This is a genomic window from Amycolatopsis lurida (assembly GCF_900105055.1).
GTDB classification, from domain to species: Bacteria; Actinomycetota; Actinomycetes; order Mycobacteriales; family Pseudonocardiaceae; genus Amycolatopsis; species Amycolatopsis lurida.
On record NZ_FNTA01000004.1, the window covers coordinates 7,167,997 to 7,224,753 of the forward strand.

Below are 56,757 nucleotides of genomic sequence, written 5' to 3' on the forward strand. Positions count from 1 at the left end.
ACCCGGCCGGCCGGACCGCATCCGCGAGGTCTCCGCCACGGTAACCGGCGGACTCTTCTTTGTCCCCACCCTTGAGTTCCTGGTCGATCCGCCGCCCTGTCCCGCGAACAAAAGAGGAACACCATGACCGATGAGCACCGACCGGACACCGACCCCGGCTCCGATCCGAAGTGGTACTACAACACCACGACCGGGCAAGTCGAACACGGCACACTGTCGCGATCGGTGGATCGACTCGGCCCCTATCCCGACGAGGCCACCGCACACCGGGCACTGGAAATCGCCATGGAACGCACCGCGGCGGCGGACAGGGCCGACCGCGATTGGAACGACGACTAGACGTATCCGCCTGTCCGTCGTTGAACGAGATCAAGGGGGCCTTGTGCCAAGAGTGAATTCTGCCGCTGAGCGATGTCGTCGAGCAGCCTTTGGAGCCGTTCTCGTTCGTTCTGCGTTCCTGACCGGCATGGTCACCAGCCGCGGGCGACGAGCGAATGCGATCCGGTGCTGCGCCCGGGAATCCATGTCGGCTGACGGCCCCCCAGGGGCTGGTCAGTCGATGTTCAAGTCTCGCCGAGTCGGAAAACCACTGCACGGGGCTGCGTTAAGCAGTAGCGCGGTCGCTCGGGTTCCGCCGGCCCATACAGCGGCCGGCGGGACCTTGATGACGACTGTCGAAGAGGCGAAGCCAAAAAACGATTTGAGAATTCCTCGGCGAACAACTGGGTCACGGTGTCGTGCGCGGCTTGCGTGTCGTCCCGTTCTGCCCCGCCAACCTGGGCGGCACCTGGTGAAAGCGGATCCGGGGGAGCGGGGTGACAATAGGCCGATGTTCGTGGTGGCTGGTCCCGGTTGGGTGAGTGGGTCGTCGAGGTCGGCGAGCGTGATGCCCTTTTCCGATTCAGCTCACGGTAGAGGACCATGCGGCCGTCAGTGCGCGGCCGCGGGTGTGGGCGGGAGGTGGGGTGGGGGTCTCCCTTGTTTCTCTACCCGGTTTGCGGGTGGCGTCGGGTGAGGTGATGAAGGCGTCGGCGTACTGACGGGCACGTGGTATGTCGGTCGACGTCCCCGACGTTCAGGACGATGTGGTCCAGTGCCGTCACGCGGATCGCCCGGCTTTGCATGCTGGGTTGCATGTGAATGCCCCTTTCACGCGTGCGCGGCGTCGCGGTGCGAGCCGAAAGCAGTCAGCAGTGCGGCCACCGTCAACGCGACGCCGAACCACACCGCGCCGGTGGACCCGAAGCCGCCCGCGAACAGTCCACCGAGCAGCGCGCCGAGTGCGATCGAGATGTTGTATCCCATGGTGTTGAGCGACATGGCGGCCTCGAAGGTGTCCGGGGCCGCGGCGAGCATCATGTTGACCTGGCAGAGGTTGGCGGCGCCGAAGGACACCCCCCACACCACCACGGCGACCGCCAGGCCCGCCAGGCTGCCGCCGGCCACCAAAAGCAGCAGAAGCGAGGCGACGAGCCCGGTGCAGGCGACGACGAACGTCGCGCGCATGTTCCTGTTGACAGTGTGCCCGGCGACGAAGTTGCCGACCGCGCCGCCGACCCCGAAGACGATCAGCAGCCCGGTCACCCACGCCGCCGACGCCCCGGCGCGCTGCTCCATGAAAGGGCGGATGAACGTGTACGCGCCGAAGTGCCCGAGCACGTAAAGCGCGACGGTGATCATCACGACCCGCAGCCGCCCGTTCCGGATCGGCAGCGCGAACACCTCTCGTACCGGGATGGCGCTCTGGGACGGCAGCGACGGAAGCGTGAGCACGACGGCGAGGAGCACCGCCAGGCTCAGGCCGCTCCAGATGAGGAACGTGGTACGCCAGTCGGTGAGGCTCTCGATGAACGTGCCCAGCGGCATGCCCACGACGGTGGCGATCGACATGCCGGAAAGCACGATCGCGGCGGCCTTGCTGGCCTTCTTGTCGGGGACGAGCCGCATCGCCATGGCGACACCGATCGCCCAGAACACGCCGTGCGCGAACCCGGTGACGAGCCGGGCGGCCAGGATGATCGCGAAGTTCGGCGACACGGCCGTGACGAGGTTGCCGATCGCCATGATCGCCAGCAGCGTGGCGAGGAGAGCGCGGCGGTTCACCGTGCGGCTCCACGCGACCAGGAACGGCACCCCGGCACCCGCGGAGATGCCGTACAGCGTCACCATCATGCCCGCGAGGCCGACGGAGACGGATAGTCCCGCACTGACCGGGGTGAGCAGCCCGACGGGCATCAGCTCGGTGGTAACGAAGACGAACAAGCTCGCGGTGATGGCCGCGACGCCCAGCCACGCCCGGAACTGTGAGCGCGGTTCAGTACTGACAGTGGTCATACGTGTCCTTCCGAATGCCCCGTATGAGCGGGAAAAGAGTGCGAGGTCAGGAGAAGCTGGGGTCGCGGTCGCGGCCGCGCTTCAGCTCGAAGAATCCGTCCGTCGCGGCGACGGTGACGACCCCGTCCCACAGGGCTCCTGCGGCTTCGCCGCGCGGCGCCGGGGTGACGACAGGACCGAAAAACGCGATCCGGTCACCGGCGGGACCGGGGACGTGGATGACGGGGGTGCCCACTTCGCCGCCGACCGGAGCCATCCCCGCGTGATGGCTGGCGCGCACCGCCGCGTCGTAGCCGGTGTCCTCCGCCGCGTCGACGAGCATGTCCGGCAGGGCGACAGCACGCAGCGCGGCGAGCATCATGTCCCGGCCCAGCCCGGCGCCCTCGAGATGGATCCGCGTTCCCATCGCCTCATACAGCGGGCGCAGCACCGCTTCCCCGTGCTGTTGTGCCGCGGCGACGCACACCCGCACCAGGCCCCAACCCTCGAGCTGCGCCTGCCGGTACTTCTCCGGCACCTCCCGATTCTCGTTGAGCACCGAGAGACTCATGATGTGGAACCGTGTCCGCACGGGCCGGACGCGCTCGACCTCCAGCAGCCACCGCGACGTGATCCACGCCCACGGACAGCGCGGATCGACCCACACGTCGATCGTGGTCACGTTCCCTGGCGTATCGGCCATGACGATCCGTTCACCTCCGAAGTCCCGATGTGGCGCCTTGCCACGACTCGAGTCTTACGAGGCATCAGCGATGAGTCCAACGCATTGTTGGCACTTCAGTAATGCCATGACAGCATTGATGTATGGAGCTCCAGCAGATGCGTTACGTCCTCGCCGTCGCCGAAACGAACAGCTTCACCCGCGCTGCGGAGCAGTGCCTGGTCGTTCAGTCAGCGCTCAGCCGCCAAATCGCCAGCCTCGAACGGGAACTGGGTGCACGGCTGTTCGACCGCACCAGCCGCCATGTGCGCATCACCCCGGCCGGTGAGGCTTTCGTGGCCGCGGCCCGCGAGAGCCTCAACGCCGCGGAGCGGGCGGCCGCCGACGTCGCAGCGGTGACGGGAGAGGTGCGCGGCAGGCTCGCCCTCGGCCTCATCCCCACCGTGGCCGCCGTCGACATCCCGGACGCGCTGAGCCGGTTCCGCGACAGATATCCCCAGGTCCACCTGAACATCCGCGTCGACGGCAGCGAAGAACTCACCGAGCAGGTCAGACAGGGCAAGATCGAGGTCGCCTTCCTCGGGTTGCCAACCAGCATGCGACCAGTGGGCGTCAACGCCCGTGAACTCGCCCGGGACCGACTGGTCGCCGTCGTCGCCCCCGACCACCCGCTGGCGGGCGAGCCGGCCGTCGACCTCGCCCGGCTCTCGACCGAGACCTTCATCGACCTGCCGCCGCACTCGGCCGCGCGGGCACAGTCGGACGAGGCGTTCGCCGCCGCCGGCCTGAACCGTGAGGTCGCGTTCGAGGTCACCACCGCGGACTTCATGATGTCCCGGCTCATGCGGAAGGGGCTGGCGATCGCGCTGCTGCCCTCGGCCTACGTCCCCCACTTGACCGGTCTGGCCACCATCGAGATCACCGACGCACCCATGCGCGTGGAGTACCTCATCTGGAGCGGTGTCGGACGCACCCCGGCGGCGACCGCCTTTCTCGACTTGCTGGACCTGCCGGACCGCTGATTACCGGAGGATTCCTGCGCTGGCGCAACGCCAACGCCCGCCCCCGGCCTCCTGGCCGCCCAGTGCAAGGAACGCGCCCGTGATCCCAGCGAGAAAGGCAGGACCGGTGCTCACCGGACCTCCTCGGAGCCGCGGATAGCGTCGACAGCTTTGGGCTGCCCCGAACGCGACGCTGATCGGAGTCCGCCTTCACGGTGGAGGTCTGCGAACATGGCCAAACCGGACCGGAAGACTGGCTCTGGTTCGGCCGCGTCCGGAGTGTTCGGCAAGGGAGTGTTTCGAAGTACGGTGACGGGCCTGCAGCCGCGAGATGACCATCCCTGTCGCGGGCAGCGCGTCGACCGAGATCGTTCTCGCGAACAGGACTGTGGCCTTGATGGGCTGGCATCGGCTTCATCCGGTGGGCTACGTTGTACAGCCATGACTACCGGGACGGCATTGCGCCACACACGGATTGGTGACCCGGTGCTCTTCTGAGCGCCGCACGGGCCGGTGCCGGCCCGCTGCTGGATCGAGGGTCTCGCGCGGCCGCGCGGGCTCCGCCGCTGTCGTTGTTGATCACAGGCTCGACACGTCAACCACGACAGGAGAACTCATGCCCACCAAGATGCTGCAGATTCCCACCGCGGACGGCCAGGCCGACGCGTTCGCCTGCATCCCCGACGGTGGCGGTCGGCACCCAGGGGTGCTGATGTACGCCGACGGCTTCGGGATCCGGCCCGTGCTGCGGCAGATGGCTCGCGAACTGGCTGGGCACGGGTACTACGTGCTGGTCCCCAACCTCTTCTACCGACACGGCACTGCACCGGTGATAGAACTTCCCGAGCACATCGGAGAAGAGGTCCGGCCCGCGGTCTTCGCTCAGCTGATGCCCTTGATCGAGGCGCACACGACAGAACGTGTCCTGAGCGACGCCGACGCCTATCTCAGGTTCCTCACCGCACAGCCCGAGGTCAGCCCCGGACCGGTTGCGGCGACCGGCTACTGCATCGGCGGCCTCCTGGCGACGCGCACCGCCGCGGCCCACCCCGGCCAGGTAGCCGCACTCGCCGCATTCCACGGCCCGGTGGGAGCCGACGGACCCGACGGCCTCTCCAAGCTCACAGCCGAGGTGCACTTCGGCCACGCCGAGAGCGACTTGACGCCCGAGACCCTCGGCGAGCTCAATAAAGCCCTGGACGCGGCGGGTGTTCATTACACCTCCGAGATCTACCCCGGCACCGTCCACGGCTTCACCATGTCCGACACCGATGCTTTCAATCCCGCCGCACTGCAGCTTCACTGGGACCGCCTATTGGCCCTTCTCGGCCGCACCCTGACCAAGAGTTGAGGTTCCGGCCCGAAAATCGAGCCCGATGCACACGTCTCCGGAGCCCTGGCGATGTTTCGGGAGTCGGTGGAGGGCGGGCGACACCCGCCCTCCACCGAGGGGTACTTGAGGAACAGAGCTGATGATCAGCCGACTGCCCGCGCCAGATCGATGGCTCAGAGCCTAGTCGGCCTCACACAGCTTCCAGGGACAGCAGGAGCGTAGCGAGCCAGGGCGAGATTGATCAGCTGACGTCGTTCGCTCAGGATCGCGCTTGTGTCCGGCGCGGAGGACCAACCGCACGGCGCGGGTCACCTGCCGCCGTCTCGCGGCCTTCGCCGCCCGGCCCGGTTGGTCGAAGCTGCCCGGGATCGTCGCGTCCGCCCCTGCGGGGCCAGGAGTCCATCATGCCCTCGTGTCCTGCTTGCTCGAATTCGGCGGCGGAAGGAGCTGCTAGCTGCGGCTCGCCGATAGATCCCGACGCGAACGGACGAGGCGGCCGTCGACGGACTCGGAGGCGACCGTCGTCCAATGTGCGGGAATCAGTCCGGTCGTGTCGGTATCTTCGATCACCATGAGGTACTTCGGCTCCGATGTCGTCTCCGTCGCGGACGAGCTCGTCGACGCCTACGTCGACGTCTTCACCGCTCCGCCGTGGGAACACCGGGACCCGGACGAAACCCGGTCGGCGTTTCGGGAGCGGCTGGAGGCAGATGCCCAGCGTCCCGGCTTCCGCGCCATCCTGGCCTTTTCCGACACCGGCGAGGTAGACGGTTTCGTCACCGGCTGGACCACCCAGGCTCCATTTCGGACCGATCGCGCCTACGCCAAGGTCACCGAGCGGCTCGGCATCGACCGGGTCGGTGAACTGCTGGTCGGAGCGTTCGAGATCGACGAACTCGGGGTGCGTTCCCGCGCCCGCGGGACCGGACTCGGACGGCGACTGCTGTCGAATCTCACCGCGACCGCACCCGACGCTCGCGCCTGGCTGCTGACCTGGCATCAGGCCCACGACACGCTCGCCTTCTACCGCCGGATCGGATGGCGTGAACCCGAGCCCCGGCCAGGCAAGGAAACCGACATCGTCGTGTTCCTGTCGCCGGACTGACCCGAAGCCAAGCCTTCCGAAAGGCTGCCGCCGTGGACGCCAAAGCGCCACGCTGCGGCTGGACGATGCTGGCAATCGGTCAGTACCCGATCGCGGTCGCGTTTTGGGCACGGGCCGGAATCGTCGGTTCTGCGAGCCCATATCCCTGCTCACACCGGATCGAACAAGAAGTCGTCCCAGCCGAGACCCGATGGACGAAAGGGTGGTGATCCGTCGGTGCAGGACAGGACATCGAGACCTGCCACGGCGACCACGGGGGCTCCGTTCGGGCACCCTTTCAGAGCTCGGTCAGCAAGAAAGCTCGGCGTATCCTCTGTTGCCGCTGCGGTCCAGGCCGTGTCCTGTAAGTCATGTTCGCGGCTTCGCGCCCAGGTGGTCCCTGACGGCACGGGCGGACGCGGCCGAGTACGACCCGGTACGAGGCCGATCCGCCCGCACCGCCAGGAACCACCTGGATCACGAGCCCATCTAACAGACTTACAGGACACGGCCTACGCCGCTGAGGAGATCACGGGCTTGGACATCGACGCGCGGGTAAAGAAGCCGATGGAGGCCGGTCCGGCCGTGCGGGGCGCTCGGTATGGCCGCGCTCATCGTGTCGTGGGCTCGAGTTCGCCCGCTGCTCGTCGTGACTTGGCCCGGTAGTGAAGGCCGATGCCAAGGCCGGTGGCCAGCATGGTGAGCCCGAGGCAGATCATGGCGGTGACCGCGGGCCACTGGAGATGCTGGGGCAGGTGCAGCGCCAGAAACCAGGATGGCGTGATCTGGCCGGTGGTCAGCATGAGCGCGGGCACGATGCCCTGGGCGGCCAGGGGCACCCAGCACAGGACCAGGCTCGCGACGACGTAGACACGCTGGCCGTTCGGAGCCAGGTGGAGGCCGAGTTTCTCCAGGTGCGGTTCGGGCTTGGGCAGGGAAGACCTTTGCGGTTTCCAGGCCGGGGCCGGTCGCTTTCGTCGGGGTGAGACGCCGGTACGCAGATACAGGAGCAACTCCGGCGCACTCGATTCGAGCTTGGCCGCTGCCCACCGTCCCAGTAGCCAGGCCAGCAAAATGCCGCCCGCCAAGCCCACGACCGGCCCCGCCCAGAGCGGCCCCAGCCGTGCCGCGAAATAGGCGGGGGCGGCGGTCGCCGCGCTGAGGATCAGCACCATCAGGACCTGCGCGAAGTCGGTACCGCTCTCCAGCAGGTTGCCGCCCCGAAGCCGCGGATCGGTCATGGGCACCGGCCTCAGCACCGACACCAGCACGGTCACGCCCGCCCCGCCGCCCAGCAGCGCGGGTAGCACCGTGGCCAACCAGGGCCAAAGGCTGTATTCGCCGGTGAAGACGACCATCGCGATGGTCAGGACGAGCGTCGCCGGCGCGGTGACCAGCAACCAGGCGAGCTGGCGGCCGCGTACATCGTGGCGGGCGGCCCCGGCGACCATCAGTTTGCCCCACAGCTCGGTGCCGTCCTCGCCATAGAGGTTCGCGGAGATCGCCGCGACCCACAGCGCGAACACCAGTCCGGTCCACGGCAGGAAGATCGACGCGCCGACGGCCAGCGGCAGCAGGCAGAACACCAGGGCGTAGCACAGGGCGAAAACCAGATAATGAAAGCGAAGCAGGTCTCGGGACCAGGTTCGCAGCTCCCGGGCGACGACCGCGGTCACCGGGCCCCTGGCCCAGTCGCCGGAGGACATCCGGGCCGGACGCCCGCTCGCGCGACGGGTGGCCAGCCGTCGCTTCAACAGACTTGCCCAGCCATACCAGCAAAGCAATCCGAGCGCCGCCAGCCCCGCCAGGACGGCGGCCGCGGCCGGCCAATTCCCTTGCGCGGCGGCGCGCACGGCCAGCAGGCCCCAGCCTGAAGGCAATGCCGTCAACCAGGTGGAGAACGAATCCGGGAAGCCGGTGCGCAAAGCGGTCTGTGCCAGCGGCGAGAGCACCCAGCTCGAATGCAGCCCGGCCAAGATCGCGGCGCTGACGAGAGCGGCTAGCGCCGCACCCACCTTGGAGCGCATGACCTGGCCGAGCACCGCGGTGATCAATCGGGAGGCCAGCACGCACACCGACAACTGGAGGGCGACCGCGAGCAAGCCGACCACAGCGGCCGCGGCACCAAGCCCTGTCTTGACCGACGCGACCACCAGCGCGGAAAAGGCGACGAGCGTGACCAGCGGGCCCACGCCGACGAACGACGACGCCGCCAGCCCGGCCGCCAGACGGCGTGGTGTCAACGGCAACAGCGAGAACTGTTCGGGCCGCAACGTCTCGTCACCGCCGCCGAAAAGCGCCGGACCCAGCAGCCACCCGGCCGTCCAGAGTGCGAATCCCGCTCCCAGCACATCGAAGCGGAGCGACGCGACCGGGTAGTCGCGTCCGGCGAGCAAGATCAGTCCCGCCGCGAGCGTCAGCCCGGCCACGGCGCCCGTGACCAGCCGGCCGGCGCGCCGGCCGTTCATGGAATTCCGCAGCACGGCCAATTTCATCCGGATCAGGAGGACAGCCATGCCAGCTCTCCCATCTCACGGGCCTGGCCGCCGACCAGGTCCATGAACCGCTCTTCCAGGCTCCGGCCCGATCGCACGGTGTCCAGCGGGCCCGCGGCCACGACCCGGCCGGAGGCGATCACCGCCACGTGATCGCACAACTGCTCGACGACGGGCATCACGTGGCTGGAGAACACCACGGAACCGCCATCCCGGACAAACCGCCGCAAGATGACCTTGATAGAGGCGGCCGAGGCGGGATCGACGGCCTCCAGCGGTTCGTCCAGTACCAGCAGCTTCGGCGCGTGCAGCAGTGCGGTGGCCAGGCCGATCTTCTTGCGCATACCCGTCGAGTACTCCATCACCAGGGTGCGCCCGGTATCGGCCAGCTCCAGGATCTCCAGCAGGTCACCCGATCGCCGCTCGAGCTCGGGTACCTCCATACCGCGCAGCAAACCGGTGAAACGCAGCAGTTCGCGGCCGGTCAGCCGCTCGGGCATGGCCAGCCCGTCGGGCAGCACGCCGATGAGTTCCTTGGCCCGTGCGGGATCGTCCCAGACGTCGAAGCCGAAGATCTGGGAGCGCCCGCTGTCGGGACGCAGCAGTCCCACCGCCATCGACAACGACGTCGTCTTGCCTGCGCCATTGGGGCCGATCAGGCCGAAGAAGGACCCCCGGGGCACTTCCAGGTCGAGGTGGTCGACCGCCGGTCTGTCGCCGAAGGTCTTGGTCAGCCCGGCGAGCCGAAGCGCCGGAGCCGTACCCGATGACTCCATGAGGTTCCTCCAGTTGTGGAACGGCACGTGTCGTGCCGCTTCGGGAGCGAGCATGCTGGAGTATTCGGGGGAAGTCAACACGGCACGTGCCGTTCCGTTAGGCTGGTGGAATGGCCGACAAACGCGGTAGCCGTGTCGCCGACCGGACTGATGCCATCATGCGGACCACGCTGGAACTCGGGCAGGAGGTGGGATACGCCAAACTCAGCATCGAGGCGGTCGCGGCGCGCGCCGGAGCCGGCAAGCACACGATCTATCGCCGATGGCCGTCCAAGGGCGCCTTGTTCCTCGACTCTCTGCTGTCGCTGAACGAGCCCGAACTGAACTATCCGGACACCGGCGACATCGAAGCCGACCTGCGCGAGCAGATCCACGCGGCCGTCGATCTGCTGAGCAAACCGCCGCTCGGGCCGCTGTATCAGGCTTTGCTGGTCGAGGCCCAGCAAGATCCTCAAGTCGCGGAGGCGTTGAACGAACGTTTCATCGGCCCGCAGGAAGAGAAGACGATCGCTCGCTTGCGGAAGGCTCGCGACCAGGGGCAACTGTCCAGTGACTTCGACCTGAGCCTGGCGATGGCCCTCCTGTCCGGCCCCTTCTATTTCCAGGTGTTGATCGCCCGGCAACCGCTGACCTACGAGTACGTCGACCGCGTGATCGAGGCGGTTTTCGCCGGGATCGGATCGAAGGCTCCGACGACTGACGGCGGCCGGGACCGCGGCCGTCGTCGCCGGTGACGTCACCGCCAGGCGCGCCGCTTGCCGCTCGAGGTCGAACCCGGGAGATCTACGTACGCCTGTGAGGGCCGTAAAGCGGGGTCTCTGCCTTGGCGAGCAACTGTCGGTTCGTAGCCGAACCGGAGCGTGCGTCCGTCGAAGTCCGTCTGCTCGATCAGTCGACCGGCCGGGTCGTAGCGGTAGGTCCACGTCTGACCGAGCGGGTTGGTGACCGTGAGGGGGCGCAGCTCGGTGCCCTCCGCGTCGTAGGCGCGGGTCTCGTGCACCCCGGAGGGCCGCACCCGCAACCGTTCGTGGCCGTCGACCGTCCAGCCGAGCGCGGCGCAGAGTGGTGCCGGTCAGCGGGTCGGGTCGGCGAGCTGCGGCCGGAGTGGCTTCCGGGGATCGGGCCAGGCTTCGGCTTCCGCGGTGAGAGCGGTGGCGATGTCGATCCGTCCGGTGCGGACCTGCCATGCCAATGAGTCGGGCTGTGGCTCCATCAGCAGCCAGCCTGTTACGGATTCGTCGTCGTAGCAAGGGACTTCGGCGTCGCCGATGCCCAAGGCGTCGAAATACTCGCGTGCGGGCCAGGTTTCGGGAACCCATCTTCGGGCCCAGCGCACGACGATCCGGGCAAGGTCGTTACGGCTGTCCGCCGGATGGATGAGACGGTCACCGGTCGTGCAGACCAGTCGCGGCGTATACGCCGCGCCCAAAGGCGCGGCCACAAGATGGTTGTTCACTATTCCCCCGGCTCGGCGAAGCGAGCCTCGTCTTCGTGTGCTGGGCACAGAACTGTGCGTAAACGGAAGGACGGACTTGTCTCGCTCGCTTCCATGGCTCTTTTTTGAACCGGCTGGGAGCATAGGGCAGGTTCGGAAGGGTGCGGAACCCCCTTTGTGGAAAAAGGGTGCGGATACGCGAGCTTCCGTCTTATGGGTGTACTGCGGCCGAATGCCGAAACGCTTTGTTTACCCGCGGCTTGCGGAGATGAAACATCGCGAACGGGTGAAGAAAAGAGGGCGTTGGGGTACCTCGTCGACACGCACCGTCACCAGAGGCCGCGCCGTACCGCTATCGAGCGTGTGCGTGAAGAGGTAAGGATGCTGACGGTGAGTTCGTCCGCGCGTGAGAAGGAGCGACGAGAACAGGAAACTTCCCGCGGTACCGGTATTCGAAAGCGCGGAAGCTAAGTGATCAAATTCTTGCGCATCGCCTGCCCGACGGCATGCGCGCGATCGGTCGCGGCAAGCTTTCTGAAAAGCCGCTGCGCATGGGTTTTCACGGTGTCCTCCGCGAGGTGGAGGTCACTGCCGATCTCGTTGTTCGTCTTCCCGAGGCTGATCCCGCGCAGGACCTCGATCTCCCTTTTGGACAACGCCGGAACTTGCTCAGTTGTCTCGCGGGGCTTGGGCAGAGAGAAGGAGCCGGTACCGCTCGCTTCGCAGGCGAGGAAGGCGGCGGCTCCCCTGCGGATCGCCTCGGTCGCGACGGCGGACAGTTCCGGCGCACCGAACACCACGACCGCCGTCTCCGCCTGAAGCTTCACCAGCGTGTCGATCGTCTCCGCCAGCGCGTCCGGCCGGACGCGGGCGCTCAAGAAGACCGTGCCCGCGGGCAGCATGCGGAACTTGGTGATCAATTCCGCGCTGGTGGCGGCGGAATCCACGCGCCGGATCCCCGGGGCGTTGGCCAGCAAACGAACCATACGCTCACGGGGTTCGCGCCGGCCGTCCAAGACAAGGGCATTCATCGCCATGCCCTCCATGGGGCTGAGTGTCGATTCGCAAAGGGGGTTCGCGGCAACCTCGACCGTTGGAGGTGCGGCGTTCGATCGCAGAGTACACACGCGGAAATCGGGTGACCCGAAAGGTCTTGCGGCAGCGAACAGGTTCTGCCTGGTCAGCGGGGTGGGAGGCGATCGGTACCGTTCGGGGTTCCGGCGCGCGAAGTAGAGGCAGGTGATCCTACCGAGTGACGGGGCCGCAGGTTCGTGCGTCGCGAGAGGCCTCTTTCGGTGTAATTCCACGGTTTCCGGCCGGAGAGAGTTGCCGAAGTTCGCCAGGCAGGAGGGCGCCCGGCGGAAGACTCGCTTGGGGCGCCGGGAAAGCGCGTAACTCGATCGGGCCACTCGCGTCGTGCTCAGGGCGTCGCGGTACCTACACGATGGTGGCACGACGTGGAAAAGAGCCTTCGCTGTCAGTACTTTTCCCTCGGCGCAGGGCAAACCCACCGGTACCGCCCTGCTGTCCGACGAGAACGTCGAATCAAGGAGCTCACAAATGTTGAAGAAGATCGGTTTCGTCGCGGCCACGGTCGCCGCCGGAGCCTTCATCGGTGGCGGTGTCGCCTCCGCCGACACCCCGGACGACTACTACCACGATTACGGCTACGACCACAGCGGTCAGGTCGGTTTGGTCAACCTGAACAACATCGACGCGCTGCACAACGTCAACGGCACGCTCGGTGTGTGCGGCAACGACGTGAACGTGCTGGGCGTCCAGGTGCCGATCCGCGACTCGCTCAACGGCATCGGCGTGCCGGTCCTGTCGCCGGGTGCGCACGAGGCCGAGGGAGACTCGCCGTACAACTGCGCCTCGGGTGGCATCACTGACGGCGGCACGGTGCAGGACAACTGACCTTCCCGTCGTCAGCACGACCGACACCACCGGACGCGGCGCAAGGTGCCGCCGGTCCACAACCCTCACCCGCCGACCCGTTCGGCGAGGTACTACTAGGAGTCTTTTCAGTGATCAAGCAACTCGGATTCGTTGCCACCGCTCTCGCCGCCGGAATGGCGATCGCCGGCGGATCCGCTTCCGCCGCCGTCGCCGACCAGCCGATCGACCACAACGGCCAGCTCGGGCTCGGCAACATCCAGAACGTCGACGCGGTCCACAACCTCAACGTCGTCGGCGGCGTCTGCGACAACAACGTGAACGTGCTCGGCGTCCAGGTTCCCGTCCGTGACGTCGCCGAGGGCATCGCCGTCCCCGTGCTTTCGCCCGGCGAAACCGAGGCCGAGGGTGCCACCCCCGACAACTGCGCCGGCGGCATCATCGAAGACGGCGGGACCGTCCAAGGAAACTGACCGACCCCGTCGTACGGCCGCCGCGTGGAACCTCTCCGCGCGGCGGCTTTCGTCGTGCCTCGGTCCGCTGTGGCGTGGGATGAGGCCGGGCGCCCGGCACGGTCCGGGTAGCCCGGCCCCATCGTCTCGCCGCCCCGATCGGCGACTGGAATCGATCTTGTCAGAGATCGTGATCGCCGCCAGTCGGTGACGTTCCCGCTTCAGTCGCAGTGTGCCTGCCCGGGGCAACTCCGGAGGAACTTGACGACGGGACCGCGAGGGAGAACTCCCGTCAGACCGGGTAAGCCGTCCGGCCATTCGATCGACAACGCCACCGACGAGGAATTGTTGGCGTAGTTCTTCTCCGCCAGCGTGCGATCCCCGTTCACCGTGTTCACCAAGGTGTAACGGCCGGACGGCACGTGCGTGATGTCCAGCCACTGGAAATCGACGTCGTACTTGTAGTCGTCGCCGTATCCCACGGAGATCCCTTCGAGGACGTCGAGCGCGTCCGGTTCATGATGGCGGCAGTTGTTCGCGCGCAGCCGCCGGGCCAGTTCCGCGTCCGGGCCGGTGGCCCCGGGCACCCGCGCCGGTTTGACCGTGTCGGCGATGGGGAACCGATCGCCGAGACAGAAGCCGTTCTTGCGGTCGGTGACGACGACGTCGCCTTTTTTCGAGATCAGCGAGAAGTGTTCGAAGTTCATCAGGTGCCAATGCTGATGAGCCATCGCCGGTTCGTAGTAGGTGAAGGTCCGGGTCGGTCGCTGCGCGGCGGCGTAGTCGGCCGGGATGGAGCCGTCCTTGGCGTCGCGCAAGGCCTGCCGGACCGACATGCGAGGCTGCTTCACATCGTTCCGCCGTCCGTAAAGAAGCAAGGGGCCGTCGCCGACGTTCTCCTCCGAGCTGGTGAACCGGATCCTGAAGGCTTTCGCGGCGGTGGAAGGAACACAGCGGCCGTTCGGCGCCGCGGGGTCGACCACCGGGCACACGTCCCAGGCGGCGCAATCGGGCAAGGCACCGGCGAATCCGCCCGCGCATCCCGGTGGCGCTTGGCGCAGGTCGGGCAGCAGGAGGTTCGTCGACGCGTCGGAGCGGGGGACGGGCATGGTCGTGGCGGCGGCGAGTGCCACCGCCGCGAGAGCGAAGTACTTCTTGAACAAGAAAACCTCATTCCGGGTGAGCCTGGGGTCTGCTCACCCTGTTCGAGTGGGCCGTTTCCGGTGGACGGTGCGACGGGGTCACACAATGGATTGATCGTGGCGACGCCGATGGCGACGATGGGTAGCGTGCGTGCAGGCCGAGCTGAAAGGACTTCCGTATGTCGATCGCCATCGGTTTGGGCATGTCATCCGAAGAACACACGGACGTGCCCCTCCGGTCGTCGCGACAAGGGGTGGCAGGCAGCGTGGTACTCGTCTGCGGTACACGGCCGGAACTCATCAAACTGTCGCCGTTGACCCGATATCTCGGTGACGACTGCGCGATCGTCTACACAGGACAGCACTACGACGACTCCTTGTACGCGCGTATCCGGGCGGATCTGCCTTCGTGCGGGCGATTCCGGGAACTCGGCGTCACCGCCGACGGCCGGGGCGCGCAACTCGGCAAGGCGATCGGGGCCGTCGATGAAGCCCTGGCCGACTTTTCGAGTCCGGTGGTCCTGGTCCAGGGGGACACGACCTCCGCACTCGCCGGGGCGCTGGCGGCGAACGCGCGTGAAATCCCTCTCGTGCACATCGAAGCCGGGTTGCGCAGCCACGACCGCGCGATGCCCGAAGAGCACAACCGGGTCCTCATCGACCACCTCGCCGATCTCTGCTGTGCTCCGACCCGGCTCAATCACCGGAACCTCCTCGCCGAAAACGTGTCGCCTTCCCGGATCACGGTCACCGGCAACACCGTCGTCGAGGCGTTGTCCGCGGGCCTTCCACCCGCCACGGCCCGCGCCGAGCTCCTGAACGCCCGCGGCCTGCGGCGGGACGAGTACGTTCTCGCGACCTTCCACCGGCCGGAGAACGTCGACGACCCCGACAGGCTGGCGGAGATCCTGCGCGAACTCGGCAGGCTTCCGCTCCCGGTCGTGCTTCCTCTACATCCCCGTACGAGCCGGAGCGTGCAGCGGTTCGGTCTGTCCCGGCTTCTGATTCCCCTTCTGGTACTCGAACCTCAGGCTTACCCCTCCTTTCTCGCGCTCGCCGCCGAGTCGGCGCTCCTGATCTCCGATTCCGGCGGCATCCAGGAAGAAGCGAGTGTGCTGAAGCGGCCGGTGGTCGTGGTCCGCCGGAGCACCGAGCGGCCGGAGATCTCGGGGGTCTTCGGCACGCTCGTACCGCCCGGACCGCGGATCGGCACGGAGACCGACCGGTGGCTGGGCGACGTGGCGGGACACCGCGAACGGCTGCGGAGCCTTCCGTCGCCGTACGGGGACGGTTCCGCTTCCCGGCGGATCGTGGAGGCGATCGAGGCGATGTTCCCGGCGGAACGCGGCTTCACGGCACCGGCTCACCGGCCCTCCGGCGGCTGAGCTCGCCGAGAAGCCCGTCGGCCACGTGGTTCGCGAGTTTGACGCTCGAGTTCCAGCTCGTGACATCCGGATACACGTGGGCGGTGGTAGCCAGGAGCAGGCGCGTGCCGGGTACCGCCACCGGTGGCCGGGCGGACAGGTATCCGAGGGGATACACCGGTTCGACGAACGGTGCCTTGAACACCCGCACGGACTCGATGTCCTCCGCGCGAAGTTCGGGGAAGAGTTCCCTGAGCTGAACCGTCCACCGGGTGGCGATCCGGTCCGGCTCGTCGCGGTAAAGGCGCGACGAACGGTCGGTGTAGCGCATGACGTAGACGAGATGCGCGCCTCCGTGTACTTCGGTACCCGTAAGCGAGGACATCTCCACCACGCCGTCGAATTCCGTACCCGAGCGCAGGATCGGCGTCCAATAGTGCCCGCTCAGCCGTCGGCGCAGGAAGTACACGCCCGTGACCACACCCTGGTAGCGGAGATCGCTCGCCGGCAAGCACTGCGCGAGGTCGGCGTCGGCGAGCCGGCGCAATTGCGGCAGCGGCACGGTCGACACCACGTCGTCCACTTCGAGTACGGTACCGTCCGCCAAAGTGAGAGAGCATCCCTCGGCGGTGCTGTGCAACCGATGGACCGGCGACGACGTACGGATCGTCGCCCCCGCGTCCTCGATCGCCACCCGCAGCGCGTCGATGATCGCCTTGTAACCGCCTTCCGGGTAACCACGCGTCGCGACATTGCGTTCACGCCCGAGCCGCTGCCACAGATACAGGGCAGGGACGTCGCCGAAGGACGGCCCGAACTTCGAGCCGAACATCGGAGCGAAGAACTCTTCCCAGATGTGGCTGCCGTAGAGCCTGCGGAGCCAGTCCTCGGTGCGGAGCATGTCGAGGTCCCGACCTGCTCCCAAGTGCCGTAAGAGCAAGGACACGGCACCGAAGCGGACTCGCTCGTGAACGCGCAACGGCGTGAACCGCATCAGGTCGAGAGGGGAGTTGAACCGGTGACGGCGGGAGCCGACGATCATGCCCATCGTCGTCTTCCGCCAGTGCACGGCGTCACCCAGGCCGACGTCGTCCAACAGGGCGAGGAGATCGTCGTCCGTCGGCATGACGCAGTGGTAGAACCGTTCCACCGCCTGATCTCCGTACGTGAAGAAGGTCCCCAGGCCGCCGAGCTGCTCACTGGCTTCCAGCAGGGTGACGCGGACCCCGTCGCGGGCGAGCCGGTGCGCCGTGGCCAGGCCACAGATCCCGCCTCCGATAACCGCGGTGTGCGGGGAATACGTGGTCGTCACCGGCGGATCACAGCTTCCGGTACGGGGCCGGGCTGAGCCGGTCGCGGACGAGTAATTTCAGGTACTGCACGAGGGTGCGCCGGAGTTTCAGCTTGCTCGGCCCCTGCTTGCGGTCGTAGCACAGCACGAGCGGGATCTCCTTGATCACCGGACCGCAGTGGCGGAGTTTCAGCAGAAGTTCCACCATGCAAGCGAAACCCTGTTCCTCGATGAGCCGGTCACCCCAGTGCGCCGAAGCCCTCGCCAGCAGCGAGGCGCGATACGCGCGATAGCCACTGGTGAAGTCGCGGACCCCCTCGACGGCCAGCGCGTGCTGGAACAACCGGGCGGCGCCGCGGGAAAGCAGCCGCCTGACCGGCGGCGCGGTCCGGTCGTCGCCGCCCGGCACGAAACGTGAGCAGATCGCGACATCCGCCCCGGCCACGATCTCTTCGCGCAATCGGCGGATCAGGCCGGGATCGTGCGTGTCGTCGGCGTCCATCACGACGATGATGTCGTCGGTGCCGGATTCCTCCAGTGCGGCGCGAAGACCGGATTGCACGGCGCGCCCCAGGCCCAGATTGACGTCGTGCCGGACGACGCGTACCTCGAGCCCCCCGTAGCCGGATCCGGCCACCGTCGCGGAGCGGTCGGACGAACCGTCGTCGACCACCCAGACGGTGAGCCGCTCGGTGAGCGCGGTCTCGGCGAGGCGTTCCAGTAATACCGGCAAGGCCTTCTCTTCGTTGAACGCGGGCAGGACCACATGCGCCCGGCCGCCCGTCCGCACCTCTCCGCGGTCAAGGTCCGCCCTCGTGGCCAGGACGGTTTCATTCACTGCCACGTTTCCCCTTCGACTCCTTGAAATGGTCGCGGGCCGTAAACCTCGGTTCGGCCGCCTGCTCATTTTCGGCTATGTTGATCCCTTTCTTTAGTGACGTCCCGCGTCCCCCGAAAGGAGGGGTGGTCCTGAAAACACAATGCGCTCACCGGTATCCCCTGAAAGGTGGATCCGCGGCGTTCGTCCGATCGGGTCGGCCGCGCGGAAAGCAGGGAAGAAAGCAGCGGACTGAATCGGGCTTGGTTCGATTGGCTGGTTTGTGATGAAGGTGGAAATATCGTGATGACGAAAACGTCCCGTGGCGTTCACCGGGGAGCGTCGGCGCGGTGACCGAGCTGAGAACTCCGTCGCCACCCCGGCCGGCCCGTGCCCGGTCGTACCGGCGACTCGCCGCCACGCGCCGGAGACGGCCACTGCTGGCGCGGGTCAACGCCGTCATGGTGCTGCTCGTCGCCGTCGACGTCGCCGCCTGGCTGGTGGCCGCGCGGACGGCGGACGTGACCGTGCCGGAAGCGTTGCTGGCCGGAGGGATTCTCGGCGGCGCACGGGTCGCCGGACGGGTGCACCGGCGCCGGTTGTGGTTGTCCTGGCTGCAGGATCTGCCGCGATCGGTGGCCACTTCGGGGATCGCGTTCCTGGTGGTCTCGTGTCTCGAGCCCGCGACCCGGCCGGAGATCTCGGGGATGCCCGGGCTGGTGGTGGGGTTCGCGGTGCTGAGCGAATGCGCCCGGCCGTGGGTGTTCGCCTTCGGGCGGTGGGGGCGCAGACGGTTCCGCCGCTGCGACCGCGCCATCGTGGTCGGTGACGGCGACAGCGGCGGCGAACTGGTGCGCACCATGTCACGGCATCCGGAATTCGGCCTTCTGCCGGTGGGATTCGTTCCCACGGGCCCGGTCACGGAGCCGTTTCCCTTCCCGGTGGAGCTGATCCGCGACGGACTGGCCGAAGCCATCGTCCGCCACGGGGCGGGCACGGTGGTGCTCGCGCACGACGGGGAGGGCGACGGTTCCACCGTCGACGCGGCCGTCACCGCGCATCGGCTCGGCTGCGTCACCCTCGTGCTTCCCCGGTTGTTCGCGCTCTGCCCGGACAGGCTCGGCGTGGACCGGCTTCGCAGCTATCCGTTGATGCGATTGGCGGGCTCGCCGACGCGCCGGCCGAGCTGGCTGGTCAAGCGGGTGATCGAGACGGTCCTGGCCGCCTTCGCGCTCGTGGCGCTTGCGCCGCTCATCGCGCTGTGCGCGCTGGCGGTCGTGGTGGAAAGCGGGTTCCCGGTCATCTTCCGTCAGGTGCGCGTCGGCGTGGACGGCCGTACCTTTCTGCTCTACAAACTCCGCAGTGTCCGGCAGGAGTCGGTCGACGACTCGGCCACGCGCTGGTCGGTGGCGGGGGATCACCGGGTGGGGCCGGTCGGCCGCTTCCTGCGGAAGTCCTCTTTGGACGAACTTCCCCAGCTGTGGAACGTGGTGCGCGGCGACATGGCCCTGGTCGGTCCGCGTCCGGAGCGGCCGGTGTTCGTCGAAGAGTTTTCCGCCGTCCACGATCTCTACTGGGCCCGTCATCGGGTACCGACCGGGTTGACCGGTCTCGCCCAGGTCCACGGCCTGCGCGGCGACACCTCGATCGCGGACAGGGCGCGCTACGACAACTACTACATCGCCAACTGGTCACTCTGGCTCGACGTCAAGATCGTCATTCTCACGGTGGGAGAACTGTTTTGCCGAAGGCAGCGCTGAGGCGCGCACATCCGGTCGCCGTCCGGCTCGCCGTCGGATGCGTCACGCTGGTACTGACCGCGGGATGCGTGACCAGCTCGGCCGGGGAAAAGGCGGCTCCACCGCCGAAACCACTGGCACCGTGCGCCTGGTGGTACGGGATCGGGCAACCGCCGACCGCACGCGAACTGGAACTGGCCGCCAAACGATACGACGTGGTGGTGCTCAACGCGGACCAAGGCGCGGCGATGCGGAAGCTGCGCGAGCTCAATCCGCGCATCAAGGTGCTGGTGTACAAGGACTTGTCCAGTACACGCAACTACGCGGGAGCGGTGACCGGCGGCGAGGACGCCGAGTTCCTGCCGAGCGGGATCGGGTACGTCGCGGCCCAGCGCACCCATCCCGAATGGTTCGCCACCGACACGCGAGGACGGCGGATCGAGTGGCAGGGCTACCCGAAGCACTGGCAGATGACGGTCTGGGATCCGGCCTACCAGAAGGCCTGGGTCGACGCCGTGGTGGCCGAGGTGACCAGGGAGGGCTGGGACGGGATCCTGGCAGACAACGATTTCAACTCCTTGAGCCACTACTCGGCGGCGCTCCTCGCCGGCACCACGACCGCGGCGGAAACCGACCGGAAGCTGCGTGACGGGCTCGACGCCTTCCTGTCGCTGATCGGGGAAGCCGTGCAGAAGGCGGGGAAGTTGTTCGTGCCGAACGTTTCGGAGACTCATCTCGTGCCGGGAAGGTGGACGGCTCATTCCCGCTTCGGTGGCGCGATGGAAGAGAACTTCGGCTTCCGCGAAGACGGGGGGACCGGCGGCCTGCTCACCTTCCGCGGTAACGAGTTCCAGGAGCTGCGTGCCCAAGCCGCGCTCGGGGAGTCGTTGCTGCTGCTGGTCACCCGGACGAGATCCGCTCAGCAGGCTCGGGCAGGCTACGCGAGTGCCGCTCTGCTGGCGGGGCCCCGGACGTGCTGGACCCCGGCCACCACGGACGACTACCGCGACCCCGAGTGGTCCGCCCTGCAGGACAGCGGCCTGGGCGAAGCCGTCGACGCGGCGGGGCGGCAGCCCAACGGTGTATGGACCCGGACGTTCACCAACGGCTGGGTGGCGGTGAACCCGACGGCGGCGACACAGACCGTGACGCCTCCCGAAGGTCTCGTGGTGGTGGGTCCGCGGACCGCGGTGACTTCTCCGACGAAGGCTTCGTCGACCGCGCCACCTTCGTCCCCGGCACCGCCCGCTCCGATCTCACTGGCCGCCGCCGACGCGGTGGTGATGGTCGAACCCGGTGAGGGATAGGGCGGATCAGTGGAGCAGCGACGCGTACAGGTCGAGGTGCCGTCGCGCGCAGACCTCCGGCGTGTACCGCCGGGCCCGGGCCGCGAGAAGGACGCCGGTCCGGGCCGGATCCGGATCGGCGAACAACGCGCGCAGTCGTTCGGCGAGCGCGGGGATGTCACCCGGTGGTGCCAGCGGTGCCGAGCCGAGCATGTCGGCCACCCCGCCGGTGTCGGTGGCGACGACGGGCTTGCCGGCGGTCATGGCTTCGGCCACGACCAGCGGCTGCTGTTCCATGGCCGAGGGCAGCACCAGTGCGTCCGCCTTCGCCAGCAGCGCGGGGACGTCCGGACGGAATCCGAGGAAGGTGACCCGTCCCCGCAACGAAGGCGCTTGGGCCGCGCGCTCGGCGTCCGCCCGTTGCGGGCCGTCACCCACCACCGTCAGCCCGGCGCCGGGCGGGAAGGCGCCCGGCTCGGACAACGCCGCGAGCAGGTTCAGGATTCCCTTTCGCTCCACCAAAAGGCCCACGAAGATCAGGTGCCGGACCTGACCCCGCGGGGGTTTCGCTTCGGCAGGCTCGACACAGTTGTCGATCCGCGCCAGACGGCTCTCGGGGATCCTCAGCCGGTCACGGAGGAACCGCCCCATCGGCTCGGCGGGCACGACGGTGTGGTCGAGCACGCGGGCCACGGTCGCGTCGCCTGCCAGAACCGCCCGGGTGTAGGCGGACGGTCCGGCCGCTGCGCGCTCGCCGCGGAACCACGGCTCGGTCACGTCGTCCGGAACGCCGTGGTAGGTCTGCACGAGAAGGGGCCGTGGCCCGCGGGAGAAACGCATCCCCGCGAGGATGAGGCCCGAGCGGCGATCCTGGGCGTGCACCACGTCCGGCCGCCACGCGCGGATCGCCGCCCGCGCGCGACCGGCGGCCGCGAGATCGCGCTTGTCCGCGACAAGGAGCCGTTCATGGTCGCCTCCCAGCAGGCCGGCGTCCCTGGCGGGGACGGGGCCGAAGACCCGCACCTGGACATCCTGGCGGGGCATCGTCGCGGCGAGCCGCACGGTGACGTCGACCGGGCCGCCCCGGTCCTGGGTCAGCAGATAAGCGACGCGTTTCACCGGATTCGCTCCTTCGAGGCGAGTTTTTCGACGAGGACGGAGATCTGGTCGGTCATCCGGCCGCGGTCGAAGGCCAGTTCCGCCCGGCGTCTCCCGCGCTCGCCTTCGAGCCGGGCGGGTCCTGGTTCGGTGAGCCGGACGGCCACCGCGTCGGCGAGCAGGCTCAGGTCACCCGGAGGCAGCACCACTCCCGCGCCGGCGACGCTCTGGCGCATTCCGCCGACGTCGAAGGCCACCACCGGCCGTGCGCAGGCCATGGCCTCCAGGGAGACGAGTGCCATACCTTCGGCACGCGAGGGGAGCACGACGACGTTCGCGGACGCGTAGAACGCCGCGGGGTCGTCGGTATGGCCCGCCCACCGCACCGATCGGTGGGACGCGACGGGGTGACGGTCGCGCCAAACGGCACCCATCGGCCCGTCCCCGGCGAGGACGAGCAGCGCGTCGGGCACGCGGCGGAGCACTTCCGGCCAGGCCGACAGCAACTGGTCCTGTCCCTTGAGTTCGGCCAACCGGCCGAGACAGACCGCGATCGGGGCCCGCTCGGGCAGACCGAGCCGTCTTCTCGCGGCGACCCGATCGCGTGGAGCGAACTTCGCCGTGTCGACGCCATTGCAGACGACTTCCGCGTCCGCGGTGATCCCCGCTTCCCGGCCGGCGGCGAGTTCGTCGTCGCTGACGCACACGACGAGGTCGGTCCAGCGGGCGGCGAGCCGTTCCCACGCGGTGGACGCCTTCCGCAGGGGCCCGCGGACGGTCTCGAAGGACCACAGGTGGGGTTGGAACACCGTGGGCCGGGACCCGCGCAGGGCCAGCCTTCCCGCCAGCCCGGCCTTCGAGCTGTGCAGGTGCACGACATCCGGCCGCAGTTCGGTGAGAACGCGGCGCAAGCTCGCCGTTTCGCCGATCACTCGCGGGCCGGGAGAACGGGTCGCCTCCCAGGCGCGCACCGCGATCCCCTGCGATCGCGAGTGTTCGGCGAGCCAGCCCGACGGCGGGCAGACCACGGTCACCGACCAGCCGCGATCCCGTTGGGCCACCGAGAGTTCGAGGACCACCGCCGCCACTCCCGCGGTCACCGGCTGGGAAACGTGCACGATCCTCACCGCAGCCCTCCCCGGCGCAGCGCGAGCAGCTCACGGCGGTGGAAGGCCAGCGTCGCCGCCGTGTACCCGGCCATGAGCACCAGTCCCTCGCCCAGCGCGCCCGGCACCGAGTCCGCGGATCCGAACGATCCCGCCTGGTCCAGGAGAACGGCGGGCAGCGCGCCGAGCACGCACGCGGCCAGGACACGCGACACGATCCCGGTGAGTTCCTGTACCGGTGGCGCGGCTTCGAGCCGCGCCAGGACGTGCCAGGCGATGGGGAGCATGAGCCAGGCCGCGGCGAACTGGACGGCGGCCACCACTTCGATTCCGAAGGGGGTCAGCAGGGCCAGCCCGGCGACCAGCAGCCCCAGGTGAGAGCACTCCAGGGCCAGGTACCGCCGGGCGTGGCCGGTCGCCTTGACCGCCTGGTACCAGATCTGCAGCAGGCAGATGCCCAGGCCGTAGCCGCAGAGCAGGACCAGCGGCGTCGCCGCGTCCGCCCATCGCGCGCCCAGCAGCACGACACGGTCGGCGAGCACGGCGAGGGCGAGATACAGACCGCCGGTGAGCACGAGGACGGCGCGGGTGAACCGGGAGACCATCTCCCGCAGCGGCCCGTCTCGACGGCACAACCGGGTGAACACCGGGAAGGCCACCGCCCCCAGAACGATCGCCACGGTGATGTAAGGAACCCAAGCCAGCCGGTAGGCCAGCGAGTAGACGCCGACCGCTTCCGGTCCGAGGAGACGTCCCACCGCGAGGTAGTCGAGGTTCACGAGCAGCGCCGCCACGACGGCGGCCGGTCCCACGATCGCCACCCAGCGCAGCGCTTCCACCGCCGCGCGGGAGTCCCAGCACGGCCGGATGCCGCCACCCATCAGCGCGCCGAGCAGGGGCTGGGCGACCGAGGCACAGACGAAACCGGCCACGAGCGACATCGGCCCCGCGCCGTCGAGGGCGAACACGATCGTCACGGCAGCCCCCAGCACCGCGCTCCCGCCGTCGGGCACCATCCGCCGCCGGAAGTCCAGTTCCCGGTGCAGCAGAGCCAGCTGGACCCCGCCCGCCGCCGCGAACGGCAGGCCGAGCGCGGCCAGGCGGACCGGGCCGGCCGCGTCCGGGACGCCGAGCGCCTCCGTGACCGGACTCGCGACGGCGACGAGGACGAGCCCCAGGAACAGGCCGGCGCCCACGCTCAGCGTCAGCACGGTCCCCGCCATCCGGCGGGAATCCCGTTCGGTACGGCTGATCACGTCGTACACGCCGATCGACTGCACCACCTGGCCGAGGTTGACCAGCGACACCGCCAGCGCCACGACACCGAGTTCCCCCTCGGTCAGCAGCGCCGCCAGTGCCAGGGTGACCACCATCTGGCTGCCCTTGCTGACCAGGTTGACCGCGCCGAGCCACAGCGAGCCTCGGGCGGCCTTCGTACCGAGCTCGCCGGTCATCCGCCGCCACCGGCCGCGATCGGCGGGGCGAGGCGCGACCCGGACAGCCGCACCGCCGCGCAACTCGACGCGCACCACGCGAACACCACGGCGAGACCGTCGACCGTGACCGCCACTCGCGGTCCGAACAGCGTCACCAACGCGGAGTCCACTGTGTACAGATGCGCGAACGGAACCGCCACCGCGAGCACCGCGAGCCCGGCCGTGCCCCACCCCGGCTCGGACCGATGACGCCACCACAGCACGGCCACCACCGCCGTCGCGGGTACGGCGATCAGCACGTCCCCCGGCTGGTGCACCACGCAGACCACCACGGCCAGGCACGTCAGAAGATCCGCGACCGGCGACGCCCGGTCGAGTCGCCGTACGAGCAGCACGCTCGTGACGAGCACTACCGCCAGAACCACCAATTCGATGCCGTCGGGCGCCCAGCCGGTGACCCGGAACAGCACCGCCGCGACGTCGATCCGTTGCGCGGTCGGGGAATCCACCGCGCCGTAGGCGGTACCCCTGGCATAGGTGAGGTTCGCGGCGACGACGTCGGCGAACGCGCCGATCCCGCCGGTCCTGGCCACCAGCAGCACCACGACCGGCAGGCTCGCGACCGCCGCGATCGCGGTCCCGGCCAGCGCCACCCGCCGAGAGCCACGGGCGAACAGCAGGATGGCCAGCGGAAACCCGAACTGCGGTTTGAGCCAGGCGAGCGCGAGCGCCACCGCCGCCCAGCCCGGACGGTCCCGGCAGAAGAGCAAGGCGCCCGCCACACCGACGGCGATCAGCGGATTCACCTGGCCGACGTAGAGCTGCGCCTTCCCGACCTGACTGGCCACCAGCAGGGCCGCGACCACCACCGTCGTGACCACGAACGGGACGGTGACGAGCCGCCGGACGGCGTACGCGGTCAGCGCGGCCAGCGCCACCAGCAACAGCAGGGAGAACACCGAGAAGGCCACCGCACCGACCCGGTAACCGGGCAGCGCGAACGGCAGGTGCGCCACGAGGTGGTAGGGCTGGTAGAGGTTGAAGTCCTGCCGCACCGGCCAATGCGCGAACATCGCGGCGGGGTCGTAGGGGACGCCGCCCGCGAGGAACTCCCGGATCGGGTAGTACAGCGCGTCGCGGAAGTCTTGCGTACGTTGCTCGGCGGGGTCCGCTTGACCTGGCAGCGGTACCTGCCAGGACGGCGCGAGCGCGTGCCAGGCACACAGCGACCCGGCGATCGCGGCGACGATGAGGATCGACCGCTCTCTCGCGGTCACGTCAGCACCACCGCGACGAGCACGGCGTCGGCGGGCAGCACACCGGCCACCGAGGTCAGCTCGTCGTGCCGTCGTCGTCCGGCGACGGCCACCACCGAGGTGCCGTCGCGGTCCGCCGAAAGCGTGGCCGCCAGCTTGGCGGCCGCCTCACTGAATTCGGGAGCGACCGGGACCACGCGGAGCGGCCGGCCCGTCGCGAGACCGAGCACGGCCAGTCGGTCGGCGGCCGCCGGATCGTCGCCGCGCAGCACCGCCACCGGCCGGTGGATCCCCGCGGCGAGCAGCGCGCGGCGGACCGATCCCCGTCCGCCACCGAACCGCGGCGAAGGAAGCCGCCGGAGCGCGGCCACCGCGAGCCCGGCCGCCACGGCGGCGACCAGGGCGAGCCCGGTCACCAGCGAACCGTCGGGCGAGACCGCGGCCACGTCGGCCTTGGCGTCCAGTGGCCGCAGCCTGCCCGCTGGGGCGAGCAGACGAGCGTCGGCCAACGCCTTGCCCAGCGCCGTGACCGTGGCACCGGCCTGCTCCGGTGACGCCGCCCGCACCGACAAGCGCGCCAGACCGGAGGCGGGCACCAGTTCGACCGAGACACGCCGGCCGAGTTCCTCCGGCGAGTAACCGGAGAGCGGCGCCACCGCCTGAAGTACCGAGGGACTACGGGCGAGTTCGACGAGTGCGGGCAAGGTCAGTGAGACGACTTCGCCGTACTGCGCGGCCGAGCCCTCCACCTCGGCCGCCGGTTCGGCCAGCAGGCTCGTACGTCCCTGGTACTGCTCGTCGCGCGACAAGCCCACCGTCAAAACCAGCGAGCCGATCACCAACCCGGCTGCGGCGCTGAAGGCCACGGTACGCGGGATCCTGGTCAGAAACTGTTTCACCGCTTGCCTTCCAACGTCGTGCGGAGCAGTTCGTCGTAGGCCTTCATCACCGTGTGGGGGTCGTACTCCCGCTGGATCTTCCGCTGGCCTTCGGCGCCCAGGGAATCCCGGGTGGACCTGTCGCGCAGCAGCGGCCGCAGCGCCTCCGCGACGGCTTGCGGATCGCCAGGTGGCACTACCACCCCGGCCCCGCCCGACAGCACGTCGCGGACGCCGCCGACGTCGGTCGCGACCACCGGGCGACCGGAGGCCATCGATTCGAGCACGGCCAGTGGCAGGCCTTCCCAGTCGCTGGTCAGCACCGTCAGGTCGGCCGCCGCGAGAAGGTCGGGAACGTCTTCGCGGGTGCCCAGGAACCTGACCTTCCCGCCCACCCTCTCGTGGTGCTCCTCCAGCGCGGCGCGAAGTTTCCCGTCTCCGGCCAGCCACAGCACCGCGTCACCGTCGAGCCGTGCCCAAGCGTCCAGCAGCACGTCGTGACGTTTCTGCGACTCCAGCCGGGCGAGGCAGAGCGCCACCGGAGTCCCGTTCGTGACGCCGAGCGACGCCCGCACCTCCGCCCGGCCGAAATGGGGACGCCTGGTGAACACGGCGTTGCGGATCACCACCGGCCGCCGCACTCCCGCTCCGGCCAGCTGGTCGGCCGTCGCCGGGGAAACGGCGACCACCCGGTCCGAGGTGCGCCGGACGATCCGTGCGGCCACCGCCACTTCGTCGTCCGCGACGCCGTGGAAGACGGTCACCAGCGGCCGTCGCCGTCCAGGGGCGAGGGCCAGGCGGGAGACCAGGCTCGCGCCGACGTTGTGCGCCACGACGATGTCCGGGCGGAACCGGGCGATGGCCCGCCGGACCGCCCATGCCGCCCGCAGCACGCCTCGCCTGCTGCGCAGGGTGAGCGGCATCGGGAAAACCGCCACGCCCTGCGCGGCCAGCGCGTCGGCCCGGAACCCGCCGCCACTGGCGACCGCGGACGTCCAGCCGTACTCGGTACCACGGCCCGCCATTTCCGCCACGAGGGTTTCGGCCCCGCCGGCGCCCATCTCACTGATCACGTGCAGGATCCGCATCGGAACCGCCTTTCCTTCCGTGAACCCGGTTCTCGGCCGCCACGGCGCACGCGGCCAGTGCCCACAACGGCAGGTAGTACTGCTCGGAGAGGAAGGTCGAGGTGACCAGCACGGCCAGCAGCGACGCCTGGATCACGACCGCTTCCGTCCGGGCGGAGGGGGTGCCCGTCCGGACGGTCCGTTCGCTCGCCGTCACGGCGATCCCGATCACCGCGGCGAACAGCGCGAAACCCGGCAGGCCCAGCTCGGCGGCCACCTCGAGATACATGTTGTGCGCCACCGGTGTCTGCTCGTCGAGCTCCGCGTTGTGCGACGCGGCGGCGTATTCTTCACGGAATCCGCCGGGGCCGACACCCAGCACCGGATGGGTGGCCACCAGGCGGGCCGCGGCCTGCCAGCGCAGCTCGCGGGTGTCTACATTGGACGCCGCGATATGGGTCTTCTCCTGGAACGCCCGCTCGATCCGCGGTCCGGCGAACAGAGTCGCCGCCAGGAACAGCACGCCGGCCGCGACGGCCGCGACGGCGAGAGGCCGCCAGGAAAGGACGCGGCGCAGGAACAGCCAGCCTGCCGCCGCCGCCAATCCCAAGGCGCCGCCGCGCGAGAACGTCGCCGTCGCGCCGGCCACCACCACCGTGCACACGAGGGTCACGGCGACCATTCGGCGGGGAGTGTCCCGGCGGGCGAGGAAGAGCAGCGGTACCGCGGCGACGAGGAAGTAGGCGAGATCGTTCGGATCCTCCAGCGGGCCGCTGGCGCGCGCCTGCCCGTCGACGAAGAGGCTGTACAGCGCGCCAAGGCCGGCCACGGCGGCTCCCGCGGCCATGGCCAGCAGCACGCCGCGGATCGGCACCTCCCGGCGGGCGACATCCGCCAGCACCACCGTGAGAACGAGGAACGGCAGCCAGCGTGCGGTGTACTCCGCGGTGAACGCGCCCGAAGAATGAGCCGCCGCGGTGATCGTCACCACCGTGGCCAGCAGCGCCACCACGACGTGCAGTGGTGCCGGTCCTGGAGTTCGCCGTTCCTGGACGCGGACCGCCAGCCATAGGGCGACGAACAGCGCGGGCAAGACCTTGCCGAGATGCGGATGCGCGGCTGTCAGATAGCCCTCGAGGGGAGCAGACGCCACCGTGGCATACGCGAGAGCACGCAGCATCGCCGCCCGCGTGTCGTTCCCGGGCACCGTGGAGACGATCATCTGCCGGAATCCAGCCGGGTCACCGAGCGCTCTCCGCGCGGATCGGTCCGATGCACGTGTTCGCCGGTGCCGACGACGTCGAAATGCTCGCGCAACGTCCGCAGGACCCACGCCAGCCAAGCCACCTTCCGGCTGCCCGGGGTGGCCATTCCGGGGAAGAACTCCATGCCAGGGGCCTCGGCGCCGCCGAGGACGTCGGTGGGATGCAGCAGAAGGGACGGCGAAACTCCCCGGAACAGGCACAACCGCAGGGCCGTCTTGAAATAGCCGCGAGCGAGCCGCGGGGAGACTTCGTGGAGTCGCAGAAGGTACGAGCCGTGGATCGGGGTCCGCACCAGTGGCATCGTCGTCACCGGGAGTTCGACGATTGAACCGCCGTCGATCGTCCGCCAGCGATACGCGTGCACTGGAGCCAGCACCTGTGCCACACCACCGAACAGCTCGTCGCGACCGCCGCCGTCGTCGTGCCGGGGAGCCGTCCGATTGTGATAGGCGCGGGCCAGGGGGCCGACCCAGGTCGGGAGTGTGCTGGCGTCGTAGGCGTATCCCCGTTCGGCCAGGACTTCGACGAGCTCGCGGGTGAGGCTGAAGCCCGGCCCGCGGAAGCCGAGGGGGAGCGGGCCCCCGGCGGCGACGATCGCGTCGTCGGTAAGCCGCAGCTCCTCTTCGAGACGCGCTCGCGAATAGCGGTGCAGCCAAGGCTCGTGACCGAACGAATGGTTGCCGATCTCGTGGCCCGCCGCGACGATCTCGTTGACGGCCTTGGCCCCGTCCTCACGGACGACGTCGGCGCCGACGGCGAACACCGTCGTCGTCAACCGCAGGTCCCCGAAGACCTCGAGCAACCGCGGCACCGCCGAGGGCAGAAAACTGGGGTACCGGTCCCAATCGGGATCGCCATGGGTCTTGAGGTACGCCCACAGGTTGTCGAGATCGATCGAAACGCTGGCGAGCGGGCGCGCGGTCATGCGGTCTTCCCCGTAACGCCGGGCGCGAACGTCGTCGACCGCGCGTGCGAGCCGAGAACCAGTACACCGGCCACGACCGCGGCCAGCCCGAGGACGACCCAAGACCCGCTCCCGGCGGCGACTCGGTCGCCGAGCACGGTGAGCCCGGCGACGGAGGACAGGGCGATGGTCGTGGCCTCGGCGATCGCCACGACCGTCGTCGCGAGACCACGCTGCAGTGCGGCCGCCATCGAGGCCTGTCCGACGACGGCGGCGGCCAGCATCATCCAGGTCAACGGATTCGCGGGCAGTGAAAGGACTTCCTGGTGGGCCAGCGCCCGGCTGATGATCGCCACCACCGCGAACGAGACCCCGGAAACGACGGCGGGGACCAGGAAAGTGTCCAGTCGGCTCGTCCGCGTCGTCGCCATCGCGGCGCCGATCAGCACGGCCGACAAGACCAGGACGGTGCCCGGCGACAGATCTTCCGCGACTGAGGGCTGGGACGAACCGGCGAGGACGATCAGCCCGGCCGTCATCACCGTCAGCGCCGCCCCCTCGATCATCCGTATCCGCCACTTCAAGGCCACGACACCGAATACGGTGGCCAGCCCGATCGCCGAACACGACGCCGTTTGGACCAGATACAGCGGCAAGGACTCGCGAGCGAAGAAGGCGAACGCGAAACCGCCCGCCTGTCCGGCGAAACCCAGTACGTAGAGCCGGTCGGTGGCCAGCCTGGCGAGCAGCCCCAGACTTGTTCCCGGCCGGTGTTCGGCCCGTCGGGCGGCGACACTCTGGGCGACGATTCCCATCGCGTACAGCACCGCGGAAATGACGAGTATCCCGTAAGCGACCACGAACGGCTCCTTCTCGCCACATCACGAACAGGGCCGGATTCGGCCACCTCATGGAGATGTCCGGAAGCGTAGAGACGGGAAGAACTCGCCACGTTCGAAGGACCGAACCGGGAAAGTGGTCACCCAAAGGAATTCTTCGTGTCCGTTGTTGTGGTTCACAAGGGGAGTGGCGCGAGACTCACGCGCGCGTTTGGACACCGTGTGTAGTCGAATCCGGTGCACGGGACGACTTGGCGGGCTCTCGGGCCGTTCGTGTGCACCGCTTCCGAAGGGTGCGGACGGCGACCGATTCCCCATTCGGGCTACAACAATCTCGGTCAGGCAGGGTTTCGAACCACACGATGATGGCACGAGTTGGTGATCCGCTCGCCGGTGTCGGTAGCTTTGCCGTCGCGGCACGCCGGTGTCCTTTTCGGCGTCGATGCCGTCTCATTTCCTATTCGAGGAGTGTTCATGCTGAAGAAGATCGGGTTCGTGACCGCCGCCGTGGCGGCCGGGGCGTTCCTGACAGGCGGGATCGCGGCCGCCGGAACACCGGACGACGAAGGTCACGGTCACCACGTCCACGACGTGAGCGAGCAGGTCGGCTTGGCCAACCTGAACAACATCGACGTGCTGCACAACGTCAACGCCGTGGTCGGTGCGTGCGACAACAACGTCAACGTCCTGGGTGTCCAGGTCCCGATCCGTGACTCGCTGAACGGCATCGGCGTGCCGATCCTCTCGCCGGGGTCGCACGAGGCCAGCGGTGAATCGCCCTACAACTGCGCCGCGGGCGGCGTGCTGGACGGCGGGACGAACCAGCACAACTGAGTCCGGGTTCCCGTGGGTGTGCGGGAACCATGACCAGAGATGAGTTCTCGACGATTCGCGATCGACAGACGTGCCCGGTGCGCGCCGCTCGGCGGTGGCGCACCGGGCTCTTCGTCGTTACCGCCTGTTTTCGCCGGCAGCGTGGGTCATCCGCTGTCGGAGCCGGGAAACGACAGCCGCTGCCGAGACGAACCACGGCTTCGTACCGGGCCCGGGTGCCGTCGCGCCCGGATGTGACGGGCCTTGAGCCCGCCACGAATCTCTTGATCAAGGAACTAAGGAGTATCTCGTATGCAGAACTGGGTCAAATTCGTCGTCCGGACCACGTTGGTCAGTGGCGGTTTGCTGATGGTGGGGCCGGGTGTCGCGTCGGCGACGGGGAACGTGGACCCCGACTTGCCGGCGTCACTGGTGGACCAGCAGGTCGTCACCCCCGCGGTAGTCGTCGTCGACGACTCTCTGCGTGAAGCGAAACCTTTGCAGCAGCTGGAAACCGCGGGCCGGCGCGTGCTTCAGCCGGTCGCCGACACCGCCGACGGCGCGCCCGGCGCCGCGACACCGGCCGGGCCGGTCCACCCGGCACAGGTGGCGTCGTTGCGGTCGAAGCCGCTCGCAGTCACCGAGGACGTGCTGGAGACAGAGACGCCTTCCCTTCCGCTCAGCGGCACTATCGCCACCGATCCGCTCGATCCCGGCGCGGGCACCCGCGTGACCGCTGTCAACGCCGAGGCTCCGGAATTGGGGAGCAGCCACAATGTGCGGGGAAGGTCCGACACCTCGCGAAGCGCCGGTCTCGGGCAGGACTCCGTCGTTTCTCCGGCAAGTGTGTTGCGGGAGACCGGCGCTTCCACGCTTCCGGTCGATATGCCCGTGAGCGGCCAACTGCCCACGATCGAGCAGATCGCCTCGGTGGTCCCGGATGCGTCCGCGCTCGACACGGCGCTGGCTCCGCTCGGCTCGACCCTGCTCTCTCCGCTAACGCAGACGCGCCAGTAGTTTTCGGACACCCCCGACCCAGGGGCCTGAACCCGAGCCGGCTCAGGCCCCTGGCCAGGGAGCTGGCGGTACAGAGCGGCTCTTACAGCTGCATCGCGAACCAGATCGCCATCCATGCCAGGCAGCCCAGTGCCCCGCCGACTCCGAAGGCGAGCAACATCCGCCGCAAGGCGGCGATCTGGCCGGGCCGTCCCGCTGTCTCGGTCATGCCGACGTGAACGTTCGTCATGACCGTGTTTTCCCGGTGTCACCGCGTTTTACACCTCGTTTGTGCCAGGCTTTCGAGCAGCTCGCCGCGTAGACCAGAGATGGAAGTGGCCGGTTCGCGGTGTACGTGCGCACCGTGAACCGGCCACGTCGGCCAGGCGGCGTGAACGAGGGGGAGGTCGCGCCGCGGCCAGGTGATCCCATCCCGGGGATCTCTGCGGGGATACCCCTATGTCCTAGGGCGAGAAACCACCCGTCCGGGTCGTCCCGGCGAGACCTCTGTCGGCCGACGTTCCGGGCGGCCATGTGTCCGGATTTCCCCTGTTACCGGTGACATCGATGCCTGCGTTCAGGGCGGCCAAGGGAACGCATCCGTTCAACCGACCCGAAAATGACATTCACGGGGCAGGTTGTCGTTCAAAGACGAGCGGCGCCTGGTCCCGCCGGTCCAGTCCGGTGCCCGGCGGGACGCAGTCACTCACTCTCCGAAGGATGAGCCCAGCACAGATCTTCGAGTCTCGTCCAGGACCGCCCGCACCGCCTCGGGATCGGGCAGGGGCGGCTCGACGTGGCTTCCCGAGGCGACGATCACCGTCGCGACGTCGTGAAGCTTGACGTTGGTGTGCTGGGAGATCGACTTCAGCGCCGCGAAAGCCTGCTCGGCCGACCATCCGCGTAACACCATGAGCATTCCCTTGGCCTGTTCGATCACCGGCAGGGTCTCCATCGCCCGGCGCAGCTGGTCTCGCTCGACCGAGGGGTCCCTGATGTCCTCGTGTGCTGTCATGTTCTCTATTTCACCGCACCCTGTGGTGCGGCCTACCACCGCGTTGGTCGTCGGTGGGCGGACGCTCAATCCCGCCGAAGGAACCTTTTGGCCCTGTGCAAGACAGGTTGGAGTACGCGCCGAAGGTCGAGTCGCTGTCGATGTGCCGAGAAGACGTTCGCGAGCTTCGCGCGTCGGACGTCGACCTTCTGCCTCCGCTCAGGGGCGGGAGACGGACTCGCCAGTTCTCCGGTGATCGATCCTGATTCCTTTGCGCCCTGGGCGGGTCGAGCAGAATCCTCGGCCGACGACGGCACGTGTCCCGCTGACTCCGCGACCGGCACGGTGCTTGGAGCGGGGGCCGGATTCGGGGTGGCGCGGGCCATCACGGGTCGCCGCCGGGGCTGCGTGAGAGTCTTCCGAGGTGGAACCGTCGCTGGAGGGGGAGTGCGCTTGCCCCGTCCGCCTTCTGAGCGAGCGGCTCGCCGCGGCCTTCGCCGACCGCGGTCGAGCATGTCGGGGGTGATCGCCGGGTTCATGAGCGGGGTGTGCGCGGCATCGGCGTTTGGCACAGCGGGCTCGTTCGCCGCGGGGTAGCGCGCGAACGCATCGCCGGCCGGAGGACTGCTTCGGTGCCGAAGTCGCAGAAGGCCATAGCCGCCGAGCAGTCCGAGAAGCCCGAGAAGTCCCCACCACGTCGTCATCGTCGTCCTCTTTTCCTGCGTAACCGGTCGAAAACGGGTGTCCCCTCTGCAAGCTTTCAATCGAGGAGGCCCCCGAACGTGCGGCATTGTTCACTCGTACCGGGCAGGAGAGCTAAGGTGTATTGGCGTGGTGGATAGCTGAGCAAACGTTATGTCACATGGTCTTGACCTGCGTTTATCCGGCACTGTCAGGCCAAGCGGGCTGCGGTCGAACCGCGGACGGCGGGGGACGGGAGCCCGATGCCGGCCGGCCCGGATGGTGGCCGGTTGAGGGAGGGGCCGGAGTGGGCTGAGTACAAGCTCGACGGTTACCGGGCGTGCCTGAGGGCGGCCTCCGACGGTGTCCTGACCGAGGTGCTGGCCGGTGAGATCGTCGTCTACCACGACGCGGGGCAGAGCGACTTCGGGCTACTGCGAGAACGGCGCGGCCGCTACCAGACTCATCGCAGCTCGGCTCGCCGTGATGAGCCGTTCGACGACGTCCCGGTCCGGTTTCTGGCGTTCGGCCTGCCGCACCTTGATGGCACCTCACTGCTGCGCGAGCCGTATGACGAGCGGCGGCGGCTGACCCTGTTGCCGATGCCGGATCCGTACCGGGTGGAGGTCATGCGAGCGGCTCTGCCTTGGTGCGACCTGACGCCGTCAACGCCGGGTGGCCGGAGTGCCCGCCGGCCCGGCAGGATTCCCGCGAACGCGTCAGACGGTGTGGGCCGGGCCGACTGAGCGGCCCGGCCCACCGGTTCATCGGCGATCGTATGCGTGGTGATGGTGATGGTGGTGGTGGTGGTGTCCTGGCCGGCCGATCGCGTCGGCCACCGCGTTCACTTCGTGGGTGACGGCACCGTCTTCGCCTGCCGCGGTGTACCACTTGTGATAGTGCGCGTGCTGGGGGACGGCGGCCGCCTGCACGCCTTCGGACACGGCGCCTTCCGGACCGGCGGAAAGGTCGGCGGCTTCGTACGCGGCGTAGTCGTCACCGGCCTGGCTGACGACGTGTGAGGAGGTCGCGCCCGTGACGTCCGCGGTCTTCGTCGAGGCGGTGTAAGCCACCTGGGCGTGGTGGGGCTTATGGTCGTGGTGGGCTTTCGACGGGCGGTGCCGGGAAGGAGCCCTGTCCCCGTCGGTGTGGGCGATCGGTCGCTTCCCGTACGTCGTGGACGGTCGGCCGGGTTTGTCGTCGACAGGCAGGGTTTCGGCCTCGTCGTTGGAGCCGGCCTCTTCGGTGTGCAGCACGGCGGCTCCGGTGGGGCCCGCCAGTACCGCGCTTTCCTCGGTCCACCAATGGTCGTCGTCACCGTGGTCCCAGACGGAGACACTGTCGATCGTGCCGGCGCCACCGATTCCGGCGTAGGTCGCGGAGGTTTCGACGAAGTCGGCGGTGCCGGGTCCGTCGCCTGTACCGGCTGAGGCGAGGCCCGCGGAAACCAGGGAAAGCGGGACGACGGCTGCCGCCGCGAGCGCCCATCGACGCAATTCAGTCATGATTGTTCGTGATCCTTTCGAGTTGGTGATACCTGACGCGAATATGGTCACTTGAATCGACCTCGGGTGGATCTCCACCCGCTTCGGGACAGTACTCTTGATCAACGCGAAGAAAAGTGTGTCACGGCCATCGAACCCTTTCGATACCTTTGTCCATGTGGTTGCCCGGGCAGGCTTGACCCGTTGTGGTGCACCGTGTTCATGGCTTCGACGACAGTGGGGCGAAAGGAAAGGAAGTGCTCCAGGCCGAGTGCGGTGACCGGGCGCAGAAGTGCGGATTGCGTGGAGGCGATGGTGAAATCGACGCCATGAGAACGTGCTTCGGCGCTCGCGTTCACCAACGCCTTCAACGCCGATACGCAGCAGAAGAAAACTCGTGTGGCGTCGACGACGATCGCGTCGGGACGCGTGTGCAGAGTTCTCGAGAGATGGGTGGCCAGACGGTCGACGGTGACGGCATCGAGTTCCCCCTCGATGCGGAGGACCGTGCACGCGGATCCGGAGCCGACGCTGAACTTCGCCGGTGAGTACTGCGAGGCAAGAGGGCGTGGACGCATCGGCGGCTCCCGCGGCAGTGGGTGTTCGAGAGGCGCCCCGGCGCTCCGCCGTCCGGGGCGCCTCTCTGGCTGATGCCTTTCAACCGGTGCCTTCGTGTCAGGTCCCAGCGCCGGCGATATCGGACTTTCAGCGTGTGGCCAGATTAACGACGCGTCGCCCGGTCAAGAAGTAATCGATGCCGATGCCATTCTTAAGAGTGTCTTTTCTGTCGATGTGAAACGTCACGATTACCCAAGAGCGTTCGGAGGCAAACGGCGCGGTCGGGTGAATCGACGTTTGCCGATACGGGCGGCGATGGTGGCACCTTGGGTGAGAAGAAAGCGGAAAAGTGGACCGATCGGTGGTCGATGGCCGCCCGGTCCGGTGAGCCGGTTACGCAACGTGCCTTTCGGCGACGGGTCGTCGGGATGCGGTTCACGCGAACTTGACGTTTGCGTCGCCGATTCCGGATCGGTCGTGCACTGTGTGGAATGGAAAGCCGCTCCCCACGTTGCCCGCACATTCGCGTTATTCGCGGAGAAGGTTCACGATGAGCGGAGTCGGCAGTCGGAAATCCGGAGGAGTTGCGAAATGAGAAGTAAACTGACGCGAGCGTTCACGGTGCTCGCCACCGCGGCCTCGGTGGCGCTGGCGGGCGTGGGAGTGGCGCAGGCGAGTGGCCCCGGCGGGAACGGTTCGTCCAGTACCACCAGTGCGGCGGCAGTGGTTCAGACCATGCGTGACGCGCTGGTCTCTCGGGTGGACAAGGGAGACGTGCCGGGCGCCCAGGCGAGCCTTGGCGAACTCGCGCCGGTACTCACCGACCTGGCGCGTGGCGAGCGTTACGTGATCCAGGCGCAGGCGAAGGAAACCGCGGTCACCGCCCGGCAGGAGAACGCCGAAGCGCGTCAAGGAGTGGACGAACTCGCCGCTCGCATGGAGACCGAGGCGGGGCTACCGCCGGTGACGGCGTTGCTCAACGCTCTGGTGCAGCGACTCCTGATCAGCCTGTCCTCGCTGGTGAACGATCTCCTTGGCGGGCTTCCCGTACCGGCCGGATAGTCCGGCCGGGCCCCGGACGGGCGGCCCCGACGAAGGCCCGGCGCGGGATCCGCGCCGGGCCTTCGCCGGTTGGCGTGCCGCTCGAGCATTGGTGCGAGGCGTTCGGGACTTGCCGCTCTTGCAGGGCAGGTAACGAGTTGCGTCGGTGTCCACGAGGCCCCGCGACGCGAATCTTCGCGCACAGGGAAAAGCCGCCGCGCGGTGGGGCGACCGCGCGGCGGCTCGGCTGAGGAGGCGGTTCAGTTTTCCTGGACGGTCCCGCCGTCTTGGATGACGCCCGAGGCGCAGTTGTCCGGGGTGGCGCCTTCGGCTTCCGTCTCACCGGGGGAGAGGACGGGCACGGCGATACCTTCGGCGACGTCACGGACCGGGACCTGTACACCGAGCACGTTCACGTTGTTGTCGCAGACGCCGCCGACGACGTTGAGGTTGTGGACCGCGTCGACGTTCTGGATGTTGCCGAGCCCGAGCTGGCCGTTGTGGTCGACCGGGTGGCCCGCGACGGTGACGCCGGCCGCGGAGGCGGTTCCGCCGGCGATCGCCATTCCGGCGGCGAGAGCGGTGGCGACGAAGCCGAGCTGCTTGATCACTGAAGAAAACTCCTAATGAAGCCCGCCGGCAGGTGCCGGCGGGCGGGATGTCCGGGCTGTCGCGGTCTGCGATGGCCGCGTCCGGTGGTGTCGGTTATGGTGCGAGTACCTCGGGTGGGGCCGGCCTCCCCTGGGCTTGGTGACCGGCCCCACCCGTGCCGGCGTCGCCGTGCGTCGCGGCGTGTCCGGAGACGGAGCAGGAGTGCGACCTCTCTCCGTGCTCCGGGCACGCACTACGACGTCGACGCGATCGCCGGACCCTTACCCGGCCGTCTTCCGTGCACGTCGGGCGGTCCCGGGCAAGGAGATCTTTCTAGTTGTCCTGCACCGTGCCGCCGTCGGTGATGGCACCCGCGGCACAGTTGTACGGCGAGTTCCCCTCGGCCTCGTGCGCACCCGGCGACAGGATCGGCACGCCGATGCCGTTGAGCGAGTCGCGGATCGGCACCTGGACGCCCAGCACGTTCACGTCGTTGCCGCACAGGCCGAGGGTGCCGTTGACGTTGTGCAGCGCGTCGATGTTGTTCAGGTTGACCAGACCGAGCTGGCCGCTGTGGTCGTAGCCGTCGTGGTCGTCCGGGGTGTCGGCGGAAGCGATGCCGCCGCTCAGGATCGCTCCGGCGGCCATGGTGGCCGCGACGAAACCGATTTTCTTCAACATTCGTGAACTCCTTGATTCGACGATTACGTCGGACCGGACGGCAGGAAGGTGTGCTTCCGTCCGGTGGGGAAAACGTACTGATGTTCAGAGGCGCTTTCCAGGCGGGACCACCCATCGTGTGGGTACCGCGGCCCGCTGACCGCGCATCGTGTGGCCCGATCGGGTTAGGCGGGACTCCCTTGGCCGAAAAGCACTTCAGTCGATCTTCGAATCAGGAGTGTCTATGTGTCAAGGAAATCGGACATGACAAATCGCCCTGTACCGCCGTTTTCACGGTGGCACAGGGCTCTTTTGCCATCGGTGTCAGTCGGGCCAGGCCTCGGCTTCGGCGGTGAGGGCGGTCGTGACGTCGATCGCTCCCGTCCGGACCCGCCAGGCGAGCGAATCCGGCCGGGGCTGGATGAGCAGCCAGCCGACGACGTGTTCGTCGGTATAGCGCGGGTTTTCGTCGTCGCCGATGCCGAGCGCGGTGAAGTACTGCCTGGCGGGCCAGGTTTCCGGAACCCAGGCCCGTGACCAGCGCGTCACGATACGGGCCAGTTCGTTGTGGTTGTCGGCCGGATGGATCAGCCGATCCCCGGCCGTGCAGATCAACCGGGTGGAGAAGGGCGCGCCCAAGGGCGCTATCAGGTGTTGTTCGGACAAGTTTCCCCCAGTCCACTGGCGTGGACCACATGCGTCGATGACGGGTACTCGGACGCGAGTACGAAGGAAAGGAGGCGAGCCAGTGGCGGATCGAAGGGCCACGGCCTGCACTCCCGCGGCTCTTGGCTGAACCGCTGACCATGATAGTGAACCGGTTTCCTCCGGGAAAACCGGGGTGATCCAAGGGAAATCCACACTTTCCCGTGAAGCGACGCGTGAACGGCGCAACCGCGGGTACGCCGAAAATGATCGAACATCCACCAACGAAGCGAAAGAAGGCGCGACGTGAATCGGAAAACACGGCTGGCGATCAGTTCGTGCGCGATATGGGCGTTCGTCATGCTGCCGGGAGTGGCCTCGGCACAGAACGCTACGACTCCCACGACGACGGTGACCCAGGAAGCTCCCGACCGCGACGGAGTCTCCCGCGGCGACGGGGATGATTCCGGTGGCGACAGCGGTTTGTGGGGCTTGCTGGGCCTGCTCGGCCTGGTCGGTCTCGGCGGACTGGCACGCCGGGGCCCGAAGGCGGGTGCGATGGCGGGCTATCCGGCTTCGGGCGCGGAAACACCGCCCGTCAACACGTATCCGCCGGCGGAACCGCGGCGACGTCCTCCGGGTGAATGAGCGCGATTTCCCAGAGGCGGTCTGATCTCCCCTCGAACGGCTGCCTGGTGCGATACGCGCCGGGCAGCCGCTTTCGTGCTGGTTCTTTCGCTTGCGGGAACCAGATTAGCGAGATTTTCGCACCAGGAGAAGTTCCTGGGTGGAGCGCCCATCTTAAGGGTGTATTTCCGGCAGGAGAAAAACCTGGATGGTTACCCTTGGGTCGGTGAGGTCAAACATCACTAACGGGTGATTCGGTCACGCTCGCGATCAGCTCCGATGTCGCGCTCTGTGATGTACTTGCGCAACAAGGACACTTTGGTGAGGCGAACACCGGGAAATGGTCACCCGGAGTATCAGTCGCGGGCGACGTGGATTTATTCTCGTCGCCCGGAAAACGTCGGCAGAAGCCTTTTCTTCTACGTTTTCCTTGGTGGATTATTCGTAAAGAACGTAAGACGGAGTCGGTGTGAGGGCGAGGACTTCGGCGGGGTTCATGAGCGGCGCGCCGTTCCTGGTGTCCTCTTCGAAGAAAAGCTTGAATCCAGCCCGGACGTGAGCCGGCTTCGTCGGCATCAACGTCCTCCATGTCGCTTTCTTGGCCGCGGCCGAACCGATCCCGTCCACGACCTTCACCGGCGATACTCCCGGATGGGCGACCAGCAACTGTTCGTCGCGGACCACCTTGGCGGCCACCTGGTGGTAGACCATGACCTTCGCGGGCAGCCGGTGTTCCTGGGCGAGCCCTCCGAGATATCGGGCGACCTCGTCGAGTTCGGCTCCGGTGGTTCGGCCGAACTTCCGGCCGGGGACCACGCCCGGCTCGACGGCCCATTCCGGGTCCAGCGCGACACCGACGTCAGGTTCCTTCAGCCAGTGCTCGTAGGCACGTACTTCGGGCAGGAAGTCCGCCCGGCCCGGCTGGATGTCGAGTAACAGCAAGCCGTTCAGCGCGCGGGCGGCGGCGAGATAGGCCCGCACGGTTTCGTCGCCGCACCGGCTGCGGTACATACCGTCCGCGCCGGGGGAGCGATGCACGGTGGTGGCGATCAGTTCCACGACCGGGGTGATCGGCCTGATCGCGGGGAAGGTCCCGATCTGCTGCCGGAGTGCGCGGCTCGCCGCGTCCAGGTCGCCCGTCATCCTGCCCAGTGCCTTCGACCCGGGCGCTCCGCAGAAGCCGACGAGCAGGTTCTGGGCCAGGGGATCAGCCGGCGGTGGTGCAGGAACGGCTTCGACGGCGGGGGCCAGCGCCATCGGAGCGACGAGTGGTTCGGGGCGTTTGGGCGCTCCGCACGCACCGGCCGCGAGTCCGGCGAGTCCTGCGGTGAGGACGAGGCGGCGGCTGAGATGAGGCATCCGAGCTCCTTCGTGGCTGCAACACAGGCCGGTTTTTCTTGCCAGAGCGGGAAAATACCCCCGTTGATCTTGGGGTAAACCGGCTTTTCCACGATCACCGGATCGTGCCGGAGGCGGTTCGCCGCCCGGCGCCTCCATCAGGGAATACGCCGATTGTTCGCGCCGGGCAAGGATATTCGCCCTCACCCGACCTGGTGGATCCTGGTTCGCGCCACCGGTTCCGGCAGCACACTGCCCGCATGAGTTCCTTCCCGCGACTCGGGGCCGGACTAGCCGTCGTACTGGTGTCGGCCTGTGGAACACCCGCACCCGCGGCGCCGGCGGCACCCGCCGCACCGGTTACGAGCCCGGCGCCCGTGCCCGCGCGTGTCACGGCGGACGATGCGCGGCGCGTGGGCGCCGACGAACTGGGCCGGATACCGATCCTGATGTACCACCGCGTCGTCGCGGAGCCCCGATCGGCCTACGACCGCACTCCCGCTGATTTCCGGGCGGAATTGGAGCGGCTCGCGGCCGAGGACTACGTCCCCGTGACGACCGCCGACCTGGTGTCCGGGAACCTCGACCTGCCCGCGGGTACGCATCCCGTCGTGCTGACCTTCGACGACGGTGATCCGTCCGTCTTCGCGCTCACTCCGGAAGGCGAACCGGCCCCGGGCACGGCCGTCCGGATCCTTCTGGACGTCGCGGCCGCGCATCCCCGGTTCCGGCCGGTCGCCAGCGTCTACGTCAACGAACATCCGTTCGGCGGCGACGAGCGTGCCCTGCGGTGGCTGGCCGAGCATCGGTTCGAGATCGGCAACCACACCGCGCGGCACACGAACTTGCGGCGTGCCACGGAATCGGCGGCGTCGGCGGCGATCGTGGAGGGGGACACCCTGATCAGGCGAGCGGTCCCCGGATACCGGCCGAGTACGCTCGCGCTGCCATACGGAGCGCGACCGCGGCGGGCGGAGACAGCGCTACGGGGACCGGGGTATTCCTACGCGGGCGTGTTACTCGTCGGAGCCGGCCCGGCGCCTTCCCCCTGCTCTCGCGAATTCGACCCCGCGTCGATTCCCCGGATCCGCTCGCAGGCGACGGGCGCCGGGGCGGAATACGGTTCCGCGCGGTGGCTCGACGAACTCGGTTCCGCCGCCGGCCGCCGGTACACGGCGGACGGCGATCCGGCGACGATCTCTTACCCGCGGACGGCACCGGCGCCCGCGGCAGGCTGTGCGGGTGTGAGCCTTGCGTACTGAACCGCGGCACGTACGCCGCGACGGTGTCGTCGTCGACTGGCTGCCGCAACCACGATCCCTGCCACCGGCGGTCACCGGTGCGCGCAAACCGCCGTCGCACGCGGCTCCGGTGAGAAAGCCTCTTTCCGTTTTGCGCCGGATCCACCGGACGTGGTGGCCGTTGATCGTGATCTCGGTGGCCTTAATGCTGTGCCTGACCCTGTTCGTGACGCCGTTCGCCCTCGAAACACGCGTTCTGCGCGGCACCCCGGCCCCCGGATCGTCACCGCCCCGTCCGGCTGTGGCGGCGCAGCCGGTCGCCCGGCCCGCTGAATCCGCCGCCCTGCCGGACGGTGCGCCGGTCATCCCCGCGGGTTCGGGGAACTGGCGGGTGGTATCGGGCTCAGGTGAGCGCACGACACCGGGCTCCGCACGGGAACTGTCGTACACGGTGGAAATCGAAGAAGGTGTCGAGCACCCTTCGTTCGCCGCGGAGGTGGAGTCGATCCTCGCGGATCCGCGCGGCTGGAGCGGGCTCGGGCAGGTGTCGTTCCGCCGGGTCGACGGTATCGGCGCCGCGCCGTCGTTCCGGATCAGCTTGACCAGCCCCGACACGAGCCATCGCCCCGACCGCTGCGGTTTCGCCATCCCATACGAGTCGTCCTGCTATCTCACTCGCGACCGCAGGGTCGTGATCAATCTCGCCCGCTGGGTGCGCGGCGCCCACGCTTACCAAGGCGATCTCGCGGGATACCACCGTTACGCGATCAACCACGAAGTCGGCCACGCGCTCGGCCACGGCCACGTCGGCTGCCCGGCCACCGGGGCGGCGGCGCCGGTGATGATGCAGCAGACGTTCGGACTGTCCAACACCTATGTCGCGGAGCTCAACCGCGCCGAGCCGGGAGCGGCGGCCAACGTCGCCGCGGACGGCGCCGTCTGCCGCCCGAATCCGTGGGTCGTCCCGGAACGCTGAAACGCCGCTTCGGCCAGTGGGCGACCGTACACCGCGCCACCCTCGTCGACCTCCTGCGCTCGGCCGTGGCCGCACCGGCTCTGCGGCCGGGTACCTACGTGCACCTGGGGCAACCCGATGGCACTGTGCTCCACAGTGGAGGGACCTCCACCGCGGATCTCTTGGTGGGCGCGGACGGCGTGCACAGCGTGACTCGGCGATCGGTCTGGCCACACATCCCGGGTGCGCGCTACGTCGGATACACCACCTGGCGTCTCATCGCGCCACCTCGCCCTGTCGAGGCGAGCGTGGAAACCTGGGGCAGGGGTGAGCGATTCGAGCAGGTGCCGATGCCCGACGGCCGCGTCTACTGCTACTTGATGGCCAGCGCCCCGAGCGGCTCCCGCGTGGGCCTGGACAGCCTGCGCGAGCGGTTCGCGGACTGGCACGTTGCCCTTGAGGAGCCATCGTCCTGGCCTGCTTCGTGTACCCGTATACAAGGTGTAGTCGTCTGCGGCATGGTGGAGGCGTGCGAACCCTTCTGGCCATACTCAGCGCCCTGTTCTTGCTTCCGGTGCTCGCCGGAACCGCCCATGCCTACGACAAGATCGCCGAGGCCGCGCCGGTGACGATGGTGGAGTCACCCGGCGGGGAGGGCGAGGTCCGCGCCCGGCTCGTGCTCGGCACGGTCACCGCGGGCACTTCACACAACCTGCGCAGTGAGATCGAGGTCGGCGACGGCCGAGTGGACGGAGCGGTGTCCGCCATCGCGATCGGGCACAAGATCACCTGCCAGCTGGTTGGGGGCACGACGCTGCCGAACACGGCGACCCAGCACGGGCAGATCTGGAGCGGCCAAAACCTGCTGCACGGCGGCGGCAGGGTCACGCTCGTCGCGCGCATGCTGTTCAAGCCGGCCGGCACGGGCAACTACGAGTGCCTGCTGCGAGCGTACGTCCTCAACGGGTACGCAGCCGGGCAGCCCGGCCAGCCCGGTCGCGAGACCGCCCGGTTGTACAGCGGCTTCATCGGGGACATCGACGGAGCCATCGGCCCCGAGGGCTTCGCGCAGACGTTCGGGTCCTCGCAGAACACCTTCCTTGGGATGGATGCGCCTGGCAAGCAGGTGAACCCGGTGGATTACACACCAGTGCCGGGAGCCACCAGGTTCCTCGCCACCACCGATCTCTTCGCCACGAGCTGTTACGGCGACGGTGGCAACGCCTGCCCGGACGGCACCACCTATCCGGGCAAGGCCAACACCGCGATGGTGCGGTTCCGGACGGTCGCGACGCCGTCCTCAGCCGCACCCGGCTGCGTAGCCCAGGCCACGCCCTCGGAAACCACGGCGGTGAGCGGGAATCTGCACCACCTGCGGCTCCTCGGGCAGCTGACGGTGACGCAGCCGGCCAGCGGGTGCGGGACCTGGCGGATCAATGCCTTCGTGCAGGACAACGGCGGCACGCTGCCGTTCGTCATCCACGGCAACCCGTACTCGGTCACCTATGCCCGCCCGCCGGTCTGACCATCGGTTCATGGTCGGCACCAAGAAGCACCGAAGTATCAACTGGGTTTGCCGCATAGCGCGATCGGCGCAGCCTCGTCCCGGAGAGAGGGTGCTGGTCGACCGCCCCGGCCTCGGGAGTCTTGGAGATTCGGAGGGCAACTGGCACTGCCGGACGCTCGCGCCTGAGCCGCAAGCACGAACGCATGCCGCTTGGCAGGCCTCCAGGCATGCGGCTCGCACCGCCCGGCTGCGCCTGATCGCCGGGGGCATGATGACTTCGCCGTGAGACAACCCATACCTTGTAGGTCTCGAAATCGGCTTCATTTTCTCGCTGACCACTTCGTCTCCGTTTCATTTATGAAGCGGAGACGAGACTGGGCCGGCTGAATAGTTGTCGTCGATACTGCCGAGACAGTTCGGGTCGTCGGCGCCTCGGGCGGGCTCCCCCCATTTCGTGAAGGCCACCTTCATTGCGTGAGACGTAATGAAGGTGGCCTTCACTTGCTTGGACCGGTCAGGCTGGGTTGGGGAGCGGCATGCCGGGCACGCTCCGGTTCTCCGGGACCACGCCGTCGACCAGGTAGGCGTCGACGACCTCGTCCACGGCCGGGTTGCCGTACCCGTAGATGCCGTGGTCACCTTCGCCGGTGACGGTCAGCAGCCGGGAGTTCTCGAACCCGGCGTGTGCCTTCCGGGCGCCTTCGATGGGCGTGGCCGGGTCGTTCGCCGACTGGACCATCACCACCGGCGGAACGCCCTTGCCGTTCACCGTGGGCAGCGGACGGGGCTGGTTCTCCCAGAAGATGCAGTTCTGAATGAACATCCAACCCCCGCCGTTCAGCAGCTTGCCCTGGTCGAGGAACTCTTGCGACCTGCGGATCACCGACTCCCGGTCGCCGGGCGTGGGGCTGTCGTTACACCGGACGGCGGTCAGCACGGCGAGCAGGGCGTCGAGGGGGTCCGGCTCGGCCGGTGCGGCCGCGATCGCCGCCCTGGCCTGCGCCTTGGCCTGCTCCGGCGCGTCGTTTCCGGTCAGCGTCTTGAGCTGGACCAGGAAGTCGGCCAGGGCCGGGAATGCCTTCTTGCTCTTGAGCAGGCCGGCGAAACGGCTGTCCAGGTCGACCGGGCCGACCTTCACGCCGTCGACCTCGACCGGATTGCGGGTCAGGGCGTACCGGACCGCCTCAAAGGTCTGCCGGACCTGTTCGCCGGTGACGCCGAGCCCGTAGCGGTCGTCGTGGGTCGCGGCCCAAGGCAGGAAGTCCTGCCGCCAGCGGCGTTCGTACCCCATGGGCTGCAGGTCGAACGACGCCGCCCACGTCGAAGTGAAGTCGACCGACGAGTCCAGCACGAACCGGCCGACGCGGTCGGGGAACCTTTGGGCGTAGTGCGCGCCGAGCCAGGTGCCCGCCGAGTAGCCGATCCAGTTGATCTTCTCCCGGCCGAGCAGGACCCGCAGCAGGTCCAGGTCCTTGGTGTTGTGGAAGGTGTCGACGAACCTGCCGAGTTCGCCGGAGGTCTGCTCGCAGGTCTTCGTGAACAGCTCCACCGTGTCCAGGAGCAGGTCCAGATTGCGCGGGTCGCGGTCGCGCGGGTCGCGGTTCTCACCTTGGCCCGCTCCGCCGCACGAGATGTTCGTGCTCCTGCCGGTGCCGCGGGTGTCGATGCCGATGATCTCCTGGTGTACACGCAGCTTGGCCTGCTTGCTCAGCGAGGCGGGGAACGAGCGGCCCGGCCCACCGGGACCGCCCGGGTTGGTGAGCACCGATGCCGTCGTCTCACCGGTGGACTTCAGCCTGCTGATCGCGATCGTCACGTCCTGCCGGTCGTCCGGGCGATCCCAGTTGCGCGGGGACGCGAACGTCGCGCACTCGAGGATCTTCGCCGTCTCCGGTTTATCCGGCACATCCTCAGCGGTGCACTGACGCCACGCCAGGTCCTGTTCGGTGTAGCGCGCCGGGATGCCGGTGGTGTTCACTGTGCCGGGGTTCGCCAGCGCGGGGGTCATTCCCGCGAGCAGTCCGCCCGCGACCGCGGGGATCACCACGGCGAGCCGCAATCTTTTGTACATAAACCGCCCCTTGGTTCAAAATAGCCGATTCACTACGTCACGAGGAGTAGTTGAACCCATGCCCCTGGGGCATGCTCAAGGAAATCAGTGAAGATTCCGCTCAAAGACCGCCTTGATTCCGGCACGGGTCACCCGCTCGTTGTCCGACAGACGAGAGCCTCGAGCAGGGCGTCCGACGATCTCTTGTCGTCGCCACGGATCCGGGCAGTCGCCGATGACCTGATCAGACCGACGCTCGACGCACCCACCAATGTCGCACGGCGCGGCGGTGGCGCCTCGTGATCGAAGCACCGGGACAACACTGTGGTTCGAGTTCGTGACGTCTCCGGCGGGGAAGACGGTCCCCGGCGGCCTCCTCACGGGTGCGAACTGGATGTCGGCAGTTCATCCGGGTCGGCTGCGACTCGATGAGGAGCTCTACCGGAGCGCGTTCACCGAAGCCGGTGTGGAGCTGACCGACCTTCGCCGGATCCCCAGGCCTGACACCGACTATCCGGAGATTTGGGCACACGTTTGAGCAGTCGGGCATGACCGGTTCACGAATCGAGGCGGCTGCTTGCAAGGGGACGGCATCGCCCTGCCGGCGATCGATCAAAGACGCCTGCCCCACGCTCAGCTCACCTTGCGCCTGACAAGCGCCCACCGGAGCGTTCGGTACGCACTGTCGGCTCGCGAGCACGGTTCGGCAGTCGACCGGGTCCAGGAAGACGCCGAACTCCTCGTCCGAACCAGGCCGACCTCTTCGGATTCTCACACAGTGCAACACCGGCGCCCTCGCGACCGCAGGAGCGGTTACCGCACTGCCCGTCGTCAAACGTCTCGCCGGAAAGGGCGTCCTCGGGCGGTCATCGTCGACGAGACACGTCCGTTGCTGCCGGGGTGTAGCCGTCTGCGCGGTAGGCCCACCCAACGGTCCGTGGGCCTGCGCTGTGGACAAGTGCGGCCGTTCGTCGCAGGGCGTTGGGTCGGATGGGTCAACATCGGTGTCAGCGGCGGGGGTCGCGTTTGATCAGTGTCGGATAGGGGCATCACGGTCTCGTCGTAGTTCGTTCTACCTGGGGAGTCGATCAGTGGCGTACAAGGTGAAACCCTCCAAACCCGTCGCCGTGTTCAGTGCCGTGGGCGGTCTGGCGGTGCTGGTGTTCGTTCTGGTCAACGGAATCGGCCGCGGCAACGGCTTCATCTGGCTGTGGGCGGCTCTCTGCGTCGGGGTGGTGGGTTTCAACCTGTGGGCGGCGTTCAGCAAACGAGGCGCCACCGAGGTCGTCGAACGTCAACACGCGGACAAGCCCTGAATCGACGGAACTGGCAGATCTCTGCGCCACGCGGCAACCTGTGGTTCACTTCGTCCCACGAGGACAGTCCGTCGAAGTGGTGGATGTGGCGGCGATGAAGGCTGATAGCACGTCAGCTGCGCCCGCATCCAGCGGCCCGGCGCTACGGCTGGTTTGAGTTTCCTGCCCCCGTTCGACCCTGGGCCCGGCAAGGGTTACCTCGTCGTCCACGACACCACGGGCCAGGCGCAGTCCGCCAGTCGGACTCGGTGGCGCATTATGGCGTGACACGTGGTGATCCACACCAAACCGAAGGTCCTCACTCCAAGATCATCCGACTACGTGTCCCCACGTTCGCAACCTCCCGGGCAGCACGCCTAGCACGTTGGGAGGTCTCGCGCGAGGTGACCAGCCGACCCGGTGGGTTGGTAGGCGCACGCCACCCGCGGGCAAAGCCGGGTTCCGCCAGGTGTTCTCGGTGGTGATGGGGGCCGGTGAGGAACACCGGCCCCCATCAGCCACCCGTCCGCAGCCAGGGTCAAGGCGGAATGATGCTCGCCGACGGAACCCTGCCGCCCTCGTTCGCGCGGGGCCGTCTTTACTGGGCTGCGGGGATTCCTTGGCCGATCCCGCCGTCGATGGTGAGTCTGGCGCCGGTGGTGAAGGTCGCGTCGAAGGCGAGGAACAGCACGGCCGCGGCGACTTCTTCGACGGTGCCGTGCCGCTTCATCGGGGTTGCCATGTCTCCCATTTCCCTGAAGGAGTCCCGATCGTCGTCGGTCAACCCGGCGATACCCATTGTCGGGGTGTCGATGAAGCCGGGGCTGACCACGTTCACCCGGATGTTCCTGGGCAGCAGCGCGTGGGCGATTCCTTTGGCGAACGCACGGACCGCGGCTTTCGCTCCGGAGTAGACGGTCAGGGTGTCTGTTCCGCCTTCGTCGGCGATGGAGGTGGTGAAGACGATCGAGCCACCGTCACGGATGAGGGGAGTCAGTCGCTGGGTGGTGAAGAACGCCCCCTTGGTGTTGGTGTCGAAGCTTTGGTCGTAGGACGCTTCGGTCACCTGGTCGAAGGGTTCGAGTTTGGCGAGTCCGATGTTGACGAACACGAAGTCGATCCGGCCGAGCTTTTCTTCGACGAGGTCACCGAGCGCGTGGATGTCGGCCATGCTGGTGGCATCGGAGCGGACCACGTGGGCTGCCGGGGACGCGACTTCGGCCCGCGCGGTTTCGATGTTCTTCTCGTTGCGGCCCGTCAGCAAGACTTCCGCGCCACCGTCGAGAAGGGTCTTGACGACCGCGAGTCCCATGCCGTGCGTTCCGCCCGCTACGACAGCCTTCTTGCCCGAATACTCGTTCATCGTCTACTCCTGGGGTTTCTTGATCAGGTCGACCATTCCGGCGAGGTCGCGGTCGTGGGCAGGCCGGCCGATGAGGTCTCGCAGGGGGACGAACAGGTGGGAGAGCAGCGCTTTGTCGACGTTCTGGGCGTTGCTGGCCGTGACGATGTTGGCGATGGCCACCGCCTGCATGTCCGGTGGGGAAGCGGATTCCTCGCCCGCCTGCGTGCCGGTGTCGTTTTGTTCGGCGAGCAGGGGTAACGCGACGGTCGTCGCGGTCAGCCAGGGGGCCAGCAGGGACGAGGCGAATTCCGTGAGATCGGCCTTCTCCGTGCGGACGAGGGCGAGTGCGTGGCTCGCCCCCGCGAACTGGCCGTACATCGCGCTGAGCAGGGCCAGGTCGTAGAGCGACGCCAAGCCGTGGTCGGCGCCGACGTACCTGGCGGTGCCCAGCCGGTTCAGCGTCCCCTCGTACTGGTCGAAGACAGGCCGTGAGCCGCTGTAGAGCACGCGGGCTTCGGGCCGGCCGATCATCGCGGGCACGGCCATGATGCCGCCGTCGAGGTAGTCGGCGCCGCGCCCTCTCGCCCAGCCGGCGGTCTCGCGAGCCTGGTCCGGAGTGCCGTTGGTGAGGTTCACCAGTGCTCGACCGGCCAAGGTGTCGCCCACCGGCTCGAGAATCTCGTGCAGGACCGGGTAGTCCAGCAGACAGACGACCACGATCGGGCTCGCCGTGACCGCCTCGGTGATCGTGGCCGCCTGGATCGCGCCGTCCGCGACGAGGCTGTCGGCTTTGCCCGCCGAGCGGTTCCAGACGGTGGTGGGGTGGCCTGCGGCCAGGAAGGCGGCGGCCAGCGCCTTGCCCATCGCACCGAGACCGATGACCGTCACTGGGACGGGTTCTTCGTGTTCGTTCACTCACAACTCCATTCGGGTCCGTGCACACGACCCTGGTGGCGGCGACCCCCGGCCCGGTCTAGCTTTGGCCTAGATCGGGAGCGCGCCCATCCCGAGGCGGTTCGCCGGTTACCGTGGTGCCGTGCGTTTCGGAGTGCTCGGTCCGCTGGCCGTGTGGACGGCGGGCGGGACCCGGGTCGACGTCCGGGAGTCGAAGGTCCGCGCCCTGCTGGCGGCCCTGCTGGTCCACGAGGGACGGCCGGTGTCGACCGACCGGCTCATCGATGATCTGTGGGGCGAGCGGCTTCCGCAGAACCCCCGAAAGACCCTGCAGACGAGGATCTGGCAGCTTCGGCGGACGTTGGAAGACGCCGAGCCGGGAGGGCGGGACCTGGTGGTGGCCCAGCCGCCTGGATACCTGCTGCGGGTCGATCCGGCCAGGGTCGACATGGGCCGGTTCCGGGACCTGACCGCGCAGGCGCGAATCAGCGGTGACGCCCGCACACGGGCGGAGCTGTTGTCGGATGCCCTGCGGCAGTGGCGAGGGCCGGCGTTCGCCGACTTCCAGGACGCGGAGTTCGCCGGGCACCTCGCTCGACGTCTCGAGGAGGAGCGGCTGGTCGCACTGGAAGAACAGGCTGAGGCGAGGCTGGAGTCGGATGACCGGGTCGCCGCCGCACTCGCCGGCGAGCTCGGCGAACTGGTGGCTCGACACCCTCTGAGGGAACGTCTGTGCGCGGTCCACATGCGTGCGCTCTACCTCGCCGGGCGCCAAGCCGACGCACTGGCCGCCTACAGCGGGCTGCGCCACCGGCTGGCCGAGGAACTGGGCCTGGACCCCGGGCCCGAGCTGGCCGCCCTCCACCAGTCGATCCTGGAACAGGCCGCTCACCCCGGCCTCACCTCCGGCGCCGCGCCGCGCACCAATCTGCCCATCCCGCTGAGCGCCCTGGTCGGCAGAGCGGACGTCGTCGGCGCGGTGCGCTCGGCGCTGGACACGGCCCGGTTGGTGACGCTGACCGGCCCCGGTGGCGTCGGCAAGACGCGGCTGGCCGTGGAGACGGCAGGCGGTCTGGTCGAAGCCTTCCCCGACGGCGTCTGGCTGGTCGAACTCACCATGCTGGATCGCCAGGACAATCCACGGACGTCAGCGGAATCGGCCGACCTGGTGGCCGCGGTCCTCGGCCTCCGCGACGACGCCACAACTGCCTTGTTTCCCTCCACAGGTCCCGTTTCCTCGCTCGAGCGGCTCACCGGTGCCTTGCGGACGAAGCAGCTCTTGCTGGTCTTGGACAACTGCGAGCATGTGACCGAGCCGACCGCCGAACTCGTCGAACGGCTGCTGTCGACAGCGCCGGGCCTGCGGATCCTGGCGACCAGCCGTCAGCCGCTCGCGGTCGACGGGGAACAGGTCTGGCCCGTGTCGCCGCTGGAGCCACCGGCGCCCGGGGCGGCGATCGAAGCCGTGCGCAAGTCCAGCGCGGTCAGGCTGTTCCTGGCACGAGCGAGCGCCGCCGTGCCCGGGTTCGACCTGACCGCGGACAACGCGGACGCCGTCGCCACGATCTGCCGTCGGCTCGACGGGATTCCTCTCGCCTTGGAACTGGCCGCCACCCGGCTCCGGGCCTTGGGCGCGCGGGAACTGGCCGCGCGAGTGGACGACCGGTTCCGGTTGCTGGCAGGCGGGAAACGGGGAGCTCCTGCTCGTCAGCGGACGTTGCGGGCGATGATCGACTGGAGCTGGGAACTGCTCACCGAGGCCGAACGCGTCGTCCTGCGCCGCCTGTCCGTGCACTCCGGGGGCTGCGCCATCGAGGCGGCCGAAACGACCTGTGCCGGCGGGGGAGTGCGGGCGAGGGAGGTCCTCGATCTGCTTGCCCGGCTGGTGGACCGTTCGCTGGTCGTCATGACCGAGACCGCGGACGGCCCGCGATACCGGCTGCTCGAATCCGTCGCGGTCTACAGCCACGAACGGCTCGACGAGGCGGGCGAGTCCGAACGGATCCGGCAGTCGCACCGCCGGTACTACACCGAACTCGCCGAACGCGCCGAGCCACACCTGCGAAGCAGACAGCAGCAATACTGGTTGCGTCGCCTCGACGCCGAGACCGCCAATCTCCACCGGGCGCTGGACGACGCGATCCAGCACGACGAAGCGGAAGTGGCTCTCCGGCTGGTCAACGCGCTGGGCTGGTACTGGTTCCTGCGCGGCAGGCTCGGCGAAGCACGCCGAATGCTGAACCTGGTCTTGTCCCTCCACGGGCAAGTGCCCGCCGCGACGCGGGCCATGGCGGCCGTATGGCAAGCAGGCATCACACTGCTGATCCGCGATGCCACCGATCCGGACACAGCCGTGCCGAGTCGTGTGCTGGACACGATGAGCGACACCGTCGCCGCCCCGGCCACGCGGGCCTGGGCCGAGTGGTTCGTTGGCTTCACGCAGAGTGGTTTCGATGCCCCGGCGACGGCGAGTGACCGTAACGACCGCCTGCTTTCGGCCTTTCACGCCGCCGGCGACAAGTGGGGCATCGCGGCCGTTCTGATCTCACGTACGTTCGCCACGGCCAAAGGCGATCTCGCCGAAGCCGACCGGTTCGGCCGTCGAAGTCTGGCTCTTTTCGAGGAACTCGGCGACCGCTGGGGGCAGCTGAAGGCCAGGCAGGGCCTCGCCATACTGTCCGAAATCAGTGGCGATTACGAAGAAGCCGCACGTCTTCGCCGAGAGGGGTTGCGCAACGCCGAAGAACTCGGTTTGTGGACCGAGGCCGCATACGAACTGTCCGGACTCGGCCGCAGCGCTTTGCTGGCCGGCGACTACGTCACAGCGAAGGAGTTCCACACCCGAGCGATGCGACTGGCCGCGGAACAGTCCCACCAATGGGGCGTCCAACACGCCGAAGTCGGCCTCGGGCTCGGCGCGCGCAGGCAAGGCGACCTCGATACCGCCGAAACACATCTGCGAAACTGGCTCGACTGGTGCCGACGCTGGAACGGAATCCCCGGCGTCGCACTGATCCTGGCCGAACTCGGCTTCATCGCGGAACAACGCGGTGCTGCCCCGGCGGCGCTCGACCTCCATCTGGACGGCTATGCCGCAGCACAGGCCACCGGTGACCAACGGGCGATCGCGCTCGCGCTGGAAGGACTGGCCGGGGCACACTCGCTCGCCGGTCGCCACCGCCACGCCGCTCGCCTGCTCGGCGCGGCCGCCGCACTCAGAAAAGCAGCGGGAGCGCCACTACCGGCGGCCGAACGCGGCGACATCGATCGGATCACCACCAGGATCCGGCACCACCTGCCCGAAAACGTCTTCGTCACCGAATTCGAACACGGTCGGAGAAACGACCTCGACGTGGTCGCCGGAAACATCACAACGCCCAACGCCTAGCAGTCAGCGAACGCCGGCGCGTTGTCGCCCGCTGGGCAGAGCTGTTCGAAAAGGCGGAGAAGTGCGTCCTCGCCGATATGGGTGGCGGAGTCGAACAGACGGCAGGTGAAGAGAACCTGTTCGAGGCGCCGGGTCATCGGCCTGCTCAAGGCCCTTTACGTGTGCGCGGAACGGATCGGTCCTTGCTCATGCGCAGGATCAAGGAGACCGCGTCCTCCGAGGTGACTCCAGGAGTCAGGATCTCCTGGAGGAGCAGGCCACGAATCGCGGCGACGGTGACGGAGGCCAGGGTCAGCGCTTCCTTTGCGTCGAGCCCTTCGCGTTCCGCGAGCGAGGCCAGGATCTCGGTCAGGTCGTCGAGGGAGTCGATGAACTCACGGAAGTCCTGCGGGCTGTAGGCGGCCAGTCCTACGACGTGAAAGAAGCCGCGGACACGCGACAGCTGCTCCGGTCGGGTGTAGGCCCGCCAGATGGCCACGACCAGGTCGTCGAAGGTGCCCTGCCGGGTGGCCTCGAAAAGTGCCTCGTTGTCGCGGGACCGGTGCGCCTTGAGCATGGCCGCCAAGACGCCCGGAAGTGACCCGAAGTGGTATCGCAGGAGGGCGTGGCTGGTCCCGGCCCGGGCGGCGATTTCTCGGAGAGACACCTCCGGCGCGGGAAGGTCCTCGTCGAAGGCGTCGAGAAGCCGGGCCAGGAGGCGATCGCGCGCGTCGCCTTTGCGTTCCGAGTTTGACAGGATCACTCCCATAGTTTATCCATTGGAAAAGAAGACGGCAACAGCGGAGGGAAGACTCGTGGGACGGTGTCGGGTGGTCGGCGCGACGGTCGTCGACGGTTCGGGTCGCGACCCGGTCAACGCTGACGTCAGCATCGAAGACGGGCGTATCACCCGCCTTGGTGCCTCCAGCGCACACGCCGAGCGTCTCGATGCCGAGGGACTGACGATGACGCCCGGCCTCATCGACGCCCACGTTCACCTGGGCTTGTCGAGTCCGATCCAGCCGCAGTTCTCGTTTCAGATCAGTGCCGCGGAGATCGCGGCAGACATCTTCGCCACGGCCGGCGCGACGCTCGATGCCGGCTTCACCACCGTCCGGGACACCGGCGGGGTCGACGGCGGCCTCGTCACCACGATCGCGAAGGGCAAGGTCAGGGGGCCGCGCGTCCTGTCGTGCGGACCGGTTCAGTGCCAGATCGGTGGGCACGGCTACTACGGGGCCGACTGGGAACCCACCGAGCTGTGGAGCAGCCATCACGTTCCGGGTCTGTGCGCCCTGTCGATGATGTCGGGCAACGCGGATGAGCTGCGAGCCAACGTGCGCGAGGCCTTTCGTCGCGGAGCCTCCTTCCTGAAGCTCTGCGTGACCGGCGGGGTGGTCGGGGCGCACGACCGGCTGACCGACACCCAGTTCACCGTCGAGGAGATCGCCGTCGCTGTCCAGGAAGCCGCGGCGCGGGGCACCTACGTGACGGTTCACGCCCACAACAACGACGGCATCCGGAACGCGGTCGAGGCCGGGGCGCGCTGTGTCGAACACGGCACCGACCTCGACGAGCCCACGGCCACCCTGATGGCCGCTCGCGAGGTCGCCCTCGTGCCCACGTTCGCCGTCGTCGAGCAACTGCTGCACGACACCGCCGGCGCCGGCCTCGGCGAATCGACCCGCGATCGTGTGCTGGGTGTTCGCGAGCGGATGACCGAGGCGCTCGCCGTCGCCAAGGCGGCCGGAGTACGGATCGGGCTGGGCTCCGACCTCATCGGCCCGGCTCAGAACCGTCGAGGCGAAGAGCTCAGGTTGCGCGCAGAACTCGAGACGCCGATGGAAGCCCTCGTGGCGGCCACCAAGACCAACGCCGAGATTCTCGGCCTGTCCGGCCAAGTCGGGATCATCGCTCCCGGCGCACAGGCCGACCTCGTGTTGTGGAACGGCAACCCGGTCGAAGACCCGGGGCTGTTCGCTGATCCCGCCAATGCCGTCCTCGTTCTCAAGGCCGGCCGAATCGTGAAGGACCTCCGATGAGCACCATGTGGCACGGCTGCCTCGCCGACACCGACTACTTCGAGATGCGCTCCAGCGGAGGGCACGACTACGGCATCTGGGTCACCACACCACCGGGCTACGACCCCGCCACGACGCGAACGCCTGCCGTGTATGTGCTCGACGGCAACTGGGCCGTGGGCCAGACGGCTCCGCTCATCGTCACCCAGGCGGACCCCATGCAACGGATACAGCCCTACATCCAGGTCAGCGTCGGCTACGCGGGCGAGGAAGCACAGCACTGGGACCGGCTGCGGAACCGGGACCTCGTGCCGCCCGGCGAACCCGTCGCCAAGGAGCTCGTCGATGCCGTGGAGATGGGGGTTCGAATGGGCGCGAGGACCCGAGAGGAATCCGACGCCTACCTCGCCGAACTACGCGACACCCACGCCGACGCGTTCCTGAACTTCCTCACCGCGGAACTGCACCCGAGGATCGAACGCGACTACGACACGGCCACGAGCGGTCACGGCCTTTTCGGCTACTCCTACGGCGGCCTTTTCAGCCTCTACACCTGGCTCACCGGCAACACCCTCTTCGAGAGCATCGGAGCGGGGAGCCCCGGCGTCGCCAGTGAAGACAGCCAGATCTTCACCCAGCTCCAAGAGATGGGTGACCGGCACCCTGCCGCCAAACTGCACGTGACCCTCAACGAGCAAG

The 56,757-nt window shown here is 68.2% G+C and carries 54 protein-coding genes (1 of these 54 only partly in view); 22 read left to right on the forward strand and 32 right to left on the reverse strand.

Annotation, left to right across the window (positions count from 1 at the left end; all coding sequences use genetic code 11):
* The first annotated feature begins 123 nt into the window (after positions 1-123).
* Positions 124-339, forward strand: a complete 216-nt coding sequence (locus BLW75_RS39035; RefSeq protein ID WP_034320920.1) for a hypothetical protein — start codon at positions 124-126, stop codon at positions 337-339.
* Positions 340-1,149: 810 nt separating this feature from the next.
* Here BLW75_RS39035 and BLW75_RS39040 read toward each other — a convergent pair.
* Together BLW75_RS39040 and BLW75_RS39045 are read right to left on the reverse strand one after the other, a co-directional pair.
* Positions 1,150-2,334, reverse strand: a complete 1,185-nt coding sequence (locus BLW75_RS39040; protein WP_091599298.1) for an MFS transporter — start codon at positions 2,332-2,334, stop codon at positions 1,150-1,152.
* A gap of 46 nt (positions 2,335-2,380) precedes the next feature.
* Positions 2,381-3,016, reverse strand: a complete 636-nt coding sequence (locus BLW75_RS39045) for a mycothiol-dependent nitroreductase Rv2466c family protein (protein ID WP_034320924.1) — start codon at positions 3,014-3,016, stop codon at positions 2,381-2,383.
* A 122-nt stretch (positions 3,017-3,138) separates the two neighbouring features.
* Between BLW75_RS39045 and BLW75_RS39050 the strand changes: the two genes are divergently transcribed.
* The 3 genes from BLW75_RS39050 to BLW75_RS39060 all read left to right on the forward strand — a co-directional run bounded on the left by BLW75_RS39050 (position 3,139) and on the right by BLW75_RS39060 (position 6,434).
* Positions 3,139-4,017, forward strand: coding sequence for a LysR family transcriptional regulator (locus BLW75_RS39050; RefSeq protein ID WP_034320927.1), 879 nt, complete (start codon positions 3,139-3,141; stop codon positions 4,015-4,017).
* A gap of 595 nt (positions 4,018-4,612) precedes the next feature.
* Entirely contained in the window at positions 4,613-5,347 is a 735-nt protein-coding gene (locus BLW75_RS39055) for a dienelactone hydrolase family protein (protein WP_034320929.1), read from the forward strand.
* A 553-nt stretch (positions 5,348-5,900) separates the two neighbouring features.
* Positions 5,901-6,434, forward strand: a complete 534-nt coding sequence (locus BLW75_RS39060) for a GNAT family N-acetyltransferase (protein ID WP_034320933.1) — start codon at positions 5,901-5,903, stop codon at positions 6,432-6,434.
* 590 nt (positions 6,435-7,024) lie between these two features.
* On the opposite strand, the gene BLW75_RS39065 is transcribed toward BLW75_RS39060, so the two are convergent.
* Together BLW75_RS39065 and BLW75_RS39070 are read right to left on the reverse strand one after the other, a co-directional pair.
* Positions 7,025-8,929, reverse strand: coding sequence for a hypothetical protein (locus BLW75_RS39065; RefSeq protein WP_091599300.1), 1,905 nt, complete (start codon positions 8,927-8,929; stop codon positions 7,025-7,027).
* A complete protein-coding gene (locus BLW75_RS39070) occupies positions 8,914-9,684 on the reverse strand; it encodes an ABC transporter ATP-binding protein (RefSeq protein ID WP_034321000.1) in 771 nt (256 codons plus the stop codon). The genes BLW75_RS39065 and BLW75_RS39070 overlap by 16 nt, the downstream gene beginning before the upstream one ends.
* A 110-nt stretch (positions 9,685-9,794) precedes the next feature.
* Between BLW75_RS39070 and BLW75_RS39075 the strand changes: the two genes are divergently transcribed.
* Positions 9,795-10,418, forward strand: coding sequence for a TetR/AcrR family transcriptional regulator (locus BLW75_RS39075; protein WP_034320938.1), 624 nt, complete (start codon positions 9,795-9,797; stop codon positions 10,416-10,418).
* A gap of 2 nt (positions 10,419-10,420) precedes the next feature.
* Here the strand turns inward: BLW75_RS39075 and BLW75_RS39080 are convergent, their stop codons facing one another.
* From BLW75_RS39080 to BLW75_RS44050, 3 genes are all read right to left on the reverse strand, one after another.
* Entirely contained in the window at positions 10,421-10,699 is a 279-nt protein-coding gene (locus BLW75_RS39080; RefSeq protein WP_241784004.1) for an RHS repeat domain-containing protein, read from the reverse strand.
* A gap of 57 nt (positions 10,700-10,756) precedes the next feature.
* Positions 10,757-11,140 (reverse strand): hypothetical protein, encoded by a 384-nt coding sequence (locus BLW75_RS39085; RefSeq protein ID WP_091599307.1) that lies wholly within the window; start codon positions 11,138-11,140, stop codon positions 10,757-10,759.
* A 446-nt stretch (positions 11,141-11,586) separates the two neighbouring features.
* A complete protein-coding gene (locus tag BLW75_RS44050) occupies positions 11,587-12,165 on the reverse strand; it encodes a helix-turn-helix transcriptional regulator (RefSeq protein ID WP_091599310.1) in 579 nt (192 codons plus the stop codon).
* Between the two features lie 514 nt (positions 12,166-12,679).
* Between BLW75_RS44050 and BLW75_RS39095 the strand changes: the two genes are divergently transcribed.
* Positions 12,680-13,036, forward strand: coding sequence for a hypothetical protein (locus BLW75_RS39095; protein WP_034320944.1), 357 nt, complete (start codon positions 12,680-12,682; stop codon positions 13,034-13,036).
* 110 nt (positions 13,037-13,146) lie between these two features.
* On the forward strand, positions 13,147-13,488 hold the full coding sequence (locus BLW75_RS39100; protein WP_034320947.1) for a hypothetical protein: 342 nt from the start codon (positions 13,147-13,149) through the stop codon (positions 13,486-13,488).
* A gap of 200 nt (positions 13,489-13,688) precedes the next feature.
* On the opposite strand, the gene BLW75_RS39105 is transcribed toward BLW75_RS39100, so the two are convergent.
* Positions 13,689-14,630 carry a lysyl oxidase family protein gene (locus BLW75_RS39105; RefSeq protein WP_034320950.1) on the reverse strand — a complete coding sequence of 314 codons (942 nt, stop codon included), beginning with the start codon at positions 14,628-14,630 and terminating at the stop codon, positions 13,689-13,691.
* Positions 14,631-14,812: 182 nt separating this feature from the next.
* Here BLW75_RS39105 and wecB point away from each other — a divergent pair, with 182 nt between their 5' ends.
* Complete coding sequence (wecB, locus tag BLW75_RS39110) at positions 14,813-15,994, forward strand: non-hydrolyzing UDP-N-acetylglucosamine 2-epimerase (protein ID WP_091600154.1); 1,182 nt, start codon at positions 14,813-14,815, stop codon at positions 15,992-15,994.
* Here the strand turns inward: wecB and BLW75_RS39115 are convergent.
* Positions 15,960-17,285, reverse strand: coding sequence for an NAD(P)/FAD-dependent oxidoreductase (locus tag BLW75_RS39115; RefSeq protein ID WP_034320953.1), 1,326 nt, complete (start codon positions 17,283-17,285; stop codon positions 15,960-15,962). The two genes, wecB and BLW75_RS39115, sit on opposite strands and share 35 nt — an antisense overlap.
* Before the next feature lie 7 nt (positions 17,286-17,292).
* Positions 17,293-18,108, reverse strand: coding sequence for a glycosyltransferase (locus BLW75_RS39120; RefSeq protein ID WP_034320956.1), 816 nt, complete (start codon positions 18,106-18,108; stop codon positions 17,293-17,295).
* Between the two features lie 323 nt (positions 18,109-18,431).
* On the opposite strand from BLW75_RS39120, the gene BLW75_RS39125 reads away from it, so the two are divergent.
* Positions 18,432-19,841: an exopolysaccharide biosynthesis polyprenyl glycosylphosphotransferase gene (locus tag BLW75_RS39125; RefSeq protein ID WP_241784008.1), complete on the forward strand. Its 1,410-nt coding sequence runs from the start codon at positions 18,432-18,434 to the stop codon at positions 19,839-19,841.
* Positions 19,823-21,127, forward strand: coding sequence for a putative glycoside hydrolase family 15 protein (locus BLW75_RS39130; RefSeq protein ID WP_091599316.1), 1,305 nt, complete (start codon positions 19,823-19,825; stop codon positions 21,125-21,127). Before BLW75_RS39125 ends, BLW75_RS39130 begins: the two co-directional genes overlap by 19 nt.
* 6 nt (positions 21,128-21,133) lie before the next feature.
* Here the strand turns inward: BLW75_RS39130 and BLW75_RS39135 are convergent, their stop codons facing one another.
* Genes BLW75_RS39135 through BLW75_RS39175 form a run of 9 tightly spaced genes read right to left on the reverse strand, consistent with a single transcriptional unit; the run spans position 21,134 to position 30,976 of the window.
* Positions 21,134-22,225 (reverse strand): glycosyltransferase family 4 protein, encoded by a 1,092-nt coding sequence (locus BLW75_RS39135; RefSeq protein ID WP_034320959.1) that lies wholly within the window; start codon positions 22,223-22,225, stop codon positions 21,134-21,136.
* Positions 22,222-23,331 carry a glycosyltransferase gene (locus BLW75_RS39140; RefSeq protein ID WP_034320962.1) on the reverse strand — a complete coding sequence of 370 codons (1,110 nt, stop codon included), beginning with the start codon at positions 23,329-23,331 and terminating at the stop codon, positions 22,222-22,224. Before BLW75_RS39140 ends, BLW75_RS39135 begins: the two co-directional genes overlap by 4 nt.
* Positions 23,328-24,842, reverse strand: a complete 1,515-nt coding sequence (locus BLW75_RS39145) for an oligosaccharide flippase family protein (RefSeq protein WP_241784010.1) — start codon at positions 24,840-24,842, stop codon at positions 23,328-23,330. The genes BLW75_RS39140 and BLW75_RS39145 overlap by 4 nt, the downstream gene beginning before the upstream one ends.
* Positions 24,761-26,023, reverse strand: coding sequence for a glycosyltransferase 87 family protein (locus BLW75_RS39150; RefSeq protein WP_208610337.1), 1,263 nt, complete (start codon positions 26,021-26,023; stop codon positions 24,761-24,763). The genes BLW75_RS39145 and BLW75_RS39150 overlap by 82 nt, the downstream gene beginning before the upstream one ends.
* The gene (locus BLW75_RS39155; protein ID WP_241783550.1) at positions 26,020-26,901 is read right to left on the reverse strand and encodes a YveK family protein; all 882 of its coding nucleotides are present in this window, start codon (positions 26,899-26,901) and stop codon (positions 26,020-26,022) included. The genes BLW75_RS39150 and BLW75_RS39155 overlap by 4 nt, the downstream gene beginning before the upstream one ends.
* Positions 26,898-27,968 carry a glycosyltransferase family 4 protein gene (locus BLW75_RS39160; RefSeq protein WP_091599320.1) on the reverse strand — a complete coding sequence of 357 codons (1,071 nt, stop codon included), beginning with the start codon at positions 27,966-27,968 and terminating at the stop codon, positions 26,898-26,900. The genes BLW75_RS39155 and BLW75_RS39160 overlap by 4 nt, the downstream gene beginning before the upstream one ends.
* Complete coding sequence (locus BLW75_RS39165; protein ID WP_034311240.1) at positions 27,943-29,169, reverse strand: O-antigen ligase family protein; 1,227 nt, start codon at positions 29,167-29,169, stop codon at positions 27,943-27,945. The genes BLW75_RS39160 and BLW75_RS39165 overlap by 26 nt, the downstream gene beginning before the upstream one ends.
* Positions 29,166-30,137: a polysaccharide deacetylase family protein gene (locus BLW75_RS39170; RefSeq protein WP_034311243.1), complete on the reverse strand. Its 972-nt coding sequence runs from the start codon at positions 30,135-30,137 to the stop codon at positions 29,166-29,168. The genes BLW75_RS39165 and BLW75_RS39170 overlap by 4 nt, the downstream gene beginning before the upstream one ends.
* On the reverse strand, positions 30,134-30,976 hold the full coding sequence (locus tag BLW75_RS39175; RefSeq protein WP_034311245.1) for a hypothetical protein: 843 nt from the start codon (positions 30,974-30,976) through the stop codon (positions 30,134-30,136). Before BLW75_RS39175 ends, BLW75_RS39170 begins: the two co-directional genes overlap by 4 nt.
* 453 nt (positions 30,977-31,429) lie before the next feature.
* Between BLW75_RS39175 and BLW75_RS39180 the strand changes: the two genes are divergently transcribed.
* Positions 31,430-31,789 (forward strand): hypothetical protein, encoded by a 360-nt coding sequence (locus BLW75_RS39180; protein ID WP_034311573.1) that lies wholly within the window; start codon positions 31,430-31,432, stop codon positions 31,787-31,789.
* 291 nt (positions 31,790-32,080) lie between these two features.
* Complete coding sequence (locus BLW75_RS39185; RefSeq protein ID WP_034311247.1) at positions 32,081-32,785, forward strand: hypothetical protein; 705 nt, start codon at positions 32,081-32,083, stop codon at positions 32,783-32,785.
* Between the two features lie 82 nt (positions 32,786-32,867).
* Here the strand turns inward: BLW75_RS39185 and BLW75_RS43080 are convergent, their stop codons facing one another.
* Positions 32,868-33,014: a hypothetical protein gene (locus tag BLW75_RS43080; RefSeq protein ID WP_167373566.1), complete on the reverse strand. Its 147-nt coding sequence runs from the start codon at positions 33,012-33,014 to the stop codon at positions 32,868-32,870.
* A gap of 456 nt (positions 33,015-33,470) precedes the next feature.
* Complete coding sequence (locus BLW75_RS39190; RefSeq protein ID WP_034311250.1) at positions 33,471-33,779, reverse strand: ANTAR domain-containing protein; 309 nt, start codon at positions 33,777-33,779, stop codon at positions 33,471-33,473.
* Positions 33,780-34,702: 923 nt separating this feature from the next.
* On the opposite strand from BLW75_RS39190, the gene BLW75_RS39195 reads away from it, so the two are divergent.
* The gene (locus BLW75_RS39195; protein WP_034311252.1) at positions 34,703-35,185 is read left to right on the forward strand and encodes a DNA ligase-like domain-containing protein; all 483 of its coding nucleotides are present in this window, start codon (positions 34,703-34,705) and stop codon (positions 35,183-35,185) included.
* 18 nt (positions 35,186-35,203) lie between these two features.
* Here BLW75_RS39195 and BLW75_RS39200 read toward each other — a convergent pair whose 3' ends face one another.
* The gene (locus BLW75_RS39200; protein WP_034311255.1) at positions 35,204-35,944 is read right to left on the reverse strand and encodes a hypothetical protein; all 741 of its coding nucleotides are present in this window, start codon (positions 35,942-35,944) and stop codon (positions 35,204-35,206) included.
* A gap of 101 nt (positions 35,945-36,045) precedes the next feature.
* Entirely contained in the window at positions 36,046-36,501 is a 456-nt protein-coding gene (locus tag BLW75_RS44280; RefSeq protein ID WP_091599322.1) for an STAS domain-containing protein, read from the reverse strand.
* Positions 36,502-37,072: 571 nt separating this feature from the next.
* Between BLW75_RS44280 and BLW75_RS39210 the strand changes: the two genes are divergently transcribed.
* Positions 37,073-37,543, forward strand: a complete 471-nt coding sequence (locus tag BLW75_RS39210) for a hypothetical protein (protein WP_034311258.1) — start codon at positions 37,073-37,075, stop codon at positions 37,541-37,543.
* 239 nt (positions 37,544-37,782) lie between these two features.
* Here the strand turns inward: BLW75_RS39210 and BLW75_RS39215 are convergent, their stop codons facing one another.
* The 3 genes from BLW75_RS39215 to BLW75_RS39225 form a co-directional block, all read right to left on the reverse strand.
* Complete coding sequence (locus BLW75_RS39215; protein ID WP_034311261.1) at positions 37,783-38,133, reverse strand: hypothetical protein; 351 nt, start codon at positions 38,131-38,133, stop codon at positions 37,783-37,785.
* A 313-nt stretch (positions 38,134-38,446) separates the two neighbouring features.
* A complete protein-coding gene (locus tag BLW75_RS39220; protein WP_034311264.1) occupies positions 38,447-38,794 on the reverse strand; it encodes a hypothetical protein in 348 nt (115 codons plus the stop codon).
* A gap of 303 nt (positions 38,795-39,097) precedes the next feature.
* On the reverse strand, positions 39,098-39,439 hold the full coding sequence (locus BLW75_RS39225) for a hypothetical protein (protein ID WP_034311267.1): 342 nt from the start codon (positions 39,437-39,439) through the stop codon (positions 39,098-39,100).
* A gap of 285 nt (positions 39,440-39,724) precedes the next feature.
* Here BLW75_RS39225 and BLW75_RS39230 point away from each other — a divergent pair, with 285 nt between their 5' ends.
* Positions 39,725-40,066, forward strand: coding sequence for a WGxxGxxG family protein (locus tag BLW75_RS39230; RefSeq protein ID WP_091599325.1), 342 nt, complete (start codon positions 39,725-39,727; stop codon positions 40,064-40,066).
* 417 nt (positions 40,067-40,483) lie between these two features.
* Here the strand turns inward: BLW75_RS39230 and BLW75_RS39235 are convergent, their stop codons facing one another.
* Positions 40,484-41,404 (reverse strand): hypothetical protein, encoded by a 921-nt coding sequence (locus tag BLW75_RS39235; protein WP_034311270.1) that lies wholly within the window; start codon positions 41,402-41,404, stop codon positions 40,484-40,486.
* A gap of 239 nt (positions 41,405-41,643) precedes the next feature.
* On the opposite strand from BLW75_RS39235, the gene BLW75_RS39240 reads away from it, so the two are divergent.
* From BLW75_RS39240 to BLW75_RS39255, 3 genes are all read left to right on the forward strand, one after another.
* On the forward strand, positions 41,644-42,645 hold the full coding sequence (locus BLW75_RS39240) for a polysaccharide deacetylase family protein (RefSeq protein ID WP_034311272.1): 1,002 nt from the start codon (positions 41,644-41,646) through the stop codon (positions 42,643-42,645).
* On the forward strand, positions 42,635-43,600 hold the full coding sequence (locus BLW75_RS39245; RefSeq protein WP_241783552.1) for a DUF3152 domain-containing protein: 966 nt from the start codon (positions 42,635-42,637) through the stop codon (positions 43,598-43,600). Before BLW75_RS39240 ends, BLW75_RS39245 begins: the two co-directional genes overlap by 11 nt.
* Positions 43,601-44,108: 508 nt before the next feature.
* Positions 44,109-45,104, forward strand: coding sequence for a hypothetical protein (locus BLW75_RS39255; RefSeq protein WP_034311274.1), 996 nt, complete (start codon positions 44,109-44,111; stop codon positions 45,102-45,104).
* A 496-nt stretch (positions 45,105-45,600) separates the two neighbouring features.
* Here BLW75_RS39255 and BLW75_RS39260 read toward each other — a convergent pair whose 3' ends face one another.
* Positions 45,601-47,157, reverse strand: coding sequence for an alpha/beta hydrolase (locus BLW75_RS39260; protein ID WP_034311277.1), 1,557 nt, complete (start codon positions 47,155-47,157; stop codon positions 45,601-45,603).
* A gap of 1,070 nt (positions 47,158-48,227) precedes the next feature.
* Between BLW75_RS39260 and BLW75_RS39270 the strand changes: the two genes are divergently transcribed.
* Entirely contained in the window at positions 48,228-48,452 is a 225-nt protein-coding gene (locus BLW75_RS39270; protein ID WP_034311280.1) for a hypothetical protein, read from the forward strand.
* Positions 48,453-49,029: 577 nt separating this feature from the next.
* Here BLW75_RS39270 and BLW75_RS39275 read toward each other — a convergent pair.
* Both BLW75_RS39275 and BLW75_RS39280 read right to left on the reverse strand, forming a co-directional pair.
* Complete coding sequence (locus BLW75_RS39275) at positions 49,030-49,794, reverse strand: SDR family oxidoreductase (RefSeq protein WP_034311283.1); 765 nt, start codon at positions 49,792-49,794, stop codon at positions 49,030-49,032.
* A gap of 3 nt (positions 49,795-49,797) precedes the next feature.
* Positions 49,798-50,691, reverse strand: a complete 894-nt coding sequence (locus tag BLW75_RS39280) for an NAD(P)-dependent oxidoreductase (protein WP_241783554.1) — start codon at positions 50,689-50,691, stop codon at positions 49,798-49,800.
* A 121-nt stretch (positions 50,692-50,812) separates the two neighbouring features.
* Here BLW75_RS39280 and BLW75_RS39285 point away from each other — a divergent pair, with 121 nt between their 5' ends.
* The gene (locus tag BLW75_RS39285; protein WP_091599331.1) at positions 50,813-54,058 is read left to right on the forward strand and encodes an AfsR/SARP family transcriptional regulator; all 3,246 of its coding nucleotides are present in this window, start codon (positions 50,813-50,815) and stop codon (positions 54,056-54,058) included.
* Here the strand turns inward: BLW75_RS39285 and BLW75_RS43085 are convergent.
* Entirely contained in the window at positions 54,055-54,195 is a 141-nt protein-coding gene (locus tag BLW75_RS43085) for a hypothetical protein (protein ID WP_158005376.1), read from the reverse strand. The two genes, BLW75_RS39285 and BLW75_RS43085, sit on opposite strands and share 4 nt — an antisense overlap.
* An 8-nt stretch (positions 54,196-54,203) precedes the next feature.
* Positions 54,204-54,614, reverse strand: a complete 411-nt coding sequence (locus BLW75_RS39290; protein WP_244175802.1) for a hypothetical protein — start codon at positions 54,612-54,614, stop codon at positions 54,204-54,206.
* Between the two features lie 238 nt (positions 54,615-54,852).
* On the opposite strand from BLW75_RS39290, the gene BLW75_RS39295 reads away from it, so the two are divergent.
* Together BLW75_RS39295 and BLW75_RS39300 are read left to right on the forward strand one after the other, a co-directional pair.
* Positions 54,853-56,079 carry a metal-dependent hydrolase family protein gene (locus BLW75_RS39295; RefSeq protein ID WP_034311285.1) on the forward strand — a complete coding sequence of 409 codons (1,227 nt, stop codon included), beginning with the start codon at positions 54,853-54,855 and terminating at the stop codon, positions 56,077-56,079.
* Positions 56,076-56,757: the 5' portion of an alpha/beta hydrolase gene (locus BLW75_RS39300; protein WP_034311287.1), read on the forward strand. The gene runs 173 nt beyond the window's last position; 682 of the gene's 855 nt are visible here — the first part of the coding sequence; the start codon lies at positions 56,076-56,078; its stop codon lies beyond the right edge, outside the window. The genes BLW75_RS39295 and BLW75_RS39300 overlap by 4 nt, the downstream gene beginning before the upstream one ends.

What these genes read in the sequence shown, in the direction of transcription:
- BLW75_RS39035 (WP_034320920.1), top strand. Translation starts at nt 124, where the DNA reads ATGACCGATGAGCACCGACCGGACACCGACCCCGGCTCCGATCCGAAG.
- BLW75_RS39040 (WP_091599298.1), bottom strand. Translation starts at nt 2,334, where the DNA reads ATGACCACTGTCAGTACTGAACCGCGCTCACAGTTCCGGGCGTGGCTG.
- BLW75_RS39045 (WP_034320924.1), bottom strand. Translation starts at nt 3,016, where the DNA reads ATGGCCGATACGCCAGGGAACGTGACCACGATCGACGTGTGGGTCGAT.
- BLW75_RS39050 (WP_034320927.1), top strand. Translation starts at nt 3,139, where the DNA reads ATGGAGCTCCAGCAGATGCGTTACGTCCTCGCCGTCGCCGAAACGAAC.
- BLW75_RS39055 (WP_034320929.1), top strand. Translation starts at nt 4,613, where the DNA reads ATGCCCACCAAGATGCTGCAGATTCCCACCGCGGACGGCCAGGCCGAC.
- BLW75_RS39060 (WP_034320933.1), top strand. Translation starts at nt 5,901, where the DNA reads ATGAGGTACTTCGGCTCCGATGTCGTCTCCGTCGCGGACGAGCTCGTC.
- BLW75_RS39065 (WP_091599300.1), bottom strand. Translation starts at nt 8,929, where the DNA reads ATGGCTGTCCTCCTGATCCGGATGAAATTGGCCGTGCTGCGGAATTCC.
- BLW75_RS39070 (WP_034321000.1), bottom strand. Translation starts at nt 9,684, where the DNA reads ATGGAGTCATCGGGTACGGCTCCGGCGCTTCGGCTCGCCGGGCTGACC.
- BLW75_RS39075 (WP_034320938.1), top strand. Translation starts at nt 9,795, where the DNA reads ATGGCCGACAAACGCGGTAGCCGTGTCGCCGACCGGACTGATGCCATC.
- BLW75_RS44050 (WP_091599310.1), bottom strand. Translation starts at nt 12,165, where the DNA reads ATGGAGGGCATGGCGATGAATGCCCTTGTCTTGGACGGCCGGCGCGAA.
- BLW75_RS39095 (WP_034320944.1), top strand. Translation starts at nt 12,680, where the DNA reads ATGTTGAAGAAGATCGGTTTCGTCGCGGCCACGGTCGCCGCCGGAGCC.
- wecB (WP_091600154.1), top strand. Translation starts at nt 14,813, where the DNA reads ATGTCATCCGAAGAACACACGGACGTGCCCCTCCGGTCGTCGCGACAA.
- BLW75_RS39160 (WP_091599320.1), bottom strand. Translation starts at nt 27,968, where the DNA reads ATGCGGATCCTGCACGTGATCAGTGAGATGGGCGCCGGCGGGGCCGAA.
- BLW75_RS39165 (WP_034311240.1), bottom strand. Translation starts at nt 29,169, where the DNA reads ATGATCGTCTCCACGGTGCCCGGGAACGACACGCGGGCGGCGATGCTG.
- BLW75_RS39170 (WP_034311243.1), bottom strand. Translation starts at nt 30,137, where the DNA reads ATGACCGCGCGCCCGCTCGCCAGCGTTTCGATCGATCTCGACAACCTG.
- BLW75_RS39180 (WP_034311573.1), top strand. Translation starts at nt 31,430, where the DNA reads ATGCTGAAGAAGATCGGGTTCGTGACCGCCGCCGTGGCGGCCGGGGCG.
- BLW75_RS39185 (WP_034311247.1), top strand. Translation starts at nt 32,081, where the DNA reads ATGCAGAACTGGGTCAAATTCGTCGTCCGGACCACGTTGGTCAGTGGC.
- BLW75_RS43080 (WP_167373566.1), bottom strand. Translation starts at nt 33,014, where the DNA reads ATGACGAACGTTCACGTCGGCATGACCGAGACAGCGGGACGGCCCGGC.
- BLW75_RS39190 (WP_034311250.1), bottom strand. Translation starts at nt 33,779, where the DNA reads ATGACAGCACACGAGGACATCAGGGACCCCTCGGTCGAGCGAGACCAG.
- BLW75_RS39195 (WP_034311252.1), top strand. Translation starts at nt 34,703, where the DNA reads ATGCCGGCCGGCCCGGATGGTGGCCGGTTGAGGGAGGGGCCGGAGTGG.
- BLW75_RS39200 (WP_034311255.1), bottom strand. Translation starts at nt 35,944, where the DNA reads ATGACTGAATTGCGTCGATGGGCGCTCGCGGCGGCAGCCGTCGTCCCG.
- BLW75_RS44280 (WP_091599322.1), bottom strand. Translation starts at nt 36,501, where the DNA reads ATGCGTCCACGCCCTCTTGCCTCGCAGTACTCACCGGCGAAGTTCAGC.
- BLW75_RS39210 (WP_034311258.1), top strand. Translation starts at nt 37,073, where the DNA reads ATGAGAAGTAAACTGACGCGAGCGTTCACGGTGCTCGCCACCGCGGCC.
- BLW75_RS39220 (WP_034311264.1), bottom strand. Translation starts at nt 38,794, where the DNA reads ATGTTGAAGAAAATCGGTTTCGTCGCGGCCACCATGGCCGCCGGAGCG.
- BLW75_RS39235 (WP_034311270.1), bottom strand. Translation starts at nt 41,404, where the DNA reads ATGCCTCATCTCAGCCGCCGCCTCGTCCTCACCGCAGGACTCGCCGGA.
- BLW75_RS39240 (WP_034311272.1), top strand. Translation starts at nt 41,644, where the DNA reads ATGAGTTCCTTCCCGCGACTCGGGGCCGGACTAGCCGTCGTACTGGTG.
- BLW75_RS39260 (WP_034311277.1), bottom strand. Translation starts at nt 47,157, where the DNA reads ATGTACAAAAGATTGCGGCTCGCCGTGGTGATCCCCGCGGTCGCGGGC.
- BLW75_RS39275 (WP_034311283.1), bottom strand. Translation starts at nt 49,794, where the DNA reads ATGAACGAGTATTCGGGCAAGAAGGCTGTCGTAGCGGGCGGAACGCAC.
- BLW75_RS43085 (WP_158005376.1), bottom strand. Translation starts at nt 54,195, where the DNA reads ATGACCCGGCGCCTCGAACAGGTTCTCTTCACCTGCCGTCTGTTCGAC.
- BLW75_RS39290 (WP_244175802.1), bottom strand. Translation starts at nt 54,614, where the DNA reads ATGCTCAAGGCGCACCGGTCCCGCGACAACGAGGCACTTTTCGAGGCC.